Raw genomic sequence first — 55,874 nt, 5'->3', positions numbered from 1 at the left:
GTGGAAGTCGGCGACCTGCTGTTCTATGCCAGCCGCGTCTACCTGATCGTGATGCTGCCCTTCATCCTGGCCCAGTGCATCCGGGTGCGACTGCATCTCAGGGCATTCGATTATCTGGTGCTGGCGGGTGTCGCGTGGATGGTGCTGTCATTCCTCGTCAACCGCGGGCTTTCGCGGGGCATCGAAAGCGGCGGCCGCGATGTCATCGACATTCTGGGCACATGGTTCCTCGCGCGGGGCTGCATCCGGGATGAAGACGATATTGCCCGAATCCTCAAACTCATCTTGCCGGGCATGCTGGTCGTCGCAGGACTGCTGTTCATTGAAAGCGTCACCGGCACGTTTCGCGTGATTGATATTTTTCCGCTCGAGGGAGCGATTGGCACCTCGGTAGACCAGTACCGCCTGGGCCTGCTGCGCGCGTTCGGACCGTTCAGCCATGCCATTCTGGCCGGGCTATTCATGTCATCCTTCGTGACGCTGTATGGCATGATCGTGCGGGGACAGATTTCGCGATGGCTGGGCATTGCTGCGGGTCTTTCAGGGTTTTTCACCCTGAGTTCCGCCGCGCTTGCCGGGCTGGTCCTGCAAGCAGGGTTCCTGGTCTACCGCAAGATCATCAAGGTCGCCGGGTATCGCACTGAATGGCGTCCGCTGGCCTTGATGACAGTATGCGCGCTTGCCTTGCTGCAGATCCTGTCCAAAGGTGGAGCCGTTGCCACCATCATCCGGTATGGCGCGTTTGACTCCCAGACCGGCTATTTTCGTCTGGTCATCTGGGAGTACGGCACAGCCAGCGTAGCGCGGAAACCACTGTTCGGTTTTGGATATTCTGGCTACGATAAGCCCTTTTGGATTACCAACAACAGCGTCGACAACCACTGGTTGTTCCTCGCACTGCGGTATGGCATTCCAGGGTTTGTCCTCTTCTTCGCCCTTTCCTTGTTTGTGATCTATCGTCTGGGCAGCATTTCGATGAAGCTGCCGGAAAGGGCGGGCAGCCCGTACAGCGCGATGATGATCATCCTGGCTTGCGCCACGGCGCTGGGGCTGACCGTGGCATTCGTCAACGAATTCCAGATCTGGTACATTTTCATGCTTGGCGCCGCATCCAGCATGATAACCCTGTTCGACCGTCGGGTCGCGCTCAGCCGCAAGTTGCCAGAGCTTATTGCGCACAGCAAAAAGATGCGGCGATCAGCCAGCGCCTAGGTTTGCACCAGATCGCCGACTGCCTCAACAAGTTCGGCCATGAACGGATACGGATCGCTCCGCACGAACTCGGCATTGACCGCTGCGGGCGCCGGGTTCCGCGACGCAGCACGGGCAATTGCGATCGTCTCGCCAAGGCGTGACGCGCTGATTGCGTCGGTGGAGACGATGTTGGGATGCCATGCCGCGAGGTTCTTCAGGAAATAGCCGTTGGTAACCGTGCGCAGGCCGAAGTGCGCCATTTCCAGCGGCGGATAACTGGGATGCGGCGAAGCCATCAGGCTGATCCCGACCGAGCTGGTCAGCATGAGCTGCGCATAGTCATCGAGCGAGAGCTTGCCGAGCGAGCGGATGACGTGGCCTCCGTCAAGCTGGACGGGCGGGTGCGGGGTTCCAGCCGAGACAATCTCCCAGGTGGTGTGATCCGGATCCTGTGCGATCCAGGCATTCAGCCCGCGCACCAGGGCCGGAAAGCAATTGCGCTCGATATTGGGCCGACCATAGACCACGATGCGCCGGGCGCGCTCATGCCCACCGACCTGCGCCAGATAGGGCCTAAGTGCATCGTTGATCACAGGTTCGAAGATGAAGCTGCGCTCGGCATGGTGGCCGACATGTTCAAACCAGCGGTGCAGGTTCGAACTGTTGAATACGCCCCACAGCCGGCCTGCGCCGTCATAGGCTTCCCGCGCCAGCATGTGCGCGGTCGACATCGCATAGAAATTGGGTTCGTATTCCTGGATGAGATACACCAGGGGTAATCGCTCCTCGCCGAAGTGCCGCGCCTGCTCCGCGATCAGCGGCTGGACATTGAGCGCGCACCACCAGTTATAGGCAATGACGACGTCACCGCGCCGCATGGCCAGCGAACCGGAACCGGGTGCGAGCAGTTCCATTACCAGGTCGGCCGATGCAATGCCGTGACGCTGAGCGACCCTTGCGGCAATGGCCACATCCGTATCGCGCCCCGGCTCGCTCAGGATGATACGCAGGTCCCACGTGCCGGTCCGGCGTAGCGCGGCGGCGAGGCTGAAAAAGATGTCGAGGCCGGTCATGACACCGCCGAACGCTGTGGCCTTTGACAGATTCGGCATCATCAGGTTCAGGCGCGGGACCCTCGAACCTTCGGCAACAAAACCATAGTCGGCCAGCACAACGTCATCGATTGGCGGCGCGGCCAGCCGCCCACGCGCGCTGATCACCAGATTGCGCAGGGACGTGGGAATATGGCGTTTTAGCAGAGCGCGCATGTCTATAATTTCCAGGCCCAAACTAGTCGATTCCGGCTTTGAGGAGCATTGGCGAACAGCGTTCGGAATTTAGTATTCTTTCCGTTCCGTGGCGGAGGTAACATCGCTATTCATTTGCTTCGGAAGAAAGCGCACGCTTGGTCGCTTCTAGGTAGGCGTGGCCATTTTTCTGATCAGGCTCCAGGAAATTTCCTTCGGCCCATTCGTTCCAAGCATTGATAAAAACGAAGCGACGTCCCGGCGGCAATTTAGAACGCGTCCAGCGGACCATGCTGCGAAGCCAGGCTTCATATTTCCCGGGCGTCGAGCCGATGAAGATGAGCGGCTTGTCCTTGCGGCGCGGCGAATTGTCCCAAGATGGCGAAACACACCGCAGCCACCGATCACTCGTAACGCCCGCCGGAGTCTCGCGTCCGACCATCGCCTCGCAAAGGTCATCGTACAGATGAATGGCGGCCTGACGTGTCCCGCGCGTGCGCGCGAAGGATCGGCACCAGATTTTCGTCAGCAGGCGTTGGAACCGGCGTTGCTTTGGCAGCGCATAGGGACTGGGCGCGAATTCCACCGCAACGTCGAAACCCGACGTCGCCAGATTGACGTCGCTGGTCGTGAATTCGCCGAGGAACAGTTCTCCAAGACCGGCCCGCCCGACTTCCTCCCGCCAGATCGCGACAGTCGCCGCCGGATCGGGAAGACGATTCGACCTATAAACGAAGAACGCAATTTTACCGTCGATCCGCAGGTAACGGGGATCTGAAAACAGCGGGATCAAGGACCTAATATGCGCCCTGTCATCGTCCGGACTATAGTCCTGGTGAAGCAGGACAGAGCTTTCCGTCCCGTCCCAGGTGCGAGTCCAATTCTCGTTGGCCCAGCACAGGCAGAAGGGGAAATCCGGTTCACCCGATGCATGAATTTCTTGCACCGGGCGTTCAAGGATGCGCCGACCGTTGAACCAATAATGGTAATAGCAGAACGCCGAAATCCCATATGCCTTTGCCATTTCCGCCTGAGCGGCGCGCACTTCGTCAAGCCGCAAGTCGTAAAAGCCAAGATCGGCAGGCAGTCTGGGCTGGTCATGTCCGGGGAATAGCGGTTTGGCCTTCGCCACATTGGTCCACTCGGTGAACCCCTTGCCCCACCATTCGTCGTTTTCAGGAATCGGGTGAAATTGCGGCAGGTGGATCGCGATTGCTTGAACGTCATCCGGCGAATGTCTCATGGGCGTTCGTATAGAAGCTAACGGGCCCTACGCGAGAAGAATTTTCGGTCTCTGGCTGCTGTCTAGGCCACATCTGGTTACTGCCGGTCGTCCAACCCGGCCACAGATATCAACGGAATTGTCATGGTTATCGCATACCCCGAGTGTCGGAGCTTGACAGACTGACGATGCAAGACTGATGGCGGCCGCATGTCCCTGGTCAAGAACAGCTTCTATAGCCTTGCGGGGACAATCCTGCCGATTGTAATCGGCATAGCCACGGTCCCTTTTTACATTAGGGCGATCGGCATGGAGCGCTACGGAGCCTTGTCGATTGCCTGGCTTCTCCTCGGCTATTTCGGACAGGCCGATTTCGGCATCGGGCGAGCAATCACCCAGCGCATCGCTTCATGCCGCGGTGCCGACGCAAAGCAGCTCGCCGAAATCGTCTGGTCCGGGCTGGCTGCCATTTCCGGCTTTGCCGTGCTGGGAGCATTGCTGATTTACTGGGGCGGCCACTGGTTTTTCGGCAGCCTGTTCAAGGTTGAACCAGGCCTGCGGGGCGAATTGCTGGACTCGCTGTGGATGCTGGCCCTGTGCAACCCGATCGTGGCGCTCACCGGTGTGACCTCCGGCAGCCTGATGGGAATTGAGCGATTCAAGCTGGTGTCGTTGAGCAACCTGATCGGCAATTCCGCACTTCAGCTCCTGCCCTTGTTGGCCGCCAGCTTGCTGGGAAATCATCTGGGCGTCTTGATCGCCGCGTCGCTGATCGCGCGCGGCATCGCGCTGGTCATGATGTCCGGCGCCGTCTGGTGGCGATTCCTCAGAGGTCAGGCCGTGGCTATTTCTGCAAGAGAGGCCAGGCACCTGATGTCATTCGGCAAGTGGGTAATGGTCTCCGCCTTTGTCAGTCCGCTGATGATCTTCGCTGACCGCTTCGTCATCGGCTCCGTGCTGGGAGCAGTGGCTGTCGCGGCCTACGCGATACCTTTCCAGATCGCCAACCGGACCACGGTGATCCCTTCGGCAATAGCACAGGTCCTTTTCCCGCGCTTCGCCTTTGATTCGCACGAACGGTCAAAGGAGCGAGCGGCGGAAGCGACGATTGCCGTAGGCTTGGCGTTTGCTCCGGTAATTCTCGTCCTGATGGCCCTTGCCCAGCCGCTTTTGGAACTTTGGCTTGGATCACGGCTCGATCCGCGATCGGTTCCGGTTGCCCAGATCGTCCTCGCCGGATTCTGGGTGAACGGTATCGCCAATGTCCCATACGCGCTGATCCAGGCGCGCGGGAATCCGCGATTTACTGCACTGCTCCATTCCGTGGAACTGCCATTTTACATGGCGATGCTGTATTTTCTGGGTTTGCAGTGGGGCCTTATAGGATTGGCTGTCGCCTTTTCCCTACGCTGCCTAGTGGACCTGCTCGTCCTGCTGAAGGCAGGCCACAGCTGGAATGCCACAGTGCTTGGCACCTTGTTGCCGCCTGCTTTGGCGGTATTGGTCGTGTTGGCAATCGCCAATCATCTCCACAGCTGGCAGAACGCCTTTACCGCTGCGATCGGTATGGGTTTTGCGTCGCTGATCTACGCTGTGAAGAATTTGCCAGAAGAAATGTCGAGGCCAATCCGGTCGCTGATATACCGGCTGGTGCCGGGCCTGAAATAAAGGCCATCCGGCTTTGCGCTCCCGTTGGGGTCTGAAGGCTTGTCCATCTTCAGGCGAGCGATTATGGCCTGCGCGCAAGGCCCTTGCTGAAAGATCATCCAAATGTCCAATCATGACTATTCGCGGCGCACTAAGAGCCAGGTCATCTGGTATGGCGGCGGTATCCTGGCCATCATCGTTATTCTGCTGATCGCCCTGCCGCGTCTTTGAGCGCTACCACCCGATTGAAAATCGGGCCGGCGGCCTGCTGAACGCAGGAAGCCGGCCCGAAATCGTGGTGTCCGCGAACATCCAACAATACGTTGGTGCGCTCCCGGAACCGAGGGTTACAGAATTCCGCCGATATCGCTCCACACGGCGTTGGCCTTGTTGGCTTCGAAAAACACCCGTGTCTCACGCGCAGCGAAGGCTACGCCGGCAAAGCCCCAGGTTGCGTCGGTCAGCGTTCCTGGTTCATCCATCATGTTCTGGATGAAATAGACATTGCCCAGACTTGTCACCCGCTTTGATCCCTGGAATGGACCGGGAAGGAATTCTGAAGTGGGCGGTGCGGCGAACACCAGACCGCTTTCTGCCGTGGTCTGCTGGCCTGTTGGCACCGTATCCGGACAGACGCGGTAAGTCGTCGGCCAGATCCGGTTGGTCAGCGGATTGACGAGGAGGTTGGCAGCGAATCCCGTTTCCAGCTGCTTCCACCGTGTGATGACCTGAGTCAGCGCCGTTTTCACAGCCGCCGGCGTGGCATTGTGACTGGTGAACGTCTTGGCCCCGGCGATCCATTCAAAGCGCTGCGGGAAGAAGCTGATCGCTTCCGCCCCCATGACGATTGCATCGGCAATCTGGAATCGCACCTGCTCGGGCGTCGGCACCCGAAGTTCGGTCTGATACCCTTCGACAAAGCCACCCGTAGCGATAAAAACGGCATAGGGCGATGCAGCCAGCCAGTTTACCTTCATCACGCCGCTCACCGACCATTGCTCGGTGCGGGCAGATACAAGGCCCGCCGAAGCATGAGTGGCAGTATAGGGCTGTCCATTGGGGCGATACGCCATAACCACGGTCTTGCCGGCTGTGGTCTGCTGCACCGGATACATGTCGAAGCCTGCCTGCACCGCCGGATAGGCCGCGAACTGGTCGAAGTAAGGGAACAGCGTTACGCCCTGTTGGTAGATGACAGCGGGTCCGGTGTTGTTCATCGCGCGCGGCACGGTGAACGTCGGGTCCGCCGCATCAATCATCGCCAGCTGAGGAGCAATGTTGAAGCCACTGCCAGCCTCGGGTTCGTCCTGCACCGGCCAGCCAGCAATATTCGGGCGCATAGCCGGAGCAAGGTCAGCCAAGGCCCGCGTTGATGTGAACGGATGCCGGGCAAGCTTGAATCCTGCCGCGATTGCCGCGCTGTCCCACGCCTGTGCTGCGTTCCTGTGCTGGTTCGTGAAGCTCGACATATTCGCCGGATCATATCCGCTGACCCCGGAAACATTCGGGTTCCAGCTATCCATGATGTTGGCTCCCACGTCAGACCAGAACGTGAATTGCGATGATGGCTGGGCGAAAGCCATCCACGGGAACCGGCCCCCCAGCTCGCGCGCAAAGCCCTCGTCGGGCCGATTGAGCGGTGGGGCCGGCGGCTCAAAAGGGGGCATGACTCCGCCTCCCATCGCGGTATCAAGCCAGTATTCGGCCGGTACCGGATCAGCGGTCAGCGCGCCGCGAACGATGAGCCCGTAAATGTCGGCGGCAATGCCGGGGCGGAACGACATCTTGCCGATATTGACGGTTACGGTGCCGAGCGCATTCGTGCCCTTGTCACCGACGCCATTGACGCCCGCCACACCGTTGACGCGAATTGTCGACAGGTCTCCGGGGATATCGTGCTGCGATGACATGACCATGGTGTTAGGCGCAGTCGAGTTGGCCGTTGCATTGGCGCCCGAACCTTCGGTGGCAGTAGCCGAAAGTAGCGCATCCCAGATCGTGTTCGATCCGGATGCGCGTTGTCTGATTCGAAAGGTTGACGGCCCGGGTGCTGCGCTAGAGGCCATTTCAACGATGCCCGATAGGTTCACCTGGGCCCGGTTGCGCAGGGCGGCGAAGGTCGAAAGGACGCTCACCGGGCCGAAGGCTACGGTTGTCGTCAGGTTGTCATCCACCCCGTCGAATTCGAGGAAGTACTTCCCCGTCGTCGCGTTCTGGCGAAGAACCGGTCGCTGAGTCGCCGTAGCCTGAGTGGCGTTGTGGCCACGCCCGCTCTTGTCATTGATGCGCGCAACAGCCTGTCCGACCACGGCCGGTACAGTCGCAGCCGTATCCTGGAACATGGTCGCAAGGTCCTGGATGTCGAACCAGAAACCTTCTTCGCCGGCGGCAAAAAGGCTGCTGGGCGCAAATGCCGGCGGGGGAGGAGGTGGTGGTGGGGGCGGAGGTGGCGGTGGCGGAGGAGGCGGAGGCGGAGGAGGGGCCCCGCCCCCGCCGCGATTCTGCAACGTGCTGGTTACCTTGTAGTCGATACCGAACATCAGGCGAGGCCCACGATCTGGCTTGCGGTCGTACCGGTGGCGCGAACTGCGCGGGCGCGAACCGGAAGGACGGTACCGGTCGGCACGTTGGCAAAGGTGATATCGGTGGCGGCATCAACCGGACGGACCACCACGTTTCCGCCCGTGCCGACGTAAAGCGCTTTGGTCACGACGGTGAGCTCAAGGGCATCGCTGGGGACGACCGCGATGCAATTGCGGGCCGGGCTGGAAACGGAATCGGCGGAATATTCGAAAGGGTTCGAGGGCAAGGCACATACTCCTGAATGATGCAAGAACAAAGAAGGAACATTCTTCTATGCAATGTGCCATCATGTAGGAAAGTGGAATCTGCGGCCGGGTCGAAGCGGTCGGAATACAGGGGGTAACCGCCTTGCAGGCCTCAAGCAGTTGCCTTGCACTGTGCAGAGCGTCGGGCCTGACGTGCGATCATTCAATCCTGCCTTCGCGCAGCATGAATGTGCGATCGGCAGCGAAGGATTCGTGCAGACGGTGTGCAATAAGCAGTACGGTCGTCTTGCCACGCAGGTTGCTGATAGTATCCAGCAACCGCAGTTCCACCTCAGGATCCAGCGCACTGGTCGCCTCGTCGAGGATCAGCAGGCCCGGCCGGCCAAGCAGCGCGCGCGCCAGGCATATCCGCTGTCGCTCGCCTCCGGAAAGCCGGGAGCCCCGGTTGCCCGTTGCCGTATCGAGTCCCTGAGGCAAGCGGCGGACAAACTCCTCCGCCTCGGCCAAGGCCAAAGCCCGCCACAAGTCATCCTCGTTGGCCTCGGGCGCGGCCCATATCAGGTTTTCTCGCAAGCTGAGATCGAACAGAAACGATTCCTGCGGAACATAGCCCGCCAGTCGCCGTGTACCCAAAGCGACTTGCCCGCCGGCCGGCGCTACGCCGCCCACGCGAACCTGCCCGGACGGAGGGCTGACAAGCCCCATCATCATGTCGGCCAAGGTAGTCTTGCCGCTTCCCGAAGGCCCGAGCAGCACGGCGATCTCTCCGGCTTCGATGGACAGGGTAACGTTTTCGAGCAGCCTGTGCCCGCCGTGGGGCAAGCTGTAACTCACCGAATCGAGCCGAACGCCGAGCGGACCGGCCGGCGGCAGATTTGGCTGTTCACTCGTGCCTGCTGTGGCGGACACTCCCGCCGGGTCACGCGCGGGTTCCAGCGCCAGCGCAATGCGGGAGAGGTTGCCGAAGGCCGGCAGCATGATCAGCACGTCCTGCACCGATTGCGCCAGTTGCTGGACCGGCCCGATGATCCGCGTCATCAGCGCCAGCATCGTGAACAGCAACACCGGCGCCGTATGCAGCCACTGGATCCCGGCAAAGACGATGCCGGCTGCCGCCAGTCCGGCAGCAAACTGGAACGCATTGTGGCTGATCACCTGCAAACTGGAAAAGGCGAGCGCCCGCTCGCGAATATTGCGGCAAACGGTCAGGAAATCGCCGGTGTAGCGCGCTTCGGCGCGATAGGCCTTGGCCAGCTTCATCCCGGCGAGAAAATCGCTGAACACCGCCTGACGTTCAGCCCCATAGCTGCTCAGTTCCTCGCCATGCCGGTGAGAGGCGCGCACGATCGGGAGTAGCAGGGGAATGCCGGCCACGACTGCCGCCGCCGCGATAGCCGTCAATGCTGGCGAAAGCCACAAGGCCAGAGCCAGCAGGAAGGCCAGTTGCAGGATTGCCACCGTGGCTTGCAGCAGCCGATCCGTACCAATCGACAAGCGCGTCACTTCGGCGTTCATCGCGAATTCGAGACGGGAGTGCCTCAGTTCCTGTACTTGCCGCCAGTCAGCGCCGGCGATCGCGCGCACGAGGTCTTCGCGCTGCCGGTCGACCAGATCGAGCGAAAGCCGCAGTGATTGCAGATCACGCTGCCAGGCAACGACCGCGCGAATGCCAAGCAGGATCGCAAAGAACCCGAGGATGCCGGCGAGCAGCCCGGTGCTGCCCAATCCTTGAGGGACAAAGCTGACGACCGCCTGCCACACCGCGCCGCCACTGGCCGGGGCCGAGCCGAAGACAATGCCAAGCAGCGGCATCAGCATCAGGATGCCGACGCTTTCCAGCAACGATCCAGCTATCACCAGTCCCAGCACCAAGGCCAGACGCCCCGGACCGAGCGCGCGGAACGCAGCAGCGAAGGCCCGTAGCTGGGGCAGCGCCTTCGATCCGGTCGCCATTCCTGTCGCAAGCCTCCTGCCAGCCCCCATGACGAGGTGCTCAATCAAGGCATAGCCCAAGCCGCCCCGACGCACAGCAAAGATTGCAGGAGCCAGTTGCCAACTAGCCACCCGAGGCGCGGCGCCTTGCTGCCGGTGCAAAAAGCTGTCAGGTGCGAGGGTGGCCCGGATGATCAGACCGGGTGGCCGGCCTGAATGGCCAGGCAGACCCGGAACCGGGGTAATCACCAGAGATCCGGATGACGACGAAACTCCAGCAATTCTTCGATGCCACCGGCACACTGTCCTCGGTCACGCATGCCGAAAGGTTGGGCAATTCCGACCTGTTCTTCACCCCGGTCGAAGGCGGTTTCAATATCTGCGTCGAGGACCGCATCCGGTTCGAATACCGCAAGGACACCGGCACCGCCTGCCTGTGCCTTCCCGGCACGACCTCGGCAGAACTGGAACTATGGCACATGGGTTCGGTCACTGGCCTAGCGGCCTGGTTCAACGGACTGGTCGCGCTGCATGTCAGCGCGGTGCAATCGGGCGGCAACCTCATCGCGCTAGCGGGCGATTCGGGGGCGGGCAAATCGACCCTCGCCGCAGCGCTGGGCGCTTACGGATATCCGCTTTACGCGGACGACACCCTCATCCTCGACCGGCAGGACGGTGCCTTCGTCGCCATGCCTGGGCACAAGCGGCTGAAGCTGTGGGACAACGCCTTCGAACTCACCAAAGTCGAACGGGGAGAGCGCCTGCAACCCGGCGTGGACAAGTTCTATGCTGACCATGTCAGTGCATCATCGTCGGCGCTGCTGCCGCTGACCGACCTTGTTGTCCTGGTCGAAACCGATGGACCGGACGTTGCCTTGCGGCAGGTCAGGGGCGCCGAAAAGATAAAGCGGTGTGCCGATTCGCTGTATCGTCCGGACCTCTATGTCCAGATCGCCAGCGACCGCGACCATTCCGCGTTAATGATCGAACTGGCGGGCAAGTTGCGCGTATGGGAGTTTGTTCGGGCAAAAAACCGCGCTTTATTTGCCGATACGACGCAATTTCTCGCCAAAGAATTGTCGCGGGCAAGCAAAGACGCGAATTTACAATTCGATTGACGTTGCGGTGCAGCAAAGATAGTAATGCTGCCACGATTAACGGTTTAAGGTGCATTAGCCATGTCAGTTTCACAGTACGATTCGAAGCGCGTATGGCAGAAGCCGGAAGTCGCTGCACTGAAGGTTGACCTGCGCTCGGTTGCCCAGGGTAACGGCGCGGCGTCGGACGTGCACAAGGCCGCAGCAGCTCAGGCTTCCTGAAGGCTGAACGTTCCTTCTCGCATTCCTAATTTCCGATGATCTTCGAAAAACTGCCTGACGCCTTCGGCGCTGCCGAAGTTGATGGCGAAATTGTGCTGATTTCCGCCTCGTCAGGCGAGTTTTTCGCGATCAAGGGCTCAGGTGTCGAGATTTGGCGCCTGCTCGACGAATCCGGTGATGTCGATGACATCACTACTGGCTTGACCAAGCAATTCGCTATCGATGCCGATGCGGCAAGGTCAGAGGTCGTGGATTTCCTTGGCCAGCTGGAAGCACTCCGCTTCGTCAGGCGCGGCGGATAACTCGCCGCTTTTCGCACTTGGTCCCGATGCCTCGATCGAAGCCCGTCTCGGGCAGAGATGCCCCGACAAGCCGATGACCTGGCAAGGCCGTTTCCGCACTGCGATCGCCATGGCGCAACTCTTGCTGGCCTCAGCACTGGTGCGATTCGTGCCGATGCGCGTCTGGCGCGGATACCTCGGCTCGCTCGCCGATCCCCTCTCCATCCCGCAGCAAGAACCGGATGACGCCGTGTTGCGGACCGCATCCCGGCACACCCTGCACGTGATTCGGGCAGCGAGCCATTTCCCCTTCACCGTGAAATGCCTGCCGCAAGCGATGGTCCTGCAATGGCAATTGCGCAGCAGCCGCATTGCCAGCAATCTGGTGATCGCCATGCTGAAGTCCGGCCGCACTGCCGCGCAAGATCCCTATCATGCCTGGGTCGAGCTGGGCGGTATCATGATCCTCGGCAATTGCGAGCGCAGCGACTATGCTGTGCTGATGACCCTGTCCAACCAGCCTGCCTGACCAACCAACCATGACCGCGCCCGCCTCCAACCTGCTCATCGCGGCGGCAATCGACTTTGCTCGCCACGGCTGGGCAGATGGCACGGCCGAGCGGATGGCTGCTTCGCTCGAACTTGGCAGGGGCGGCAAGGTCCGGTCCGATTCCGCGCCCGGCGCCATCCTGCTTGTCCGGCACCGGGACGGCACGACCGGACAAGCGGGCCCGGGCAAAAGCCACCACGGCGTGCAGATCCTGTTCGCCGGGCACCTGCATGATCGTAGCGACTTGCGGCTACGGCTTGGCCTTCCGCCCGGCCAACCATTCGACGATGGCGAGATTTATGCCGCAGCCTATGCACGCTGGGGAGACGACTGCGACCGGCAGGTTAACGGACACTATGCCGCCGTGCTGTGGCATCCCGATCAGGGCCTGGTCCGCGCCGCGCGCAGCCCGGTCGATCCCTCGCCGCTGCACTGGTGGAGCGATGGCACGCGGCTGGTCATCGCCTCCACCCCGCGCGCGATCTTTGCCGCCGGCGCGCCGCGGCGGCTGGATGATGCCAAGCTTGATGCAGCACTGGTCGGCAGCTTCGCCGATCCCACGCGCAGCTGGTTTTCCGGCATCAACCGGCTTGAAGGCGGAACCGTGATGACCTGGCGCCGGGGGGCGCAAACTTCGCGCCGGTTCTGGTCGATCGAAGCCCTGTCCGAAGTTCGCTTCAAGCGCGACGAGAACTATGTCGAGGCGCTGGACGATCTGTTCACCCGCGCCACCGCCGAAGCCCTCATCGGAGTCCGCAAGCCGGGCCTGCTGCTGTCCGGCGGGCTCGATTCGCAGGCCGTCGCCAGTTACGCGCTGGACGCCATCGGGCCGAAGGAGCCGCTGGAGTGCTATACCTCGGTGCCCACGCAAGGGTTTATCCCCATCGAACGGGTTGATACGTTTCCGGATGAACGCGCCCATGTTGAAGCGCTTGCCGCCATGTATCCGCGCCTGAACGTCCACACCGTCGAGGCAGCGGACCGCGACTTTACCCACCATCTGTCCGAAATGTTCCTGCTGGGCAGCGCAATGCCACTCGCCGCGCTTAACCTGCACTGGATCCATCAATCGCTGGCACAGGCATCGGCACAGGGCTGCGATGTCATGCTGAGCGGATCAAGCGGCAACGCCAGCTTCAGCTATGACGGTGACACCGCCTTTGCCTTGTGGCTGCGGCAAGGGAACATGATGCGGCTGGCGCGCGAACTGCGCAGCGTTGACCGGGCGAGACCGCTGTACCGCCGGCTGATCACCTGGGCGGTCATGCCCAACCTGCCCCGGCCGATCCGGGTGCGGCTGAGCAAGCTGGTAAGTCCGGGACCAGACGATCTGGCCGGCCCTCTGCGCGAGGAATACTTGCGCCGACACGGCCTGCACGATCTGGCAGACGCGATTCCTCAACGCCCCGCCCGCACTTCGCGGCTGGCCCGCGGCCAGCTCCTGTCGATGGGCAGCGCCGAGGCGGGGGACACCGAGTTGGCCCTCGAGCTGTTGCACGGCCTGCCCTTCCGCGATCCCACCGCCTACCGTCCGCTGTTCGAATTTTGCGCCGGCATCCCCGAAGACCAGTATCGCCGCGATGGCGTGTCGCGCTGGCTGGCGCGCCGGGTCCTGAAAGGACGCATCCCCGAAGCTGTCCGGCTGGAAAACCGGATCGGCCAGCAAGGCGCTGACTGGCCGCTGCGGCTGGAGCGGGCGCGGCCAGCGATGCTCGCCGAATTGAACGCCATGGTCACCGACGATAGCATGGCCGAGCGGTTCGACCTGCCGCGCATCACCGCCGCGCTCGAACAATGGGACGGCCGCGACACACGCGCCAGCCGGGTCTTTGAAACCGTCGCTCTGGCCAGCAGCCGAACCATCGCGGCGAGCCGGTTCATCCGCTTTGCCAACGGGTCGAACGGTTGATGACGGCCAAAACCATCGATCCGGTGGATGTCCTCCTGCTGCGGATTGCCGCCGGAGCGGGCAGCGCGCTCGACGGCGAACTCAGCCAGCTGGACGCCGGTTCATGGTCGGCGCTGGTCCGGCAGGCCGTTGCGTTCCGGCTGGGTCCATTGGTGGCGGGCGCCATCGATCGGCACGGCTGGAGCGCACCGGGCGAAGCCGGCAACCTGCTCGACTGCGACCGGCGCGAGCACACGCTGCGCGCCTTGTCACAGCTCCGCACGTTGGCCGTGCTAGCCTGGCGGATGAGCGAGCTGAGCATGGACCACGTTGTGCTCAAGGGCGGCGCGCTTGTCATGACGCAGCGCCCGGGCCAACCCGTGCTGCGCGTCATGCGCGATCTCGATGTGCTGCTCTCGCCCGGAGATGCAGCGCGGCTGCACGCCGACCTGCTGCGCTGCGGCTGGACCGTGCCGCCGGGCTACTTGCGCGATACCGATCCCGGCAGCCACCACCTGCCAGTGATCGCCGACCCCGAGAACGGCAATCTGGCCGAACTCCACGTGCGATCGACCAAGGCGCGCTGGGCTGGCGAATCCGCCTTGCGTTGCGGGTTGCTGAGCGATGCGATTGCGGTTTCATGTTTGGGCGAAATGGTGCGGGTGGCCGATCCCGAGGGCAATTTCCTGCACTTGCTGGCCCATGCCACGCTTAATCGCCCGTTCGATCCGGGTCCGCAGTTCCTCGCCGACATTGCCGGACTGATCGCCGGCGGGACCATCGATCCGGCGGCACTGGCAAAGCGCGCACAAGCCCTGGGGCTGGGCCGGGCGCTGGGGCTTTCATTGGGCCTGGTCGACCACCTTGGCGCACTGCCGGACAAACAGTGGCGCGCTGAAGCAGAGCCGGGCAGCAATGCGCTCCTCGAAGCGGCAATGCACGCGATGCTCACCCCGCAAGGGCGCGACCGGGAGCTGCGCTTTCACGATGACATTGCCGATAGCAAATCCGCCGCCCGGTGGCTGTTGACCACCCTCGCCCGCGCCTTTTCGCCCCGCGCCGAGGCGTTAGCCGCGATTGCCGGTCGCGAGCCGGGCGATCCGCTGCGCTACCTTGGCTATCCGCGCTGGATCGCGCAGCGCGTTTCTGCGCTGGCCCGGGCGAAATTCGACCCCGAAATCAAGCGCGACATGGACAAGGCCGATACCTTGCGCGACTGGCTGTCGGAAAGTCCGGAAAAGGGAATCTGATGAACATTGCTGGCGCATCGGACCCCGAACTTTCGGTCATGGTGGTCAACTGGAACACGCGCGACATGACCATCGCCTGCCTTGAATCGCTGTACCGCGAGACGCGCGATGGGTCGTTCGAGGTGCTGTTGATCGACAACGGCTCGCATGACGGTTCCGCCGATGCCATCGCGGAGCGCTTTCCCGAGGTGCGCCTGCTGCGCGAGACCGCCAATCACGGCTTTGCCAAGGCCAATAACATCGCTGCCAGGGTGGCGCGCGGCAAATACCTGCTGCTGCTGAACAGCGACACGGTCGTGCTCGATTCTGCCGTTGACCGGCTGATGGACTTCGCCCGTGCCGCACCGCAGGCACGGATATGGGGCGGACGCACGGTCTTTGGCGATGGCAGCCTCAACATCGGATCGGCATGGGGCCGGCAAACTGTCTGGAGCGCGTTCTGCTTTGCCACCGGACTCAGCCTGCTGCTGTCACGGTTTTCGCTGTTCGATCCCGAAGCGATGCGCGGCTGGGACCGGGGCAGCGAGCGCGAAGTTGATATAGTTTCGGGCTGCTTCCTGCTGATCGAGCGGGCCTTGTGGGAAGACCTCGGCGGCTTCGATCAGGCCTTCTTCATGTATGCCGAAGAGGCCGACCTTTGCCTGCGTGCCGCGATGATGGGCGCGCGCCCGCGCGTCACTCCGGCGGCAACGATCATCCATTATGGCGGCGCCAGCGCGACATCGAACTCGCAGGCAGTGCGCCGCGTCATCCGGGCCAAGGTGGCGCTGGCCCGCAAGCACATGGGCCCGCTGCGGGCGCGCGTGGTCCACGGCCTTTTCCTGTTTGCGGCGGCGCTGCGGCGGTCGGGATATGCCCTGCTCAGCGCGGTATCCGGCAAAGGTGCCGACAAGGCGAGGGTCTGGGATGCGGTCTGGCAGGATCGCCGCACGTGGACCAGTGCCGGCGCCGACGTGTCCGACCGGAATGCCGGATAGCGAGCGGTGGCAAAGCCGTTTCTCATCCACGTCAGCGCCGACTTTCCCGATAAGTCCGGGCAGCAGAAAACGCCGGTCATCGCACGGCTGGTCGCGGCGGTTTCGCGCGATTTGGACCAGCAGATCTATTCGCTGAACCGGGTGACCCCGCCGCTGGCCAGTTGGCCCTGGCCGAAACCGGAGGTGCGTTTCCGAGACGAGCGCGAAGATCTCTGCTCGGTCCTCTATTCTGCGCCTCCGCGCGGAATTCATCATCTGCGGCTATTGCGCGCGCTGGGTGAGTCACTGGCCGAGCGCATCGGCGCAGGGAATCCCCCGGATCTGATCATCGGGCACAAGCTGACGGTCGAAGGCATCGCCGTCGCCCGCGCCGCGCAGCTGCTGGACGTGCCCTATGCCTTGTCGATACAGGGCAATACCGACGCCAAGATCCTGTCCGCCCGCCCAGATCTGCGCGAAGAATTTGCCCGCATCTTCCATGACGCGGCGGTGGTCTTTCCTTTCGCCCCATGGGCCCTGGCCCGGACGGAAGCGATCCTCGGGCAGCGCAGCGGGCCCACGGTATTGCTTCCCTGTCTGACCGAGCACGACATCGTGATCGTCCCCGAACCTGGCAGCGAGTTGGTCAGCGCCTTTCACTTGCACAATTACCGGCTGAAGAACCTGCCTCGGCTGGCCAGCGCCGTCTCCCTCGCCCGGCAAGCGGAACCGCCCCTGCAATTCACCCTTTACGGCGGCGGAGACGAGCCAACTCTGGCGCAGGTCCGCCGCCACTGCGGACAAGCGATCGGGCTGGGCGGCCACCTTCCCGGAACCGAACTTTTCCAGCGCATCCACGCCGCGCGCGGCTTTGCCATGCCGTCGCTGAGAGAAAGCTTTGGCCTGGTCTTCATCGAGGCGCTGATGGCCGGCACTCCGATCCTGTACCCGCGCGGCGCAGCGGTGGACGGCTGGTTCGCAGGCTGTTCCTTCGCCCTGCCGGTCGATGCGCGGGACACGGCGGCGATCGCTGCCGGATTGCTGACGCTTTACCGCGATGAAGAACGTCTGAAGGCAGACCTTGCCGCCTTTCAGGCAGCCGGCGGTCTGGCACCATTTGGCCTCGCAGCGGTGCGGGATGCGTTCGCCGGTGCAATTCGATCTGCCTTACCAGCGGCAAGACCGTCCCATGACGAGATTGCCGGCCTGCGGATTGACTTGAATTAACCAAGCTATCTGTCAAATACCGCGCAGGGCTATCCTGGCTGCGACTGTATTTGCCAGCGCGCGGCCATTTCTCAACAAGCAAAGGCGGGCGATCTTCTTGGGCGATCGAAGTGTGTCTGGACTGGTCAATAAAGTGCCCAACATCGAGTTCTTGTCGCTGCGTTTTGACTTGCTCGATCAGGCGGCGACGATCGATGCCTTGCGCGTCTTTGCAGCCTTGGACCGGTTTTCCTACCTGATTACGCCGAATGTCGATCATCTGGTGCGACTCCACGCTGACCGCGACAACGCGCAGGTCTGGGAAAGTTATCGCGAGGCTGACCTTTGCGTCTGTGACAGCCGGGTCCTCCAGTTGCTGGCCAAGCCCTTCGGCATCAAGCTGTCGGTCCTGCCCGGCAGTGACCTGACGCAGAAGATCCTCGAACTGGGCGATGCGCCGTTCGATGACATTGCCGTGATCGGCGGCAACGAAGACCTGATCGCGCGGCTGAGACTGCGCTATCCCGCCCTTGTCTGGCGCGCGCATTTTCCGCCGATGGGCGTGCTTTCCGATCCTGTGGCGCAGGACGAGATCGCACGGTTCGTCGAAACCGTTCCTTGCAAGCTGGTGATCTTCGCGATTGGCGGCCCGCAAAGCGAGGTCTGCTGCCGGAAGATCGCCAAGCGTGGCAAGGCCCGGTCCGTGGCGATCTGCACCGGTGCCTCGCTTGAATTCCTTGCCGGACTGAAAGCCCGCGCGCCGCACTGGATGCAGCGGGCACGGCTGGAATGGCTGCATCGGCTGGCCAGCGAACCGCGCCGGCTGTGGCGCCGCTATCTCGTCAAGGGACCGCAGATCCTGTCGATCATCCTGCGCGAACAGGTCTTTCGCCGCTAGGCAGCGCTCACGATTGCCGCAGGCTAGCCGATGGCCTGCGATATCGCCTCGATCAAGGTGCCAAGTCGCGCCTGATCGCCGATCGTCACGGGCTGATAGTCACTGGCCCGGATCGCGGATTCGAGTTCTTCGGGTGACTGCACCACGGTTATGCCGGGAACGCCAGCAAACCGCCGCGCTGTGGCGATCTGATGATCGTTGCGATGTTCACCAAGATCGGCGCGGCGTGGCATCAGGATGATTGGCTTGCGCAAGTGCGCTGCAGCCATGATTGCGCCAATGCCGGCATGGGCAACGATCAGTCGCGCGCCGGCCATTGCGTCTTCAAACTCTGCTCCGCGCAGGAAGTCGACCGCTTGGATAGTATGCGGCGTGAAGACGGGATCGGCAGTCTGAGCGAGGATCGGGCGGCCGATGCGCTTCGCCATGTCATCAAGCGCGGCCATCAGCCTTGGAAACGGCAGCTGGGTTCCGGCTATGGCAAAGATCACAGTACCGATCCTGCATAGATGCGCCGCTTGCCATCCGCGAGGTGTTCGGCCTGAACGAAAAAACGGTCGGCGACATAGCTGGCTACCGTGCCGCTGAGCGAAAGTTTCTCCGAATTGGCGATGCTTTCAACCCACACGGTTTTCGCGCCGGTCAACTTGCCCATCACGATAAAGAACAGGCCCGGCAAGGCCCCGGTGGAAATGACGGTCGTTGGCCGCACATGACGGAACAGGCCGACATAGGCCGGGATCGAAGAGAATATCTTCGTTACCGTGTTCCGGTTGCAGTCAGGGATCTGCTTGAATTGGGCAATCCCGAGCTTCTTCTGGCTAATTGGTGTCGTGCAGGCATAGAATGCGTCACCGCCGTCCATTGCCCCGCCGCCCCAAGCCGGGCGCAACGCGTTCAACTGTTGCCAGTGTCCGCCGCCGGACGACACGCAGAGGACACGCTTATCGGCAGGCTGGCCTTGTCCGCGTGAATCCTTCAAAACCGTGCGACCCTTCTTCGGAGGCATTTTGCGATCTCGGCCAGATCATCACCTGAAGCCGTCCCTAGCCAAATTACCTATACCGTGGGTTGAGTCAGGTCAATTTCGATACGGTTTCAAACGCTTTGCAGCATGCTGTTACAATCCTTGCGCCGCAACAGGCTTTGCGGCAAGGACGAGGCAACGCCTGGGCAGGAGCGTAAATTGCCGATCCTCGATCTTGTCGCCTGGCTGGCGGTACTTCCTTTTTGCATATGTCTGGCGGTTCTCGGGGTTGAATGCATCCTTGGCCTGCGTCCGATTCGCACGCGCGCGCCGGCACCGTTTGGCAAGGTGGCCGTGATCATGCCGGCACATAACGAGGCGCAGACCATTGGCGAAAGCCTCGCCAGCCTGATTAGCGTCTGTCCGCCGGGCGTGCGGCGGATCGTGGTGGCCGACAATTGCACTGATGCCACTGCCGAAATCGCCCGGAAGCATGATTGCGAAGTGCTGGTGCGCGACGATCCGAGCTTGCGCGGCAAGGGATTTGCGCTGGCATTTGCCCATGATTACCTGCTCGCCGATCCGCCCGAAGTCGTCATTGTCCTTGATGCGGACTGCGCAATCTCCAGGGGCGGAATAGAGGCTCTGGCTTCGGTGGCCTTTTCCAGCGGGCAAGCGGCGCAGTCGGTCAACCTGCAATTCGATCGCTCGCGCTCCGGCGGATTGGTCGATGTCTCCAACTTTGCCTTGCTGGTAAAGAACCTTGTGCGGACCCGGGGTCTGCAACGGCTGAGCGGCAGTTCATCGTTGTTCGGCACGGGCATGGCTCTGCCATGGCGCCACTTCCGCCGCGAAACGCTGGCCACCGACAATATCGTCGATGACCTTGCCCTGACGCTTGAACTGGCGCGGGCCGGCCTGCGTTGCCGCTTGGTTGAAGATGCCCTTGTCACCAGCCCCTCGGCGAACTGGGGGGAAACCATCAACCAGCGCCGGCGCTGGGAGCACGGCTTCCTGATCACCGGAATGACCAAGGCGCTGCCCCTTCTGGGACTGGGCTTGCGACGCGGGTCGCGGCGGCTGTGCGGCTATGCCATGCATCTGCTGGTTCCGCCGCTCGCCCTGCTGGTCATGCTGGCCACCATGGTGCTGATAGCGGTCATTGCCCTGGCACTGCTGGGCGCAAGCTGGGCCCCGGCCATATCGCTTGCAGCCCTGCTTGCTTTGGCCGGCGTCGCCCTGTTTGCAGCCTGGATCGCCGAAGGCAGACAGACGTTGCCATGGCAATCGCTGATACAGATCCCGATCTACGCCCTGCGCAAGTTACCGATCTATGCCGGACTGGTGCTGTCGCGCCAGACAGTCTGGACGCGGACGCGCCGGGATGGGGAAGGCTCATGAATGGAGCCCGTGTTGAACGGTTTCGGTATCACATGGCTCCTGCGCGCTTTCGGCAGCGCAAATAAGCCTCGCATCAATTGGAGATAACGTGGCTCTGAATGATCCCAAGGACGTCACTTCGCTGTCCTATCGCCTGCGCAGCAAGCGTGACCACTTCCTGCGCGAGTTCCTGCTCCGCAATGGCCGGTCGATCATCGACCTCGGTGGTACATCGGACTACTGGCGCCGCGTCGGGCTCGATTTCCTGAAAGACAACGGCTTTACCGTCACCATCGTCAACATCGAGGAAACCGAGCTGGGCGAAGGCCCGTTCAAGTGCATGGTGGGCAATGCCTGCAAGATCGACCTGCCTGACAATTCCTTCGACATCGTCCATTCGAACTCGGTGATAGAACATGTTGGCGGCTGGAACGAAGTCACGGCCTTTGCCGGGGAAGCGCGCCGGCTGGCACCGGCCTATTACGTCCAGACGCCCAATTGGTGGTTCCCGATCGATCCCCATTTCTGGAAGGCACCGTTCTTCCACTGGATGCCCGAGGCCGTGCGCACCGAACTGCTGACGCGTTTCAGCATTGCGACCGCCGGCCGGATCACGGACCGCCGGCTCGCCCGCCAGATTGTCGAGGACACGCGGCTGGTGACTGGGCGGCAAATGCGCGAGCTGTTTCCCGACGCCGAATTCCGCCGCGAGCGCTTTGGCGGGCTGACCAAGTCGTGGATCGCAACGCGGGGCTGATTCAGCCCGAACTGCGCCTATTCCCAAACCGCTTCGGGCGGCAGGCTCATCAGGATGGCGTCGATATTGCCGCCGGTCTTGAGCCCGAACAGCGTACCGCGATCATAGACGAGGTTGAATTCGGCATAGCGCCCCCGCCACGCGAGCTGCTGTCGCTTGTCCTGCGGCGTGAATTCCAGCCCCAAACGGCGGCGCACGAGGCGCGGGAACACAGCGAGGAAAGCCCGCCCGACGTCCTGCGTGAAGGCGAAATTGCGTTCCCACGCCGATTCATCGTCGCATTCGAGATGGTCGTAGAATATCCCGCCGACGCCGCGGTGGACCTGCCGGTGCGGGATGTAGAAGTAGTCGTCCGCCCACTTCTTGTAGCGCTCGTAGTAAGTCGGATTGTGCTTCATGCAGGCGGCACGGAATTCGGCGTGGAACTCTTCGGTGTCGTTCTCATAGGGCAGCGGCGGATTGAGGTCTGCGCCGCCCCCAAACCACGCCTTGGTGGTCGTCAGGAAGCGGGTGTTCATATGCACCGCCGGCACATGAGGGTTCGCCATATGCGCGACAAGGCTGATGCCGGTGGCGGAGAAAGCGTTCTGCTCGGCCGAAGCGCCGTTGATGGTGCCGGCAAAGTCCTTCTGCAGGTCGCCGACAACGGTCGAGATATTGACTCCGACCTTCTCGAAAATCTTGCCCTTCATGAGGCCGCGCGTACCGCCTCCCGTATCGCCGCCACCTTCGCCATCGACTTCGCTGCGCTTCCACGGATCGTATTGGAACGCGGCGTCGGAGCCGGCTTCGCGTTCGATGGCTTCGAATTCGGCGCAGATCTGGTTGCGCAGGTCCTCGAACCAGGCCGAGGCGCGGGCGGTCATGGGGGTCCAGTCAGTCATGTCCTGCCCTTGCCAAGGGATGACGGCTGGGGCAAGGGAAAGCCATGGTTCCCTTTTCGTTCGCTGGTGAGGAATGGCTGCTGCTGGCCAGCGGCGGGCTATTCTGGCCTCGCGAAAATGCCTTGCTGGTGGCGGACTTGCATCTGGAGAAGGGCAGCTTCTTCGCGCGCATCGGACAGATGATCCCGCCTTACGACAGCCGCGAGACGCTTGAGCGGATTGCCCTCGCCGTTGGGCAATCCGGCGCACGGCGGGTGTTCTGCCTCGGCGATTCGTTCCATGACAACGCCGGTGCCCAGCGGCTGGAACCTCACGCCGCCGGGATGCTCGCGGCGCTCACCCGGGCGACCGACTGGGTGTGGATCACCGGCAATCACGATGAAGGCCTGCGGCCCGGACAGGGCGGAACGCTGGTCAGCGAGATAAAGACCGGCGGAGTGATCCTGCGACATCACGCGCGCAGAGGGGAAACCGCGCCCGAACTGTCCGGCCATTTCCACCCGCGCCTGCGGCTGTCCGTGCGCGGACGCAACATCGTCCGACCCTGCGCCGTTGCCAGCGAGAACCGGCTGGTGCTGCCCGCCTTCGGTGCCTTTACCGGCGGGATGGATGCGGCCGATCCGGCGATCCTCTCTGCCCTTCAGCCCGCGCGGCGCATCAGGGCGTTGCTCGCGACGAAAGGCAAAGTGGCCGAGTTTCCGCTCTGGGCTGCGGCCTGAGAGCGCCACGCGCCGGTCAGACAAAAAAGAAGGGGCGCCGAAGCGCCCCTTCCCGATTTTCGTGACGTCTTCGCCGATCAGAACGCGAAGACCACCGTGCCGCTGATCGTGCGCGGCGCGCCGATCTGGACGTTGGGGGCGTTGCCGTAAGTTGCCCCACCGGTCGAAGTCGAAATGCTGCCGCTCAGCGCCTGGTTCAGGCCGCCGCCGAAACCACCGACATAGAACTGATCGAACAAGTTGTAGACGTTGAGCTGCAGATAGGTCTTGTCGTTGAGGCCCATGAACGAGAGGTTCAGGCGGGCATCGAGGTTGACCAGCCAGTAGGCGGCTGCCGTGGCTTCATAGACCTTGGTGTTTACAGCAGTTGCCGTCGGCGCACCGCAAGTCAGAACACTGGCGACTGTCGCGCAGGCCTTGGCACCGGTTGGCACGAACGTTCCCGTGTAGACCGCTTCGTTGGTGTCGTAGACGTAGCGTTCGCCGGTGCGCTTGGCAGTTATGCCCAGTTCGACCGGTCCGATTTCACCGCGTGCAGTGAAGCCGAACGTGTACTTCGGCGCACCCGATTCCCGCTTGCCGGCCGTCAGGGCATAGATCGGCGAAAGGTCGCTGTTGCGGCCGATCACGACGTTGTCCTTGATTTCCGACTTCAGGATCGAGCCGAACGCATAAAAGGTCAGAGCCGGCATCGGCTGCCAAGCGATCGAGCCATCCATGCCGTACTTCTTCACGTCACCGAGGTTACGATAAACGGTCTGGTTCAGTTCCGGATCGTAGGCCTGTGCCGAACGGTTGTGGAACTGGTTGTAGAAGCCGGAAAGCTGCGCCTGGATGTTGCCCGACCTGTAACGAACGCCAAGGTCAAAGTTGTCAGTCGTTTCCGGAGCCGGCGTCGCCGGCGGCGTGCCCACCGGGTAGAAGAAGGCATTGTACAAGTTATCGGTGCCAGGGACCGAGATACCCTGGCTGAAGTTACCGAACACGCTGAAGCTGTCGACCACGTTGTAGGTGAAGCCGATGTTCGGCAGTGCCTTCTTGTAGTTGTAGACGCGCTTCTGCGGCGCGGCCCAGCCGGTTACGACATTGTTCGTTGCGTTGAACGAATAGGGATTCAACGAACCCGCTGTGGTGCCCAGCGCGGTGTTCGAACTGAAGCATTCAACGAAACCGCTGGCAGAGCTGGTGAAGCAGTTGTTTGTCAGGTCACGCTTAAAGAACGGCATGCGCAGGCCGGCGTTGACGACCAGGCGGTTGTCAAAGAATTCGCCGCGATATTCACCCGAGACCTGATGCAGGATGGCGTAGGACAGCCGATCACGCTTTTGCACGATTGCACCTGTCGAATCTGCCTGTCCTGAATTGACCGGGAAGACATCAATAGGGTTGCCGTTCTGCAGCAGCAGGCCGACTTCGCCAGTCTGCCGATGGCGGGCACGATCCCAGGTGTAGGCAATGCGCAGCGTGTTCGAATCGTCTATCTCATAACGCAGGCCTGCGATCACACCATAGCGCTTGGTCTGGGTCTGGCTGGGGGCCACTACAGTGACGGTATCGAGCGTATCGCCGTCGCCGTTGATGTCACGGCCGAAGTAGGGATTGCCGCCGAGGTAGCCGGTGACGCAGGTGTTATTCGCGCTCGACGGAACCGTGGCGCAGCTGGTCGCATTACCGCGGACTGCGGCAGTCCCGCCAGCCGGATTGATGTCACGCAGACCTTCGAAGCCGTTTGTCGTGCCGCCGCCGTTGGCCTTTACGTACTGGAAGCTGGGATCGATCGTCAGGACAATGTTGTCAGCCAGCGAATAGCGCATGTTGATGCGGATATTGCCGGTGTTCGATGGGTTGAAACGGCGGTCAAATTCGGTGCCGCAGCTGCCGTAGTCGCCATTGGTGTCAACCGAACCATCGGGCTTGCGCGAGGCGGCAACGCCATCGGCAACGCCGTTGGTGCCAACGGCGATCGAGCAAGGGTAGTTGACCAGGTACTGGCGTTCGTCCGCGTTTGCCGGGTAGCGGTTCTGCGAAAGCGGACCGACGATGCGCGGAACAACTACGTTGGCAACGCCGTTGACCGTGGCGGTGCGGGTGGTGTCGAGGCGCAGGGGCAGCGAACCGAAGAAGTTGTTGCGGTTCTGGTTCCAGTGACCGGCGATCGAGATGAAGTCGTCACCTGCCAGCGGCACGTAGAGCTTCCCGTTGTACTGCTGCTTGTCGACCTTGCCGACATTGTTGAACGGGCTGGAGTTGCGGGCCATCGAGGCCGAAACCCACGCGCGGATGCCACCCGGGGTCAGGTCGCCGGTTTCGATCTTGCCGAACATCCGCATGAAATCGTACTGGCCAGCCGAGCCCGAGAGCATGGCGCCGAAATCGCGGTCAGGCTTCTTGGTACGCAGGTTGACCGTGCCGCCGGCCGCCGAGGCGGTCGGGCTGTCAACGTCAGTGGTGCCGAGATTGACGTTGACCTGCTCGAGCAGTTCGGGATCGACCTGCTGGTTCGAGAAGATCGCATAGTTGCCCGAATCGTTCAGCGGAACGCCATCGAAGGTGAGGCTGACGCGGTCGGAAGAGAAGCCGCGAATGTTCAGCGTGCCGCCCGACGAACCGTATGCGTCGTTGTTCTGGAACGAAACGCCGGGGACCTGGTTGATCGTGTCGAGGATCGACTGACCGGGGTTCTGGCGCTGGATGTTCTCGCTCGTCAGGACCGACTTGGCCTTCGAGGTATCGGGCGAGGAGATGCCGCCAACTTCCTGCACGCCGCTGCGGGTGCCGGTGACGACGATTTCCTTTTCAGAGTCGATCGTGCCGGTCGACTGCGCGAATGCAGGTGCGGCAAGGCCGAAGGCGAGGGGAACGGTGGCCGCAGTGACGGCGAGGAACGACTTGAACTGCATGGTTTTTCAACCCCGGTTGCCCCCCGATGTGCCCCAGGAGGAAGTTGGCGAAAGATGCGCGCCGAAATGTGCTGCGAATCAGCGGTAATTCCGGTTCTGCCGGGCTCATACAAGCACCGGCCCGCCACCTGAACACCCCGTTCATGACAGCCTGTTGACAGTCTTGTAGGCAGGAAGGGCCGTTTGGAATATCCTTTCCACAGCAGCCCCGTTCGGGTAATAATTTAACTCAATCGAGCAAGTCTGTCTCGATATCGCCTCTGGGTCGCAAATAGGCGCTCTACGATTCTTGCTGCACTGCGGCAATTGTGCAACGGTTACGACTGAAACGGAATGTCGAGGGACTTTTGGGCGCGCATCACCATCATTACGGCGAGAATCATGGGCACGCGCATGGGCATCACCACGGACACGGACACGGCTCACATGGCCGCGCCTTTGCCATCGGCATCGCGCTCAACACCGCATTCGTCATCATTGAGGCGGGCTATGGCTTCCTCTCCGGCTCGATGGCGCTGGTGGCCGATGCCGGGCACAACCTGTCCGACGTCCTTGGCCTGCTGATCGCCTGGGCTGCTGACAGCCTTTCGGCCCGCCCGGCGTCGGAACGCTTCACTTATGGCTACAAGAGCTCGTCGATCCTTGCCGCGCTGGCCAATTCGGCGCTGCTGATGCTGACCATCGGCGCGATCGGGGCGGAAACGATCCGCCGTTTCTTCAGTCCCGAACCCGTCGCCGGCCAGACGATGATGATCATCGCTGCCATTGGCATCGCGATCAACGCGCTCACTGCCATGCTGTTCGTCAGAGGGAGCAAGCACGATATCAACCTTCGCGGCGCCTTCCTCCACATGATGGGTGATGCGGCAGTTTCGGCGGCGGTGGTGGTCGCCGGGCTGCTGATCCTGTGGACCGGCTTTATCTGGATCGACACGCTGACCGGGCTGCTGATCGTCGCGGTGATAGGCTGGTCAACCTGGGACCTGACGCGTGAAGCGGTGAAGATGGGCTTGCTCGGCGTGCCGCGCGGCATCGATGCCACCAAGGTGCGCGCCCTACTTGATGGCCAACCGGGCGTGACGGCCGTGCATGACCTGCACATCTGGCCGATGAGCACCAAGGAAACCGCGCTCACCGCGCATCTGATCATACCCGGCGGCCATCCCGGTGATGCCTTCCTGCGCGACCTCGCCCATACGCTCGATCACGATTTCGGCATCGACCACGCGACGTTCCAGGTGGAAACCGCCGATGGTCCATGCCATGCTGCCCGTATGCACGAGGCTGGACATGACCACGCGGGCTGACACCGCCCGCATTGAACTGGCCGAAGCCATCGGACGCATTGCCAAGGGCGACCGCAAGGCGCTCGAATTTGTCTATCGCGCAACTTCGGCGAAGCTTTTTGGCATCTGCCTGCGTATCTCGGGTGACAGGGGTGAAGCGGAGGACGCCTTGCAGGACGTCTACGTCAACTTGTGGAATGTCGCTGGCCGCTTTGATGCGGCGCGTGCGAGCCCGGTGAGCTGGCTCGCCGTCTTCGCGCGCAACCGCACGATCGACCGCCTTCGCCGGCGGCGGCGGGTTGATGCGAGCGCGCCGCTTGAAGCTGCCGAGCACGTTGCCGATGGGGCGCCGCTGGCCGAAGCCGCTCTGATCGAAGGTGAGGATAACGACCGCATTCACACCTGCCTCGAAACGCTGGAAGAGCGACAGCGCGGCGTGATCCGCACGGCCTTTTTCGATGGTGTGACCTATGCGGATCTTGCTGCCCGGCAGGACGTGCCGCTGGGCACGGTGAAATCATGGGTCCGGCGCGGTCTTGCCCGCCTCAAGCTGTGTCTCGAAGCATGACCGAACGCGATTATCTTGCCGCCGAACTGGCGCTGGGGCTGCTGGACGGCGAAGAGCTGATCGCCGCGCGCGGGCTCGCCGCATCAGACGCGGACTTTGCCCGGCAGGTTGAAGACTGGCAGCAGCAATTCGCCGCGATGCTAGATACCATCGGAGCGCAAACGCCGCCTGAGCAGCTGTGGGATCGCATCGCCGCCGAGCTTTCGGCCCGGCCCGAAGGCGGCGCGCATATCGCTGTTCTTCAGCGCCGCCTGCGCACCTGGCAGCGCGCTGCGGCGGTATCGGCAATTGCCGCCTGCGCGCTGGCGCTGGTTGTCCTGTCGCCGGTCCTCGCGCCGCGTCCGGCCGAAGCACCTGCCGCGCCGCTGGTGGCGAGCTTTACCTTGCCGTCCACGCCTGCGCGCCTTGGCGTGACCTGGCTCCCCGCCCAGCGCGACCTGCTGGTCGATGCTGCCGGCCTGCCCGGCGACGGGGTGCACGATCACGAATTGTGGCTGGTGCCGCCCGAAGGCAAGACGATCTCGCTCGGCCTGGTCGCGCCGGACAAGTCGGTACGGCTGCACTTATCCAACGACCTTGCCGCCCGCCTGCGGGACGGCGCGACTCTGGCTCTCACGCGTGAGCCGCTGGGCGGTTCGCAAGGCCGTCCAGCCGGGCCGATTGTGGCCACGACAAAATTTTCCCCGACCTGATGCATCCTTAGGCCGATCGGCTGCGTAACTCCGCTCGCAAGGCACCCCCGGCCTTGCGGAATGCAGGAGATTTCAGGATGTATCGCAAGTCGCTCACCCCCAAAATTTTTGGCGTCGTTGCCGCCCTTGGCATGGCTTCGCTCGCCGTTTCTGGCCCGGCGCTTGCCGGCCACCACATGAAGGCCCCGATTGTTGGCGGTGCCGCCATGTATCCGACGAAGACCATCGTCGAGAACGCCGTCAACTCAAAGGTCCACACCACGCTGGTCGCCGCCGTCAAGGCCGCGGACCTCGTTGAAACGCTGTCCAGCCCCGGACCATTCACCGTATTCGCGCCGACCAACGCTGCTTTCGCCAAGCTGCCCGCCGGCACGGTCGAAACGCTGGTCAAGCCTGAGAACAAGGATACCTTGACCAAGATCCTGACCTATCACGTGGTTGCTGGCCGCGTGCTTTCCACCGACCTCGCCAAGATGATCAAGGCGGGCGGCGGCAAGGCAGAGTTCGCCACCGTCCAGGGCCAGAAGCTGACCGCGCGCATGATGGGCAAGGCCATCGTGATTACCGACGCCATGGGCAACAAGGCGACAGTGACTCAGGCAAATGTGTTGCAGTCGAACGGCGTGATCCACGTCACCAACGGCGTGTTCATTCCGCGCTGATCGATCCCCTGGCGCTGCGATAACCGACGCAGCGCCGCGCCCTGCCCCTCCCCCTGCCCTTCGGGGGCAGGGCGCCACTTTCTTCAGACTGTCTGCTAGATCGCGCCGGAAATGAACTCGTGCCGCGCGCCCAGGAAATCTTCCGGCTCGATGGCGAAGCCCGATGAGATGCAGCCTTCCGCAGTGACGCGAAGGCTGCATTTTCCCGTAAAATGGACGCTGGCCTTTTCCTCATCCTCGACCTGCCAGACCAGCGCGTAGATCCCATTCTGCACCTTGCCGAGGAACGCGCCCAGCGCGCCGGCTTCGGCATCGTCCGGCTGGATGAAGGCCACCCGGGTATCGCCCAGCTGGATCAGCGCGCGGCGGCCCGGCTGCGGACATTCGCTGCGCGCGTCCTCGATCACCTCGCCGTCGCAAAGCTGCGTGAAGAAGTGCAGCGCCTTGTCCAGATCAGCTACCACGCAGGCGATGTGATCGAGGCGCAGCACGCCCGAGGCATGACCCTGACCCACTTGCGGTCCCCAGCCGCGCCGGTCATAGGGATCGTTGGGCATCGGCACTTCGCAGACTTCGAGCAGCACGCCGCCAGTGCCCTCTGGTTTGACGAAGAAGAAGAACCCGTAATCGCTGGCGGTCACCGCGCCGGCATCGCGAAATGCCTGACTTGCCGCCTTGCCATCGGCAACCTTGAGCTCGAACGAATGGAAGGCCTGCCCGATCCTGGCAGCCATCCGCGCGAAGGGCTTGGTCAGGTCGTCCGGAGTGCGCGGCGCCATCGGTTCGACCATGTGGTTGGTGACATAAAGCAGCGCCGCATCGCGATCCTCGGCGGGAAAGTAGTTCTCGGCAAAGACCAGCCCGCCCAGCGCATCCTGATACAGCGCGCGGCACCGGGCGATTTCGGTGGTCGCATGGATCGTGTGGATCACACGCGATACCTTGATGCGGTCAGTCATTCATCCATCTCCCGGACTTGCGTTCATCACCGGGCTAGGCGGGTTGCGGCATGGCGCACAAGCACGGCGCGGCACTTTCCGCTGCCGCGATTGGTTTGGCAAACCCGGCCGGGGCAGCTACCCTTTCCGGAGCCGCATGGAAGGACCACGATGAAGAAGACGATTTCCGCGCTTTTGACCGCGACCATGCTGTTGGTCTCCGCCCCGCTGCTGGCCGATGCGCAGAGCGATATCGAAGCCCGTGCCGCCGGGCTCAAGGTTGCCATGGATGAGCGCGACGACAAGGCAATCAAGAAATTCCTGACCAAGGATTTCCAGTCGGTCGACATTTCTGGCGAGACGTCAGACGCCGATGACATGATCACCCGGCTGGCGATGATCCCGGTCGATCCGGCGATGAAGTCGGACAGCAAGATCGTTTCGGTGACGGTCGACGGAGCAAACGCCAAGGTGGTGCAGACGCGCGGCATGAAGATGCAGCGCGAAGGCCGCGACGGCGTCATGCACCAGGGCGAATTCATCACGTCATCGAACGACACCTGGGTCCAGCAGGGCACCACCTGGCTGCTCAAGTCGACCGAAGTTCAGGAAGTGACGATGAAGCGCGACGGCGTGGTCATGCGCAGCTTCAAGAAGGGCGATCCGATCCCGCCCCGCCGCCCGCGCGGTGAAGGACGCGGAGGCCCGGGCGGCGAAGGCGCACCGCCTCCGCCGCCGGCTGACTGATTACATTATTGGATAGGTAGCGAAGGGGCGGCTCAGGCCGCCTCTTCCTTGCCCTTCAACACGCGCACCGGTTCCTTGCGGCCGGCGACGACCTCTGCATCGACCACGACTTCGGCAATGTCGGTTTCGGTTGGGATGTCGAACATCGTGTCGAGCAGCAGGGCTTCGACGATCGACCGCAATCCGCGCGCGCCGGTCTTGCGGGCGATGGCCTTGTTGGCGATCGCTTCCAGCGCATCGTCGGTGAAGCTCAGCGCCACGTCTTCCAGATCGAAGAGCTTGGCATACTGTTTGACGAGGGCGTTCTTAGGCTCCTTGAGGATCTTCACCAGCGCCTCGATATCGAGGTCTTCCAGCGTGGCGATCACCGGCAGGCGGCCGACGAATTCGGGGATGAGGCCGAACTTGAGGAGATCTTCGGGCTCTGCCTTCTGCAGCAGTTCGCCAACCTTGCGCTTGTCCGGATCGGCCACGTGGGCGCCGAAACCGATCGAGCGCTTCTGCAGGCGGTCCGAAATGATCTTGTCGAGACCGGCAAACGCGCCGCCGCAGATGAACAGGATGTTGGTGGTGTCGACCTGCAGGAATTCCTGCTGCGGATGCTTGCGCCCGCCCTGCGGCGGCACCGAAGCGGTGGTGCCTTCCATCAGTTTGAGCAGCGCCTGCTGCACGCCTTCGCCCGACACGTCGCGGGTGATAGAGGGGTTTTCCGCCTTGCGGCTGATCTTGTCGATCTCGTCGATGTAGACGATGCCGTGCTGGGCTTTTTCGACATTGTAGTCGCTGGCCTGAAGCAGCTTGAGGATGATGTTTTCGACGTCTTCACCCACGTAGCCGGCTTCGGTCAGCGTGGTGGCATCGGCCATGGTGAACGGCACGTCGAACGTCTTGGCGAGCGTCTGCGCCAGCAGGGTCTTGCCGCAACCGGTCGGCCCGACGAGCAGGATGTTCGACTTCGACAGCTCCACCTCGCCGCCCTTGGCGCTGTGCTTGAGCCGCTTGTAGTGGTTGTGCACCGCCACCGAGAGCACGCGCTTGGCGCGGTCCTGGCCGATCACGTAATCGTTCAGCGTCTCGAAGATGTCACGCGGGCTGGGTACGCCGCCGTCCTTCTTGCCGGCGATCCCGGCCTTGGTTTCCTCGCGGATGATGTCGTTGCACAGTTCGACGCATTCATCGCAGATGAATACCGTCGGCCCGGCAATGAGCTTGCGCACTTCGTGCTGCGACTTCCCGCAGAAGCTGCAGTAGAGGGTGCTTTTCGCGTCGGATCCGCTCAATTTCGTCATTCTATATCCTGTCGACCCGTCCGAATTATCGCGGGGGATTCGCCGAAGTCTAGCTCCGCCCCCCGTAGAATCAATCCTGCCCTATAACGCCATAAGCTTTCAAAGGGCTGAAAACCGTGGTGGCGTTGGCCTTAATCGCACGGAAAGCGCTTGGAAACCTTATTCCGGCGCGCCGCCCGAACCGCTTGCATCGCCTACGCTTTCGCTAGCCGGCCGGCTTTCGAAGACCTTGTCGACCAGACCAAAGGTCTTGGCTTCCTCGGCATCGAGCCAGGTATCGCGATCAAGCGCGGTGTCGATCTCCTCGATCGTCTTGCCGGTGAACTTCGAATAGAGCTCATTCAGCCGCTTGCGCAGGCGCAGAATTTCACGCGCCTGAATTTCGATATCGCTGGCCATGCCGCGCGCGCCGCCCGAAGGCTGGTGCACCATGATCCGCGCCTGCGGCAGCGCGATGCGCATGCCCGGCTCACCCGCGGCAAGCAGGAACGAACCCATCGAGCAGGCCTGACCGATGCAAACCGTGGATACGCGCGGGCGAATGTACTGCATGGTGTCGTGGATCGCGAGACCCGCCGTCACCACGCCGCCTGGCGAATTGATGTACATCGAGATATCCTTCGAGGGATTCTCGCTTTCGAGAAACAGCAGCTGCGCCACGATCAGCGAAGCCATGTGATCTTCCACCTCGCCGGTGATGAAGACGATGCGTTCGCGCAGCAGGCGCGAAAAGATATCGAAGCTGCGTTCGCCGCGGCTGGTCTGCTCGACAACCATCGGCACGAGCGCCCCTGTGATCGGATCGACGGAGAATTTGCCTTGCGCGCCGGGCTGGTTGAACAGATCGATCATGAAGTCCCTCTTGTAGTCTTGGCGTATGAATTGACGCGCCTATGTCGGCGCTGCGTCCGCGATGTTCAAGGGCATTAACCCCCTTTTCCCGTTCGTGATGCCCCGGCAATGGCACATTGTGGACTTGTTCCAGACACGATAGGCTGGTCCGGCAGAGTGCTGGGGGTTGCATGGGTCCGGTTCACAAGTCGATCGTTGGCGCCGCGTTGCTCAGCCTTGCGGCTGCAGTGCCTGCTGCCCATGCGCAGTCCTATGCCGTAAAAAGCCTTGGCCCACAGACGAAGGCTCTGATCGCAGAAGTCGCCAAGTTCGGTGCCGGTGACCCCAGCCGGGATCCCGAAGGTGACCTCGTCAAATTGGCCGAACTGCGTAAGCGGATCGAGGCAGATCACGCCTTTCCGGAAGAGGAGCTGGGCAACCTTGAATCCGCCACAGGCGCCGGCCATTTCTATGCCCGGCGCTATGCCAAGGCGGTGGCGCACTACGAAATTGCCGCCCGCCATTTCGAACAGGCGAAAGCCGCACCTTCGGAACTGGCAGGGCTCTATGCCAACATGGGCACGATCCTGTCCTCACTGACACGATATGACGAAGCGGAAACCTATCATCGCCGCGCGTTGGCAATCCGCGAAAAGCTGGAAGGCAAGCGCGGGGCCTCGGTCGCCTCGTCGCTGTTCGGCATCGGCTATGTCTATTACCGGACGGGCCGGATCGAGGAATCGATCCCGTTGCTGCGGGAATCAGTAGAACAGCAGCTTGAATTCCTGAAGCCAGACAATCCACTGATCGTCGTGCGGATGACCTCGCTGGCATCGGTGCTCAGCCGCTCGGGCCGCGAGGCCGAAGGGTTGAAGGTGGCCCGACACGCGGAAGCGATCGGCCGCAAGAATCTAGGCGAAAAGCATCCGACCTATGCCATCGCAGTGCACAATCTGGGCACGGCGCTGATCGAAAACGGCAACTATTCCGAAGCCGTGCCAATGATGCGCGAGGCACTGCGCATCCGGGTGGCGACCATTGGCGAAACCGCTTCGGGAACGGCACTTTCGCTCCGCAATCTCTCGACTGCGCTGAAGAAGACGGGCGCTACTGCCGAGGCAGAAGAACTGTCGCGCAAGGCTGCCGAAATCTTCGCCAGGAGCGGCGAAACCGATACTCCGCAGGCGCTGGCGACGCTCTATTACGAACTGGCCGATTTTGCCGCCCTGCGCGGCGACTGGGCGGCCTATGACCGGTTTGCCGACGACGCCTTGGCCGAGGTGGACAAGAAGCTCGCCGAAAGCAATTTCGAGCGCGCGCGCCTGCACCTGCAGCATGCCGAACGGCAAGGTGAACGAGGCAAAAGCACCGAGGCACTCGCGGCGGCTGAGCGCTGGGTGCCGGTGATGCAGAAAGCCCTCATCCCCGGCCACTCGGACCGCATCTGGGCCGAAATGCTGCTCGCCAGCCTGCGCCAGAAGTCTGCGCCATCGCCATCAGCGACGGACTGGGATATGGCGGACAAGGCGATAGGCCAGCTTTCCGCCAAACTTGCGAATATAGCCGTATCTGACCGCCAATTGGTGCGCGAGGCTGAAACCAACCGCAGATCCGCGCTGATCTATTTCACAACCGCTTTGGCGGCCGGGGATCAGGGGCGCGCCTTCGCCGCGTTGCAGCTCGTCAATATCAGCGATCTGGCGATCGGCCAGCAGTTCGCCAGCGATACCGGTGCTTCTGGCCGTGAGGGAGAGGCAGCCCGCCTGCGCCGCAATCTGCTCGATCTGGCCCGTCGCCTGTCGCAGGCACAAGGCCAGCACGACATCGCGCTGCAGGCCCGGCAGTCGGACAAGGTCACAACGATTGCCGCCGAAGTGACGAAGCTTGAGGGCCAGGTCAAAGCGGCAGAGGCCGATCTGCAGGCACGCTTCCCCGAATTCGTCCTGCGTTATCGCCCCAGCCCGGTGACGTTGGCGCAATTCCGCTCGACCCTGTCGAAGAGTGATACCTTGCTGGCCCCGGTCGAGGGCCCGAGAGGTACGACCGTGGTTTCGATTTCCAAGGGTGGCATGTCGTGGCACCGGGCAGACCTTGGCCAGTCGGTCCGCGTCCTGCGCCGCGCGGTGGAGGATCCTTCTGCCGGGCTGGGGCCGTTCCCATTTGCCGAAGCGGAAAAGCTCTATCGCGATCTGTTCCCGAAGGGGGTGAAGCCGGGATCGCACGTCCTGTTCCATGGCGGCGGCGCGCTGGCCAGCCTGCCGCTGCCCTTGCTGCTCACCCGCAAGTACTCCGGCGACCTGCGCCGAGCGCCCTGGTTGCTGCACCGGGCGTCGTTTCAGGTTGTCGGCAATCTCGCCCTGCGCAACCCCTTGACCCTTGCGGCGGAAAGCAAAGCCGGGGACATGGTAATCGGCATCGGCGGAGTTGACCTGCCTGCCGCGAGCGCGCGCCGCGTGGCCATCGCCGGACTGTTCCGTTCCGGATCGCCCGAGGCCGCATCGATCAACGCCCTGCCCGCCCTGCCCAATGCCGCACGCGAACTGCGCGCCATCGCCGATGCGCTTCCCGGTGAGAACGACCTGCTGCTGATCGGGGCAGATGCCCGCGAGGAGCATCTGAAGTCCGCCGATCTGAGCAAGGCCCGCATCATTGCCTTTGCCACGCACGGGCTGGTGGCTGGCGAAGTGCGCGATCTTTGGGAACCTGCCCTGCTGGTTGGGACATCTGGTCCGGAAAGCGGCGAGGATGGTCTGCTTGGCGCGCACGAGATTGCCCAGCTGAAGCTATCGGCGGACTGGGTGATCCTGTCTGCCTGCAACACGTCCTCAGGCGATCGGCGCGACGGACCTGTCTATTCGGGTCTCGCCACCGCTTTTGCCCAGGCCGGGGCCAAGGCCCTGCTGCTGTCCCACTGGCAAGTGCGCGATGATGCCGCCGCCATGCTGAGCGTGGAGACCGTGCGCGGGGCCGGACGCGGGCTTGGTCGCGCGGAGGCCCTGCGGCGCGCGCAGCTGGCGCTGCTGGCAGACCGCAAGATTTCCGATTCCGGGCACCCGGCAATTTGGGCGCCGTTTATTATTGTCGAGAACTGAGGGGGAGTAGCCAACGATGTTACACCGGGCGCATCTGCTGCCGATCGTGCTTGCGCTTTCCGCTTGTGGTTCCATCCCGAAGCCGGACCTCACCTCGGCTCCGGCGAACGCCTCCGGCTATGTCCAGCGGATCGACGCGCTCGATGATCAGGGGCCGCGCTTGAGTGCAGTAATCGCGATCAACCCTGATGCCCTGCGAGATGCCGCCCGGGCAGAGGCGATGCCGGGGCCGCTAGCGGGCAAGACCCTGCTGATAAAGGATAATATCGAAACAGCGGACCGGATGGCCACCACGGTCGGCAGCCTTGCGCTGAAAGACAACGTCACCGGCCGCGATGCCCCGCTGGTGGCAAAGCTGCGCGCGGCGGGCGTGGTCATCCTGGGCAAGACCAACCTGTCCGAATGGGCAAACATCCGCGGGTCGCGCTCTTCCTCCGGCTGGTCCGGGGTGGGCGGGCAGACCCGGAACCCGCACGCACTCGATCGCAGCCCTTGCGGATCATCCGCCGGAAGCGGAGCTGCCGTTGCCGCCGGCTTTGCCTGGGCGGCCAACGGCACCGAAACGGATGGTTCGATCACTTGCCCGGCCAGCGCAAACGGCGTGGTCGGACTGAAACCAACGGTCGGGCTCGTTTCGCGCCGCTTCATCGCGCCGATCAGCCACAGCCAGGATACCGCCGGGCCGATGACCAGCACGGTGAAGGACGCCGCGCTGCTCCTCACCGCGATGGCCGGCGTCGATGGCGGCGATCCGGCCACCGCGCGGGCCGATCTCCACGCGCAGGTCTTTGCCGAGGGGATCGACGCCGCCAGCCTGTCAGGGCTGCGCATCGGGGTAATGCGGCGCGGGGTGGGTAATCATCCCGGCGTGATGGCCCTGTTCGAAGCCGCGCTGGCCGATATGAAGCGCGCCGGCGCGGTGCTCGTTGATATCGACTGGGAGCCCGACGGCTCCATGTACCGCGACGAAAGCCTCGTGCTGCGCTGGGAGCTCAAGCGCGACCTCACCGCCTGGCTGCAATCACTGCCCGGAAATCCGCCGGTGCGCAGTCTGGCGGACGTCATCGCGTGGAACAAGGTCAACGCGGCGGAGGAACTGCGCTGGTTCGGACAGGATACCTTCGAGGCTGCCGACAAGCTGACGGACGAGGCCGCCTACAGAAAGGCGCGCGAAAATTCGTTGCGGCTGGCGGGCAAGGAAGGAATCGACATGCTGCTTGCCAAGCACAAGGTCAGCCTGCTGGTCTTCCCCACCGAAGGTCCGGCGTGGTCGATTGATCTGATCACCGGCGGCGCATCACTGCCGGGCGTCGGCATGGGCAGCCTGCCGGCGGTGGCGGGTTATCCGCACTTGTCGGTGCCGATGGGCGCGGTGGAGAACTTGCCGGTTGGCCTGTCGATCGTCGCGGCGCAGTGGGCGGACAAGGCGGTGCTGGATGCCGGCGCAGCCTATGAACGTGCCCGCACTGCGCCTTTGCCCAAGCCTTCGTTCAAGCGCTGGGGCGAATAGAAAACAACGTCATGCTGACCTTGTTTCAGCATCGATCAAGCCTTGCGCTCAAAGTCGTGATCAGAAGCGCGAACGATGCCTTCGCGCCTTCGGACCCAACTACGCTCGCGAGGCTTGATCGACCCTGAAACAAGTTCAGGGTGACGACCGTCAAGGCTCAGATCCGCTCCGCCTCGGCCACCGCGTCACTGGCGCGCAGGGCCGAGATGATGCGGGCGAGGTGGGCCAGATCGGTCACCTCGAGATCGACCTCATAGGTGCCGAACAGCTCGTCGCGGCCGGACATCTGCAGGTGAATGATGTTGGCGCGGTTGCCGGCGAAAATGCCGGTGACTTCGGCGAGCGTGCCCGGCCGGTTGTGCAGCACGGCGCGGATGCGGCCGATCGCGCCGGTTGTCGTCTCGCCCCATGACAGGTCGAGCCAGTCGGCATCAACCCCGTCGGCCAGCGACAGGCAATCGATGGTATGGACCTCCACGCCTTGCCCCTTGCGGCGCAGGCCGACGATGCGATCACCCGGCACCGGGTGGCAGCATTCGCCAAGATGGAAGCCCATCCCAGCGGTCAACCCCTTGATCGAGATGGCGCGTTCCTGCTTGGGCCAGTCCTCAAGCTCGGGCAGGTTGGCCGTGCTTCCCGGCACCAGGGCTTCCATCACCTGCCGGTCGTCGAGCTTGGCGGTGCCGATCCGCACCATCATCTCTTCCTCGTCTTCCAGCCCCAGCCGCTTGACCGCGTCCTTGATCGCCTTCTTGCTCAGCTTGCCGGTCAACCGCGCGGCGATCTCGTCAAACAGCTTGCGGCCGATCGCGGCGATTTCCTCGCGTTCCTTCATGCGCACCGCGCGGCGGATGGCGGCGCGCGCCTTGCCGGTGACTACGAAGCCCAGCCAGGCAAGCTGCGGGCTGGCCTTGCGGCTCTTGATGATTTCCACCACGTCGCCGTTGTTGAGGCTGGTGCGCAGCGGCATGTGCCGCCCGTTGATCTTCGCGCCTACCGCCATCGAGCCGAGATCGGTGTGCACGGCATAGGCAAAATCGATCGGTGTCGCACCCTTGGGCAACTGGTGCAGTGCGCCCTTGGGCGTGAAGGCGAAGATCCGGTCCTGATAGATCGCCATGCGCGTGTGTTCGAGCAGCTCTTCGGCATCGTGGCTGGCATCGACGATTTCGATCAGGTCGCGCAGCCAGCCAACCTGGCCATCGGGCCGGATCGACTGGTTTGGCCCTCCCTGCTTGTAAGCCCAGTGCGCGGCGAGGCCGAATTCGTTGAGCCGGTGCATTTCGTGCGTGCGGATCTGCACTTCCATGCGCATCGAGTTTTCATAGATCAGCGAGGAATGCAGCGAGCGGTAGCCGTTGGCCTTGGGGGTGGAGATGTAATCCTTGAAGCGGCCCGGAAGCACGTGCCAGGTCCGGTGCAAGACTCCCAGTGCACGGTAGCATTCGTCCTCGCTGTCGGTCAGCACGCGGAAAGCCATGATGTCGGTGATCTGCTCGAAAGAGACGTGGCGTTCGCCCATTTTCTTCCAGATCGAGAACGGGTGTTTCTCGCGCCCGGAAACTTCGACCCTGACCCCGCCTTCGGCCAGCGCCTGCTTGATCGCCAGCGCAATGGAATCGACCTGCCCGCCTTCGCTCGAACGGATCTGCGAGAGCCGGCCCGTGATCAGCTTGTAGGCTTCGGGCTCAAGCTGCTCGAAGGCGAGAAGCTGCATCTCGCGCATATATTCGTACATGCCCACGCGCTCGGCGAGCGGGGCATAGATATCCATCGTCTCCCGCGCGATGCGGGTGCGTTTCTCGCTGCTTTTGATAAAATGCAGCGTGCGCATGTTGTGCAGTCGGTCAGCCAGCTTGACGAGAAGGACGCGGATATCCTCGCTCATGGCGAGGAAGAACTTGCGCAGGTTCTCGGCGGCGCGCTCGTTCTCGCCCATCGCCTCGATCTTAGACAGCTTGGTCACGCCATCGACCAGCCGCGCGACTTCGGGGCCGAACAAACGCTCGATCTCCTCGATGGTCGCCAGCGTGTCCTCCACCGTGTCGTGGAGCAGGGCGGTGATAATGGTTTCCTGATCGAGCTTGAGCTCGGTCATCAGGCCGGCAACTTCGACCGGGTGGCTGAAATAGGGATCGCCCGAGGCGCGCTTCTGGCTGCCGTGTTTCTGCACGGTATAGACATAGGCGCGGTTCAGCAGCGCCTCGTCGGCGTTCGGATCATACGCTTTGACGCGTTCAACAAGTTCGTATTGGCGGAACATCGCTTCCTAGATGGCGGGTCACCGGCGGCAAGGGCAAGGAAAAACCTAACAAGTGTTGCCGGATAACGCCGCGAGCGGCTAGCCTCGTGGAAATACAGGGGGAATTCCGATGCCCAGGCCGCTGACAGTCCTTGCGCCGGTGCCCCCCTACTTCCGCATCGCCTTCTTCACCACGGCCCCGGTGCGCCATGCCGCCAGCAGCAGCGCGAGGATGCCAACGACGAGCAGGAACCACTGCATCGGCGAAGCGGTGGTCAGGCTCATCTCCATGCCTTGTCGCCCTGCTGCGCCAAGGCCCACATAGCTGGCCATCGCCGGCAGCGATGCGAGCGTGCCGATGAGGTAGTCGCGCTGGCGGATGCGGGTGAGGCCGAAGCCGTAAGAGGTCAGCGCAAAGGGCATGACCGGCGAAATCCGCAGCAGGAAGACGAAGTGCCAGCCCTCGCCCTCTAATGCTTCGTCAAGCCGCTCGGCGAATTTCGAGCGCGACATCAGTCGCTCGATCCACGGCCGCAGGATCGAGCGCGAAAGCAGGAAGGCGATCCAGCCGCCCAGCAAGGTGCAGACTACGGAGATCGCCAGCCCCTTGACCATGCCGTAAGCCGCGCCGGCCATCACCGCCATGACCGAGGCCGGCAGCACGCCGCAGGCGGCGATCAGCACTTGCCCCACGGCGAAGGCAAACCAGTGCTCGGACGGATAGGCGCTGAGATCGGTCAGGAGGCGCATTGCTGTGGCGCGGGTCTTGGGGATATGCGCGATCACTGTGGCCGCCGCGACAGCAATCGCGAGCAGCACGCCGCCGATGATCGTCCCTTTTCCCGGCAGGCGACTTGCACCCGGCCGGGGATCGGGCCGGTCCGGCTCCGTCATTGCGCTACGCCGCGCTGGAAGATCGCCGGCTTGGCCAGTCCCAGCTTCGCCAGCCGGAACGACAGCGCCGTGCCCAGCACGCCGAAGCCGTAGATGCAGCTGCGCTTGAAGTTGATTGAGCTGGCTTCCTCGAAATACTTGGTCGGGCAGGAAATCTCGCCAATGCGGAAGTCGAACCAGGTGGCCTGCGCCAGCATCTGGTTGTCAAAGACGAAATCGTCCGAGCAAGCCTCAAGCGGCAGGGTTTCCAGCACCTTGCGGCTGAAGGCGCGGTAACCGGTGTGATATTCGGAAACCTTCTGGCCCATCAGCAGGTTCTGGATCAGCGTCAGCGCGCGGTTGGCGACGTATTTGTACATCGGCATCCCGCCCTTCAGCGCCCCGGTACCAAGGATGCGGCTGGCAAGCACGGCATCGAACTGGTCCGAGGCGATCATGCTGGCCATCGCGGTGACCAGCCGCGGGGTGTACTGGTAATCGGGGTGGAGCATGATGACGATGTCCGCCCCGCGTTCCAGTGCGGCGGCATAACAGGTCTTCTGGTTGCCGCCATAGCCACGGTTATTGACGTGGACGATGGTATGGATGCCAAGCGCGCGCGAAACCTCGGTGGTGTCGTCGCGGCTGCAATCGTCGGTCAGGATCACGTCGTCGACGACATCGAACGGTATCTCGTCATACGTCTTCTTCAGCGTGAGCGCCGCGTTGTACGCCGGCAGCACGACCGCCACTTTGCGACCATTCATCATCGTATGCGTCCGATCCCCATTTGCGGCGGGTCTGCCAGACCCTGCGGCATTCCCCTAGATACCGAGAATCGACCGTCAACAGCTATTTACGATCCGGGGGCACCGTGACATAGCGGGCGCGCAGGCAAGGGGTGCTTTGGGCAGGTGCAGAACGAACTGAAAAGGCGCGCCGTACCGCCGCTCGTGGCCGTCATCGTATTCTGTGCCATGACCGCGCTCTACCTTGAGGCTAGCTGGCCGACGTACCGGCAAGTGCTCGGCACCTGGGGCGTGCGGGCGTGGCCGTGGCCGTTCCTCGATACCGATACCGTGCTTTCCGCCGCGCGCTGCCTGCGCGAAGGGGCCGACGTCTATGCCTTCAACCCCTGCGATCCCGAAGCGCGGACCTATGGCTATTCGCCGCTGTGGATGGTGCTGGCATGGTTCCCGGTGACCATCGGCTGGATCCCGTGGGTAGGACTGGCCTTTTTCGCGCTGTTCGTCTTCGCGCTGTGGCTGTTGCCCGCCGGACGCAACCGCGACGCGGTGATCCTGATTATCATCGGTCTGCTGTCCAGCGCCACCATTCTGGCAGTGGAACGCGGCAACAATGACCTCGTCAATTTCGCGCTGGTCGCCGGGATGGCGGCGCTGATGGGCCGGTCTCAGGCGGCGCGGCTGGCGGGATATGCGATGGGGCTGCTGGCGGGTCTGCTCAAATTCTACCCGATGCTGGTCATGCTGAACGCGCTGCGTGAGCGGCCGGGACGGTTCTTTGCCATCACCGCTGTGTCCATCGTCGTGACCTTGCTGGCCGCCGCCGTGACATGGCACGATCTGGTGCGAACGTGGATGATCGTGCCGCAAGGATCGCCGATTTACGAGATGTTCGGGGCGCCCAATTTCGGCAAGGGATTGGTCGTGCTGTTCCACCTGCCGCCACCGGTGGGATCGATCCTGCGCGGCGTGATGACGCTGGCGGCGCTGGCCATCGGCATCCGCTATGGCCTGCGACCGGCGACCGGCGCGGCGATGACGCAGCTTTCGGTGCGCGAGCGGGACTTCCTGCTGATCGGCGCGCTGATGACGATCGGCTGCTTCATGAGCGCGCAGAACATATCCTACCGCACGATCAACCTCCTTCTGGTCCTGCCGTCACTCACCGCGCTGCGGATCGTTGATGCCCCGCGCGCGCTAAGGGCGATGGCGCTGGTGGCGATAGGCCTGTTGTGGGCGGAGCTGCTGTTCCACTGGATTCAGGCCTTTGCCGCCATTGCTGGCGGGACGCTGGGCACCGTGCTTGAATTCGGAGTGGGCTGGCTGGGGCGCGAGATTGCCTGGTGGTGGATGGTGACCCTGATGATCGCCTGCGCCACGGCGCTGATCCGTCCGCTGGGCATGGTGGACTTCGCACTGGGCCTGCGCCGCCAGCCCGCGTCGACACGCGCCTGACATGTTCCTGCACAGCAAAGCCCCGGCGATTGCCGCCTGCCTTGTCGCAGCGATCCTCGCCATCGCCTTCGGCATTGCCCCGCACGGCTTCTATCGCGACGCCAACCTGCTACTGGGCAACAAGGCCTACTGGTTCCCGTTCCTCGATACCGACACCGTGCTCTCGGCCGTACGCTGCCTGCGGCAGGATGTCGACGCCTATGAGTTCAATCCCTGCGATCCGCAGCTTCGCGTGTTCACCTATTCGCCCTTGTGGATGGGACTGACCGTACTGCCGGTGACCGAGGCATGGGTGCCATGGGTGGGACTGTCGTGGGTGGTCCTTTTCCTCGGCTCGCTGTTCCTGCTGCCTTCCGCGCGGGGGCGTGAGGCGCAGGTGATCATGATCGCCTCGACCGCATCCAGCGCCAGTGTCTACGCAATGGAGCGCGGCAACAACGATCTGGTGATCTTCGCGCTGGTGTCGACTGCCGCCATGCTGACCATCCGCAGCCTTGCCCTGCGCCGCATCGGTTATGGACTGGTGCTGCTGGCCGGCCTGCTCAAGTACTATCCGCTGGGCGCGATGGCCATTGCCCTGCGCGAAAAGCCCCGGCGTTTCCTCGTGATTACCGCGGTATCGATTGCGGTCACGGCGCTGGCGGTTCTGGCGACATGGAGCGATCTGGTCCGCGTTCTGCGTTCGATCCCGATCGGCCAGTTCTATACCGACATGTTCGGATCCAAATCGGTCGGGCTGACCATGGTAGAACTGTTCGGCGCGCCGCGCTGGGTCGATCCGCTGCTGCGCTTCGGGCTATCGCTGGCAGCGCTGGCGGCGGGCCTGCGCATCGGACTAGGGCAGCCGCTTCATGCCGACCTTGCCCGGCTGACCCCGCGCGAGCGCTCGTTCCTGCTGGTCGGCGCGCTGATGTGCTGTTCGTGCTATTTCTCGGCCCAGAACATCGGCTACCGCGCGATCAACCTGATCCTCGTCATGCCGGCGCTGACCGCGTTGATCGCGGTTACCGGCAGGCCGATCTATCGCTGGATCACCGGCGCGGCGCTGGCCCTGCTGTGGACCGGCGCCTGGCGGATGGTGTGGGAGGATGGCGTGATGGCCAGCGCGGGCCAGTTCGATGCCTTGCGCTATGTCGCCCTGTTTGTGCGCGACCTGCTGTGGTGGGCGGTGATCCCGGCCCTGCTTGGCGCCATCGTCGCCCTACTGCGTGATGCGCCGCTGCCCGGCCGGGCATTGACGCTGCGCCGGGGTGCCGCTTCTGGTCGCTGAACCGGACATTTGCCGGTGTTTCCCACGGAGCGAAAAATTTTCTCAAAAAATTTGAGCGGGCGGGAACCCAGAGGGATCGTAGCGTGTTTTATCATCAACACAGACTGACGCTCCCTCCCTCCCCCCCCACTGTCGGCTGTGTGACTCTCGGGGCCTTCGGTAAAAACCGGAGGCCCCGTCTTCTTTTCCGGGCCACGGCAAGCACCGTCGCAGAGCACAAAAAGCCCGCCCTCTCGCGAGGACGGGCTTCGCTTTTTTCTGCGTGGCTAGATCAGGCGCAGTCGGCCAGTTTTGCCGCTTGGAGCGCTTCGTTGACTCGGCGGGCTTCGCCAGCGAGCTTCGCCTCGGCTTCAGCGCGGATCGGATCTGATGCGCTCATGCCTTCAGCTTCGGCGGCGAGCTGGGAATCCACCTCGTCCTTCCACTGAGTCAGCAGGGCGGAACGCTCTGCCGGATTGAGGTCGATATCCTCAAGCAAATCTTCCGGGCTGGCGTAATGCTTGCGCGGATCTGGCGCGCGATTGCTGGTCTCATCCTGCTTGATCGCGTCAGCCGGGGTCATATCGGTCATGGAGAAGTCCTTTCGCGAGGAATCAGGCGGTGGCTGCCTGCGGGGTAGCGCGGGTGCTGGCCTTCTTGGCTGATTTGCTGGCGGGCGCCTTGCGGCGGTTGCTGGTGCGCGTCTTGGCCTTGTCGCTCTTGTGATAGTGGCTCCAGGCCGTCACCGCGCCGAACGCAACCAGAGCGAGCGGGAGAGAGGCTGCGGCAACGCGCGTGGCAAGCCCGGCTGCGCCCAGCCGGACGAAAGGGTTCGTGCCGACAATATCGCTGGCAACATCGGCGAACTTTCCGGCGAAGGCGGAAGTGAACAGGGTTTTCATCGGTTACTCCTGAAGATCAGCGCGCAGGGCGCGTTGCGTTGACGTCTTGGCGATTGAGATAAGATGGGCGCGCCTTGCTGGTGCGGACTTCGCAGCGTGCCAGAACCGAGGGGAAATCGGCCCGCGCTGCAACATCCGACATCAGCGCGGATTCGATCTGGGCCGTGCATTCGGCGCGGGTGGCAAAGGCCGCCTGCTGGGCCTGCAAGGCCTGGCATTCATCGCCGGCATCGGAACAGCCAAGCAGAACAAGGGCAAAGGTCAGGGCAGACATGGCAGAGCTCCGCGCCAGTTATTCAGGCTGAGGCATTCAGACCGAGTGGCCGTCAGCCGAAGCCTTGCGGGCCTTTTCCAGCTCTTCGGCTTCCGGGCCGTCGAGCGCGTCGGCGGCTTCGCGGGCCTTCTGTTCAGCCTTGCCCGACTTGGCGAATTCGTGCTGCTCGTTCTGGAATTCTTCGGCAGCTTCGTAGTTGCCTTCGCCGATTTTCTGCTTGTCCATGGTATTTCTCCCGGATTGGGGGGACCGCTGCGGCCCGTTGTTATCTAAACCCGCAAGACCTTGCGCTGGTTCCCCGGGCATCAGCGATTGTGCTGCCGAAAGCAGGGCCGCGCCTATCCCTTCGCCTTGCGGCGCGGCGTCCGGGTGCGGGGCGATCACCTGCACGGCATGGCGGTGGATGCTGAGGTTAAATGGCGTGCGGGCCAGCACTTCGCCATCGATCGCCACTTTCTGGCGAGGGTGCGCATCGATCCGAGCCTGCGTCAGCTTGATCTCGCGCGCCATGCCTTCGCGCCGGCGCAGGCCGAGCAGCCTGAGGTACCAGTCGCGGGCGAGTGACCACTTGCTCTTGCCTGAGACGATCTGGATCAGGATCGCACCATCATCGAGCTGGGCCTCGTCGCTCACCTTGATGCCGCCGGTATATTGCCCATTGAGCATGCGCAGTTCGGTGGCCCAGCATTGCTCGGTGCCGTCCGGGCTTTCGAGCGTCAGGCGGAAAGGGCGGAAGCGGATCAGGCTGTAGATCGCCCAGCCCAGATAGCCCACACGGCCAAACCAGCGCTTGACCTTGGGCGGAATGGTGTCGCCAATCATCGGCGGCATGCCCATGGCGGCGCTGTTGGCGAACATGTTGCCGTCGATTTCGGCAAGGTCGACCCAGATCGCGTGGCCGGCAGCAATGGTCGCCACTGCCTCTTCAATTCCCGGCCCGATACCCAGGCCGCGGGCAAAGCTGTTGGCGGTGCCGAGCGGAAGCGGCGCGAAAATCGCCTCGCTGCCGATCAGGGCACCGATCGTGGTCGATATCGAACCGTCGCCCCCGCCGACGATGAGCAGCTGCGCCCCATCCGCCAGCGCCTTCTCAACGGTGACACGCATCTGCGAGGGATCGCGCACGCCATGCGCTTCGGCCAGCGGCAAGCCCGCCGCTGCGAACAGGCTTTGCGCCTGCACGAACTGATCGGCACCCTTGCGGCTGTGCGTATTGACGATGAGGGCGGCGCGAAGAGAGGCCGTAGCGCCTGCCTGTTGGGGGGTGGGTTCCATGTCCGCAGCAACGGGTCGCCGCACAAAAAGTTTCCCGGTGACCGGAACCGAACCTGCGCTGAACTGTTTTGAAGTCACACTACGCTTGGAAGGACCCCAACCATGACTCTTCTCCTCGTTCTCATCGTCGGCGGCATCATCGGCTGGCTCGCCAGCATGGTAATGCGCACCGATGGCCAGCAGGGCATCATCCTGAATGTCGTCGTCGGCATCGTCGGCGCTCTGCTTGCCGGCTTCCTCATCACCCCGCTTATCGGTGGCGCTCCGATTACCAGCGGTTCGTTCAGCGCGATGTCGCTCATCTCGTCGTTCATCGGCGCAGTTGTGCTTCTCGCAATCGTGAACCTGTTCCGCCGCGGCGCCGTGCGTTAAGCACTGAACCACATTCCCGATGCCGCCCCGTCGGCATCCGGGTGGACCTGGGCCTGGGGGCGGTTTGCGCAAGCACCGCCCCCAAGTTCGTTTGGGGTCCGCAGAATGAATTTTCCAGCTCCCGGAGTTTCCCATGCCCATCACGTTGATGCCCCTGCCGTTTGACAAGGCTGCCCTTGAGCCCGCCATCTCTGCCGAGACGCTGGAGTTTCATCACGGCAAGCATCACAAGGCCTATGTCGACAAGACCAACGAGCTGACCGCCGGCACTGACCTGGCAGACAAGCCGCTTGAGGCGATCATTGCCGCCGCCAAGGGCAAGGACCAAAAGCTGTTCAACCAGTCGGCGCAGGTGTGGAACCATGGCTTCTACTGGGCATCACTGAGCCCGGAAAAGACCGCGCCTTCGGCCGACTTGACGAAGGCTATCTCCGCTGCGTTCGGCAGCCATGACGCCATGATCACCAAGCTGGTCGAGGAAGACGTGGCCCATTTCGCATCAGGCTGGGCATGGCTGGTATCGCACGGCGGCGAGCTTGCGGTCATTACGACCCATGACGCCGGGCTGCCGGACGAAGGCGAAGGCAAGCCCCTGCTCGTGCTCGATGTCTGGGAGCACGCCTATTACATCGACCGCCGCAATGACCGGAAGGCCTACCTGACGTCGGCGGCGAAGCTGCTTAACTGGGAATTCGCCTCGGCCAATTTTGCCAGCGGCGAACGCTGGACCTATCCGGCCTGATCGGCATCTGGTCCAATTAGTGCTTAAATGGGGGCGGCCTCGATCACTCTGAGGGTGACGAGGCGCCCTCGTTGAGGAGCAGGCCTAGCTGTGCACGTCCGCGCGCGACCCGGCTTTTCATCGTGCCAATGGCCACACCGCAGACCTGCGCGGCCTCTTCATAGGAAAAGCCGCTCGCGCCGATCAGCAGCAATGCCTCCCGCCGCTCGGGTGGCAGGCGGTCAAGCGCGCGTTGCAAGTCATTCATGTGCAGCGCATCTTCCTGATCGGCGGCCGTCACCAGCATCGTTTCTGCCACGCCGTCCTCAAGCTGCGTCTCGCGGCGATAGCGGCGCAGTTCGTTGAGGAAGTTGTTGCGCGTGATAGTGAATACCCAGGCCTTGAAGTTGGTGCCCGGTTTGAAGGAATCGCGCGAAGTCCACGCGCGCAGCACGGCCTCCTGAACCAGATCGTCGGCGCGCTCGGCCTGACCGCACAGCCCGCGCGCGAAAGCACGCAGGTGCGGCAAGAGCCCGACCAGAGCCTCGCGGACATCTTGTCCGGCATCCTGATTGGCAACCGTGGCCGGTTCCGACCCAGCTTCGGCTGTTTTCTCGACAGTTGCAGGCTTAGCCATTTCCATCCTTGTCCAGCCGCTTGAGCAAGTCCTCGAAGCTGTCCGGCAAGGGTTCCGATACGACACCGTCGTAAAGCTTGCGCAGTCCGTCAGCCCAACCTTGCCTGCCACTTGTCTGTTTTCCAGCGCCAGCCGTGCCCTGCGGGTCACGCCTTGGAGGCATGGCGCGGGGGGCGGGTTTGGGGTCATGATCTGTCAAGGGATGGCTCCGTGGCGCGGATGCGAAGCGAGTGCGCGGTAATTCAGTAAAACAGCTTGCCAATTTGCGGCAAGTCTTGGAACAATTAATCGTCAGCTTGGTTCCCGTATTGCCAGTTCAGACTATCGCATAATGGAACTGGCCCGTGGCCGCGCCGCCACGCCGGGAGCACGAAAAGCAAGATAATGGACAAAGCGCTGCTCTCCCGGGTCGAAAAACAGGCCCTGTTTCACCGTTACCCACGCAGCCTGCCGTTTACCCTGCTGGCGATCGGATTGCTGATCACCACGCTGTTCGTGCTCAATATCGAGCAGACGGACACAATGGCACGCAAGATGACGCTCGACACCGATGTGAATGCGCTCGCCACCGAGCTTGAGCGCAAAGCTTCGGAAAACACGGCATATCTGAAGGCGGCGGCCGCACTGTTCGGCATGTCGAAGGATGTCAGCCACGACGAATTTTCGGAGTTCGTTGCCGAGATGAGCACGGGCCATTCGACCCGTGGAGCGCTTGGCATGGGTTGGACCGCCTGGGTTCCCGCCGGCAGCGCGCCCGCATTTGAAGCGGAACAGCGGCGGCTCAACTCCGACATACCCTTTCGCATCTATCCAGATACGGATCCGATGGGCGACAAGGCGGTGATATCGCTGCTCGCACCCCGCACACCTGATAATACCCGCGCGCTTGGTTTCGACATGTATTCCGAAACGGTCCGCCGCACGGCGATGCAACAATCGTTGAATTTGAATCGACCGGTAGGATCAGGCCGGGTGCAATTGATCCAGGATGCTGGAAAACCACCCGTCAGCGGCGTGCTGATATTCCTGCCCGTCTATGGCCGGCAAGAATTGGGCCGCTCGGTCGGTCCGCTGAAGGGCTTCATCTACACGCCGGTCCGGGTTCCCGAACTGCTTGGCACGGCCATCACCGGCGCGCATCGCAACACGGGCCGCGTGGCTATCTATGACGGTCAGCCCGATCCTGCCAGACTGCTCGCTGCCACGCCCGGCGATTTCAATGAGAACGAATTCTCGCGCGCGAAAGTCGACTTCGCCGGGCGCGAGTGGACCATCGTCGTGTCCGCCAACCGGGGGGCGGGACTGACCAGGATCTCGCTGCTCGTGCTGGGACTGGGTACGCTGATCAGCCTGCTGGTGATGGCCGTGGCCTGGCTGGTGACCAGCCGCGCGGCGGAAGATCGCAAGGTGCTGGAATGGCTTACCGACCAGGCAGCACTGCGCACCTCGCTGACGCGCGAGCTCAACCACCGGGTCAAGAACACGCTGGCCAATGTTCTGTCGATCGTCGCACTCACCCGCCGGCGGACCCGCGATATTGACGAATTCGCCGATGGGCTCAGCGGCCGCCTGCGCGCCCTTTCCGCTACGCACGACATCCTCTCGCAGCGTGAATGGACCAATGCGCTGGTCGCCGATGTCGTTCAGAGCGAACTGGCGCCCTATCTCGATCCCGAGGATCCCCATGCGGAGATTGCCGGCCCCGATGCCCTGCTTGCCCCCAATGACGCCATGTCGCTGGGGTTGGCGCTGCACGAACTGGCGACCAATGCTGCCAAATATGGCGCGCTGAGCGTGCCTGACGGCAAGGTTTCGGTCACCTGGGACATCATTTCGCCAGACCGGCTTTCGGTATCGTGGCGGGAACACGGCGGTCCACCGGTCATCGCCCCGACCCGCCGCGGCTTCGGACTTGAACTGATCGAGAAGATTGTCAGTCAGGAACTCGACGCACCGGTTGACCTGAGCTTCGATAGCAACGGTGTGACCTGTAAGCTGGTCGTGCCGCTGCGCAGCCCCCGCGAATTCACCATCCGCACCGGACCGATCCCCACACCAGCCTGACCGGACGACCGCGAGCGTTCTGTCCGCAAGGACCAAAAGAAAAGGGCGCCGCCCGGAGAGGCAGCGCCCTTGCTTCAGCTTGCGGCTTTGGAGCGCGTTACAGGGGCTCGGTCGTGCCGAAGAACAGCGCCTGGCTGATCGTCGCACGTACAGTCTCTTCCTGGAACGGCTTGGTGACGAGATAGGTCGGCTCGGGCCGCTCGCCCGTCAGCAGCCGTTCGGGATAGGCGGTGATGAAGATCACCGGCACCGATGCCATGGCAAGGATATCCTCGACCGCGTCGATCCCCGAACTTGCGTCAGCCAGCTGAATATCGGCAAGCACGAGGTTCGGGCGCAGACGGGCAAAAGCCTCGGTCGCCGAAGTGCGCGTGGTCGCGGTGGCGGCCACGGTATGGCCCAGATCGGTAACCAGCTCTTCCAGCTGCATCGCGATCAGCGGTTCATCCTCGATGATCAGCACGCTGCAGGCGCTCTCCGCCTCGATCTCTTCGACGGCGCGGATGACCAGTGCAGTGACCTCCTCGGGCTGCAGGTCAAGCACTTCGGCCGCCTCTGCCTCGGAAAAATCCTCAAGCGTGGTGAGCAGCAGCGCCTGACGATGCTCGGGGGGAATCCGGTCAAGCCGTGAATTGGCACCGGCTTCCGGGGCCGTTACATCGCCGCCATAGGCCAGCTCGACATGGGCATTCGACCAGATCCGCGTGAAGGCGCGGTAAAGCTGGACGCGGCCCATCACCAGTTCAGCGCGGAGATCCTCGTCCTGCAAGGCGGCTTCCAGAAGTTCGCGCACATAGGCGTCGCCCGAATGCTGCGAGCCGGTAAGGGCACGCGCATAGCGGCGCAGGAAGGGTAGCCGTTCGGCCAGTATTTGTCTGAATGCCATTGTCTGTTAGCTACTTTCGCGGAGGTGTTGCCGGACAGGCGCCCGGTGCTTGCGTGACGGGGATATGCCTTAAGGCTGGCAGAGGCAAGTTCGGCAGAGATAGGACGCAGCCGGATAAGCGGGCAGCCCGGACTCGGCGCGGCCCAGTCAGGAGATCGTCCGCGAGGACCTGCACCCGATTCGGTTTCCTAGGCTGCCTGATCATGCGCTGACTTATCACACAAACTCCCCGGCGGCCGGATTCCGGCCTTTGCGACTGTTAAAACGCGCCCGATCCGGATTGGTTCCCGTGAAGTCGCCGGGAACATCGCTGCAGATTGACCGTTGTTGACGCAACTGCTGGGGCAAATTCGCCCCGCCGACCTTTCCCGTTTCTCAGGAGCATTCCATGGCCCGCATCGGCAGCAAGCCCGACACCCGCTTTCGTGACAAGCCCGGCATTTTCGGCCGCCTGATCGAGGACCATGACCGCCACCGCGAACTTCTCGCCGCGATTACAGAGACGAGCGGAGACACGCCCGAACGCGCGGCATTGTTCGAAGAGCTGACTTACGAACTCAAGGCACATGCCGCCGCCGAAGAGCAGGCGCTCTGGTCCAGCGTCCTGCGCAAACCGGAGATCACCGAGCAGGGCCGCCATGCCGTGGCCGAGCACAAGGAAATCGACGACCTGCTTAACGAACTGGCGGCGCGCGACATGGCCAAGGGATCATGGCTGGTGCGCTTCGGCGCGCTCAAGGAGGAATACCTCCACCACATCCGCGAGGAGGAGCAGGAGCTGTTCGAGGCCGTGTCAAAGCACCTCGACAAGGCTGACCGTGACTACATGGAAAGCGTCTTTTCGCGCCGCAAGCCGGTAGAAAAGGACAAGGCAGAGATTACCCCCAAGCTCCACGCCGCGCATTGAGGCTTTCGGCCGGGTTGCAATGGTCATGCAGTGACTTTGCAAATCAAGGGCAAATCCAGGGCAACTCCGGGAACCATTCCGCCTCCATCCGTGTTCAACCCCCATGAACAAGATGGAGGAGGCCCCCTTGGCACAGCACACAACCCTGACGATCGAACCGGAAATCACGGTTGAGATTGTGCCGGCACCCAGCCTCAGCGACGAAGAATTCCGTACCGCCCTGACCCGCATCGCTCCGCATTTGCGCGGTTTCGCGCGTACGCTGTCGGGTTGTTCGGAACGCGCCGACGATCTGGCGCAGGAGGCCATGCTCAAGGCATGGTCAGCGCGTGGCAGCTACCGCGCCGGAACCAATTTCAAGGCGTGGATGTTCACCATCTTGCGCAACCAGTTCTACAGCGAGACCCGCCGTGCCCGCTTTACCGGCGAGTATGACGAGGAAATGGCCGAACGCACCCTTCGCACCAAGGGCGGCCAGGAAGAATGCCTGGAATTGACCGACGTTCTTCGCGCGCTGGAATCCATGCCGGAATCCTACCGCGATGCGCTGATCCTCGTGGCGATCGGCGACTTCTCGTATGAGGAGATATCGGTGATCTGCGGCATTGCGCTGGGTACGGTCAAAAGCCGCATCTGCCGCGCCCGCGCCATGCTTGCCGCCATCATTGACGGCGGACAGCTGGCAGATTCGCGCCATGACTTTGTCATGGAAGGAAATGCAACCGAACTGCTGTTCGCCCGTATGCGTCATATCGCCAACGGCGGAAACCGCAGCGACCAACTCATGCTGCAAGCTGCCTGACCTGGTGGCTTTTTGGTAAGGAACTTATAGGCTTAGCATTGAAATGCGTGATATCCTGATCGTTGAAGATGAACTCCTCGTGGCACTCGACCTAGAGGACATTCTCACCTCCGGAGGGTACGATGTCCTTGGCATCGTAGCCGACCGCAAGGGCGCAGACTCGATCCAGCGTGCGCCAGTGGTTGCCCTCGTCGACCTCAACCTGCGCGATGGGCCGACGGGCAATGAAGTTGCCCGCGCCCTTGCGAGCCAGTTTGGCACGCGGATCATCTTCGTCACTGCCAACCCGGCGCAGATCACCGATCCGCCCGAAACCGCCATTGGCTATGTCCAAAAGCCGTTTCGCCCCGATGTGGTCATTTCGGCAGTAGAAGCCGCAATCGCCGGAAATAACCCGCCGCCGGGCGTTCATCGGCTCAACTGACTTCGTGACGGCAAATGCCGCCCCAATGCGAAGATTGTTTTCCTTCGGCTTGCGAAGTCAAGGACCTCAGACCCGCTGGACGTTTCCTGATGGAATGCTGATCTCCAGTTCCAGGCTTCTATCGCCCCAAGTCGTGATGTAGCTGCCACCCAGCTGGCGATTGATGCTCATGTCGATCAGGCGCGAACCAAAGCCGCCCGGCATGGCCTCGCCAGTCTTGGCAATGCCATGCTCGATCCAGCGCAGGCACACTGTATCGCCAGCCTCGAGGGCGATCTCAACCGTTCCCTCATCCACGCCCAGCGCGCCGTATTTGGCCGAATTGGTCGCCAGTTCATGGAACACCAGCGAAAGCGGCGTGGCCGAGCGATCGTCAACCGCGATCTCGTCACCGGTGATCGTGATACGGTTGCTGCCGGCGATCATGTAAGGCGATAGCAGCTCCTCCAGCATGCCTTTCAGCCCGCCGTGCGTGGTGCCGTCACTGCGGCTGCCGGGGCTGCCGACAAAAGCATGAGCGCGGCCCAGTGCCAGAATGCGGCCATACAGCTCGGCAGCGAAATCGGCGGCATCGGGATGGCTGCGAGAGCTCAGCGAAACCAGCCCACCAATCACCGCGAAGATGTTCTTGATGCGGTGATGCAGTTCCTGGCTGAGCAGTTCGAGCGCATCCGCATTGGCCATTTCATCATCGATGTCAGTGCAGGTTCCGATCCAGCGCATGACTTCGTAATTGGCATCGAACAGCGGCAGCCCGCGCGCAATCACCCAGCGATAGGCGCCATCATGCCGGCGCAGGCGATAGCGAACTTCATAGGAGCGTCCGGTGGTAACGGCGCGGCTCCAGGCCTGCGCGGCGACAGGAGCGTCCTCCGGGTGAAGCAACGATAGCCAGCCAGTGCCATAACTCGCCTGGGCAGGCAGGCCGGTGAAATCGCACCAAGGGCCGTTGAAATAGTCCGACAGGCCGTCAGGCGGCGTCGACCAGACCAGCTGCGGCAAGGAATCCGCTAGCACGGCAAAGCGCTGTTCCAGTTCTGCAACCTGCACCAGCGATTCGCTGCGCTCCAGTTCCGCGCGCGCATCGGCGCGCAGCCCTTCAAGCAGGCTCATCACCACTTCGCCCAATGTGGCGAGCGAATCGGCCTGCAAGGGGGTCAGCCCGTCACGCGCCGCATGGTCGATTACGCATAGCGCGCCAAGCGGCTGGCCTTCGGGGGAAACCAGCGGCTGCCCGGCATAGAAACGGATGCCCAGATCACCGGTGACCAAGGGGTTGGTGGCAAAACGATCGTCCCGCGTGGCGTCGTTAACGACCATCGCTTGGCTTTGGCCCATGGCATGCTCGCAGAACGAATGTTCGCGCTCCGTCTCGCAGACATCGAGGCCGGAACGCCCAATGAAAACCTGCCGGTTCTCCTCGACGATCGAAACCAGACCGATCGGGGCATTGCAGATCTCTGCCGCCAGCCGCGCGATGCGGTTCAACCGGTTTTCGTCCGACCGGTCGAGGGGATACTGGTCAAGAATGGCCAGGCGCTTGGCCTCTGCTTCGTTGCGGGTCGGGGTGGTCAAACGCATTCTCCGAAAGGCGTCAGCGCCGGGATGATCGCGCTTCTGGGGGAACGCAAGTCAGTGCCGCTGGGTTCCCGTCAAAAAGCTGGCCCGCCAATCAATCTTATAGAGTTTTTCAATTCTGGGAACAAATCACGGGCCCGGTCGGTTTACCCTTCCGACGACGCGCCGGACTTTTCACGCCGGCAGTCACAACATAACGTGGAGCTCTCGCTTTCATCCGCCGCCGAGTGCGGGGGCTCCACGCTACACCCCGCCTTTAACCTATTGCAGCCGTCCCATTGGGGCGGCGTTTTCGCGTGCACTCAGCGGGCAAAGGAAAACCCCGGCACCTTGGCGGGCACCGGGGCGTTGCGACCCTTGCTGATTGAAATCAGTCAGGCGGTATTACTGGACCTTCTTCGCCGCATCCTGCGCGGCATTGCCGACCTTGTCCGCAGCTGCACCGACCTTCTCGGCCGCTGCCTTGATTGATGCGTCCGACGGATCAGCCTTGTTCGAACCCGAGAAAACCATGAAGGCCAGAATCGCGAGAATAACAGCCACGGCTATGCCGAGGACGATTCCGCCGCTTGAACTGCCTTCCTTGATGATCGTGACGTGATCGGGCGAATTGCTGGTATCGCTCATGTCGAACTCCTCATTTTGGTGCTTGCCGGACTTTGCCGATTATGGCGAGCTGATCGCGTTCAAAATGCCTGTTCGCAGCATTTGTTCCCTTGCCGGTTGCGGCGATTTGCTCCGGACCGCTCTGCGGCTATGGTCGCCGGGAAATGCGCAAAGACAGGTTAGCGATGAATTCCCCTTCCAGCACAGTCAAAGGCGCATGCGGGCACGATTGCCCCGATACCTGCGGCTGGGTGGTGACC

53 protein-coding genes (1 of these 53 running past the window's edge) are annotated in these 55,874 nt (G+C 62.7%); 29 read left to right on the top strand and 24 right to left on the bottom strand.

Annotation, left to right across the window (positions count from 1 at the left end):
• Nucleotides 1–1,212, top strand: the 3' portion of a protein-coding gene (locus tag RMO89_RS17755) for an O-antigen ligase family protein (RefSeq protein WP_310534811.1). 102 nt of this gene lie to the left of the window's left edge; 1,212 of the gene's 1,314 nt are visible here — the last part of the coding sequence; the start codon falls outside the window, past its left edge; the stop codon is at nt 1,210–1,212.
• On the opposite strand, the gene RMO89_RS17750 is transcribed toward RMO89_RS17755, so the two are convergent.
• Together RMO89_RS17750 and RMO89_RS17745 are read right to left on the bottom strand one after the other, a co-directional pair.
• The gene (locus RMO89_RS17750; protein ID WP_310534809.1) at nt 1,209–2,462 is read right to left on the bottom strand and encodes a hypothetical protein; all 1,254 of its coding nucleotides are present in this window, start codon (nt 2,460–2,462) and stop codon (nt 1,209–1,211) included. The two genes, RMO89_RS17755 and RMO89_RS17750, sit on opposite strands and share 4 nt — an antisense overlap.
• 106 nt (nt 2,463–2,568) lie before the next feature.
• A complete protein-coding gene (locus RMO89_RS17745) occupies nt 2,569–3,684 on the bottom strand; it encodes a glycoside hydrolase family 99-like domain-containing protein (RefSeq protein WP_310534808.1) in 1,116 nt (371 codons plus the stop codon).
• A gap of 189 nt (nt 3,685–3,873) precedes the next feature.
• Between RMO89_RS17745 and RMO89_RS17740 the strand changes: the two genes are divergently transcribed.
• Entirely contained in the window at nt 3,874–5,331 is a 1,458-nt protein-coding gene (locus RMO89_RS17740) for a flippase (protein WP_310534807.1), read from the top strand.
• Nucleotides 5,332–5,657: 326 nt separating this feature from the next.
• On the opposite strand, the gene RMO89_RS17735 is transcribed toward RMO89_RS17740, so the two are convergent.
• From RMO89_RS17735 to RMO89_RS17725, 3 genes are all read right to left on the bottom strand, one after another.
• Nucleotides 5,658–7,652: a hypothetical protein gene (locus RMO89_RS17735; RefSeq protein ID WP_310534806.1), complete on the bottom strand. Its 1,995-nt coding sequence runs from the start codon at nt 7,650–7,652 to the stop codon at nt 5,658–5,660.
• A gap of 197 nt (nt 7,653–7,849) precedes the next feature.
• The gene (locus RMO89_RS17730; RefSeq protein WP_310534804.1) at nt 7,850–8,119 is read right to left on the bottom strand and encodes a hypothetical protein; all 270 of its coding nucleotides are present in this window, start codon (nt 8,117–8,119) and stop codon (nt 7,850–7,852) included.
• A gap of 178 nt (nt 8,120–8,297) precedes the next feature.
• Nucleotides 8,298–10,052 (bottom strand): ABC transporter ATP-binding protein, encoded by a 1,755-nt coding sequence (locus RMO89_RS17725; protein WP_310534803.1) that lies wholly within the window; start codon nt 10,050–10,052, stop codon nt 8,298–8,300.
• Between the two features lie 239 nt (nt 10,053–10,291).
• Between RMO89_RS17725 and RMO89_RS17720 the strand changes: the two genes are divergently transcribed.
• The 9 genes from RMO89_RS17720 to RMO89_RS17680 all read left to right on the top strand — a co-directional run bounded on the left by RMO89_RS17720 (nt 10,292) and on the right by RMO89_RS17680 (nt 18,379).
• Nucleotides 10,292–11,149 carry a hypothetical protein gene (locus RMO89_RS17720; protein WP_310534802.1) on the top strand — a complete coding sequence of 286 codons (858 nt, stop codon included), beginning with the start codon at nt 10,292–10,294 and terminating at the stop codon, nt 11,147–11,149.
• Nucleotides 11,150–11,209: 60 nt separating this feature from the next.
• Complete coding sequence (locus RMO89_RS17715) at nt 11,210–11,350, top strand: hypothetical protein (RefSeq protein ID WP_310534801.1); 141 nt, start codon at nt 11,210–11,212, stop codon at nt 11,348–11,350.
• A gap of 35 nt (nt 11,351–11,385) precedes the next feature.
• On the top strand, nt 11,386–11,652 hold the full coding sequence (locus tag RMO89_RS17710; protein WP_310534800.1) for a PqqD family protein: 267 nt from the start codon (nt 11,386–11,388) through the stop codon (nt 11,650–11,652).
• A complete protein-coding gene (locus RMO89_RS17705; protein ID WP_310534799.1) occupies nt 11,609–12,160 on the top strand; it encodes a lasso peptide biosynthesis B2 protein in 552 nt (183 codons plus the stop codon). The genes RMO89_RS17710 and RMO89_RS17705 overlap by 44 nt, the downstream gene beginning before the upstream one ends.
• Nucleotides 12,161–12,170: 10 nt before the next feature.
• A complete protein-coding gene (locus tag RMO89_RS17700; RefSeq protein ID WP_310534798.1) occupies nt 12,171–14,090 on the top strand; it encodes an asparagine synthase-related protein in 1,920 nt (639 codons plus the stop codon).
• Complete coding sequence (locus tag RMO89_RS17695) at nt 14,090–15,319, top strand: nucleotidyltransferase family protein (RefSeq protein ID WP_310534797.1); 1,230 nt, start codon at nt 14,090–14,092, stop codon at nt 15,317–15,319. Before RMO89_RS17700 ends, RMO89_RS17695 begins: the two co-directional genes overlap by 1 nt.
• Entirely contained in the window at nt 15,319–16,296 is a 978-nt protein-coding gene (locus tag RMO89_RS17690) for a glycosyltransferase family 2 protein (protein ID WP_310534796.1), read from the top strand. The genes RMO89_RS17695 and RMO89_RS17690 overlap by 1 nt, the downstream gene beginning before the upstream one ends.
• 6 nt (nt 16,297–16,302) lie before the next feature.
• A complete protein-coding gene (locus RMO89_RS17685) occupies nt 16,303–17,502 on the top strand; it encodes a glycosyltransferase family 4 protein (protein WP_310534795.1) in 1,200 nt (399 codons plus the stop codon).
• A 133-nt stretch (nt 17,503–17,635) separates the two neighbouring features.
• Nucleotides 17,636–18,379 carry a WecB/TagA/CpsF family glycosyltransferase gene (locus RMO89_RS17680; RefSeq protein ID WP_310534794.1) on the top strand — a complete coding sequence of 248 codons (744 nt, stop codon included), beginning with the start codon at nt 17,636–17,638 and terminating at the stop codon, nt 18,377–18,379.
• A gap of 23 nt (nt 18,380–18,402) precedes the next feature.
• Here the strand turns inward: RMO89_RS17680 and RMO89_RS17675 are convergent, their stop codons facing one another.
• Nucleotides 18,403–18,825, bottom strand: coding sequence for a glycosyltransferase (locus RMO89_RS17675; protein WP_310534793.1), 423 nt, complete (start codon nt 18,823–18,825; stop codon nt 18,403–18,405).
• Nucleotides 18,826–18,866: 41 nt separating this feature from the next.
• Nucleotides 18,867–19,388, bottom strand: coding sequence for a glucuronosyltransferase (locus RMO89_RS17670; RefSeq protein WP_310534791.1), 522 nt, complete (start codon nt 19,386–19,388; stop codon nt 18,867–18,869).
• 105 nt (nt 19,389–19,493) lie between these two features.
• Here RMO89_RS17670 and RMO89_RS17665 point away from each other — a divergent pair, with 105 nt between their 5' ends.
• Complete coding sequence (locus RMO89_RS17665) at nt 19,494–20,747, top strand: glycosyltransferase family 2 protein (protein ID WP_310534790.1); 1,254 nt, start codon at nt 19,494–19,496, stop codon at nt 20,745–20,747.
• Nucleotides 20,748–20,835: 88 nt separating this feature from the next.
• Entirely contained in the window at nt 20,836–21,483 is a 648-nt protein-coding gene (locus RMO89_RS17660) for a methyltransferase domain-containing protein (protein WP_310534788.1), read from the top strand.
• 17 nt (nt 21,484–21,500) lie between these two features.
• Here RMO89_RS17660 and hemF read toward each other — a convergent pair whose 3' ends face one another.
• A complete protein-coding gene (gene hemF, locus RMO89_RS17655; RefSeq protein WP_310534787.1) occupies nt 21,501–22,367 on the bottom strand; it encodes an oxygen-dependent coproporphyrinogen oxidase in 867 nt (288 codons plus the stop codon).
• Nucleotides 22,368–22,411: 44 nt separating this feature from the next.
• Between hemF and pdeM the strand changes: the two genes are divergently transcribed.
• Nucleotides 22,412–23,086 (top strand): ligase-associated DNA damage response endonuclease PdeM, encoded by a 675-nt coding sequence (gene pdeM, locus RMO89_RS17650; RefSeq protein WP_310534786.1) that lies wholly within the window; start codon nt 22,412–22,414, stop codon nt 23,084–23,086.
• A gap of 77 nt (nt 23,087–23,163) precedes the next feature.
• On the opposite strand, the gene RMO89_RS17645 is transcribed toward pdeM, so the two are convergent.
• Nucleotides 23,164–25,986, bottom strand: a complete 2,823-nt coding sequence (locus tag RMO89_RS17645; RefSeq protein ID WP_310534785.1) for a TonB-dependent receptor domain-containing protein — start codon at nt 25,984–25,986, stop codon at nt 23,164–23,166.
• Between the two features lie 347 nt (nt 25,987–26,333).
• Between RMO89_RS17645 and RMO89_RS17640 the strand changes: the two genes are divergently transcribed.
• The 4 genes from RMO89_RS17640 (at nt 26,334) to RMO89_RS17625 (ending at nt 29,194) form a co-directional block, all read left to right on the top strand.
• Nucleotides 26,334–27,293: a cation diffusion facilitator family transporter gene (locus RMO89_RS17640; RefSeq protein WP_310534784.1), complete on the top strand. Its 960-nt coding sequence runs from the start codon at nt 26,334–26,336 to the stop codon at nt 27,291–27,293.
• Nucleotides 27,277–27,840, top strand: coding sequence for a sigma-70 family RNA polymerase sigma factor (locus RMO89_RS17635; RefSeq protein WP_310534783.1), 564 nt, complete (start codon nt 27,277–27,279; stop codon nt 27,838–27,840). Before RMO89_RS17640 ends, RMO89_RS17635 begins: the two co-directional genes overlap by 17 nt.
• Nucleotides 27,837–28,532, top strand: a complete 696-nt coding sequence (locus RMO89_RS17630) for an anti-sigma factor domain-containing protein (RefSeq protein WP_310534782.1) — start codon at nt 27,837–27,839, stop codon at nt 28,530–28,532. The genes RMO89_RS17635 and RMO89_RS17630 overlap by 4 nt, the downstream gene beginning before the upstream one ends.
• 77 nt (nt 28,533–28,609) lie before the next feature.
• Nucleotides 28,610–29,194, top strand: coding sequence for a fasciclin domain-containing protein (locus RMO89_RS17625; RefSeq protein WP_409035579.1), 585 nt, complete (start codon nt 28,610–28,612; stop codon nt 29,192–29,194).
• Between the two features lie 95 nt (nt 29,195–29,289).
• Here the strand turns inward: RMO89_RS17625 and RMO89_RS17620 are convergent, their stop codons facing one another.
• Nucleotides 29,290–30,153: a VOC family protein gene (locus tag RMO89_RS17620; protein WP_310534781.1), complete on the bottom strand. Its 864-nt coding sequence runs from the start codon at nt 30,151–30,153 to the stop codon at nt 29,290–29,292.
• Nucleotides 30,154–30,303: 150 nt separating this feature from the next.
• Between RMO89_RS17620 and RMO89_RS17615 the strand changes: the two genes are divergently transcribed.
• Nucleotides 30,304–30,879: a hypothetical protein gene (locus RMO89_RS17615; protein WP_310534780.1), complete on the top strand. Its 576-nt coding sequence runs from the start codon at nt 30,304–30,306 to the stop codon at nt 30,877–30,879.
• Nucleotides 30,880–30,911: 32 nt separating this feature from the next.
• Here RMO89_RS17615 and clpX read toward each other — a convergent pair whose 3' ends face one another.
• Nucleotides 30,912–32,168, bottom strand: coding sequence for an ATP-dependent Clp protease ATP-binding subunit ClpX (clpX, locus tag RMO89_RS17610; RefSeq protein ID WP_310534778.1), 1,257 nt, complete (start codon nt 32,166–32,168; stop codon nt 30,912–30,914).
• A 159-nt stretch (nt 32,169–32,327) separates the two neighbouring features.
• The gene (locus tag RMO89_RS17605; RefSeq protein ID WP_310534777.1) at nt 32,328–33,020 is read right to left on the bottom strand and encodes an ATP-dependent Clp protease proteolytic subunit; all 693 of its coding nucleotides are present in this window, start codon (nt 33,018–33,020) and stop codon (nt 32,328–32,330) included.
• 170 nt (nt 33,021–33,190) lie between these two features.
• On the opposite strand from RMO89_RS17605, the gene RMO89_RS17600 reads away from it, so the two are divergent.
• Nucleotides 33,191–36,091, top strand: coding sequence for a CHAT domain-containing protein (locus RMO89_RS17600; protein WP_310534775.1), 2,901 nt, complete (start codon nt 33,191–33,193; stop codon nt 36,089–36,091).
• A 16-nt stretch (nt 36,092–36,107) separates the two neighbouring features.
• Entirely contained in the window at nt 36,108–37,601 is a 1,494-nt protein-coding gene (locus tag RMO89_RS17595; protein ID WP_310534774.1) for an amidase, read from the top strand.
• A 157-nt stretch (nt 37,602–37,758) separates the two neighbouring features.
• On the opposite strand, the gene RMO89_RS17590 is transcribed toward RMO89_RS17595, so the two are convergent.
• The 3 genes from RMO89_RS17590 to RMO89_RS17580 all read right to left on the bottom strand — a co-directional run bounded on the left by RMO89_RS17590 (nt 37,759) and on the right by RMO89_RS17580 (nt 41,486).
• Nucleotides 37,759–39,864, bottom strand: coding sequence for a bifunctional (p)ppGpp synthetase/guanosine-3',5'-bis(diphosphate) 3'-pyrophosphohydrolase (locus RMO89_RS17590; RefSeq protein WP_310534772.1), 2,106 nt, complete (start codon nt 39,862–39,864; stop codon nt 37,759–37,761).
• A 147-nt stretch (nt 39,865–40,011) separates the two neighbouring features.
• Nucleotides 40,012–40,737 (bottom strand): TVP38/TMEM64 family protein, encoded by a 726-nt coding sequence (locus tag RMO89_RS17585; RefSeq protein ID WP_310534771.1) that lies wholly within the window; start codon nt 40,735–40,737, stop codon nt 40,012–40,014.
• Entirely contained in the window at nt 40,734–41,486 is a 753-nt protein-coding gene (locus RMO89_RS17580; RefSeq protein WP_310534770.1) for a glycosyltransferase family 2 protein, read from the bottom strand. Before RMO89_RS17580 ends, RMO89_RS17585 begins: the two co-directional genes overlap by 4 nt.
• A gap of 183 nt (nt 41,487–41,669) precedes the next feature.
• On the opposite strand from RMO89_RS17580, the gene RMO89_RS17575 reads away from it, so the two are divergent.
• Together RMO89_RS17575 and RMO89_RS17570 are read left to right on the top strand one after the other, a co-directional pair.
• Complete coding sequence (locus tag RMO89_RS17575; RefSeq protein ID WP_310534769.1) at nt 41,670–42,917, top strand: glycosyltransferase 87 family protein; 1,248 nt, start codon at nt 41,670–41,672, stop codon at nt 42,915–42,917.
• A 1-nt stretch (nt 42,918) separates the two neighbouring features.
• Nucleotides 42,919–44,187 carry a hypothetical protein gene (locus tag RMO89_RS17570; RefSeq protein ID WP_310534767.1) on the top strand — a complete coding sequence of 423 codons (1,269 nt, stop codon included), beginning with the start codon at nt 42,919–42,921 and terminating at the stop codon, nt 44,185–44,187.
• A 271-nt stretch (nt 44,188–44,458) separates the two neighbouring features.
• Here the strand turns inward: RMO89_RS17570 and RMO89_RS17565 are convergent, their stop codons facing one another.
• Genes RMO89_RS17565 through RMO89_RS17550 form a run of 4 tightly spaced genes read right to left on the bottom strand, consistent with a single transcriptional unit; the run spans nt 44,459 to nt 46,617 of the window.
• Nucleotides 44,459–44,758 (bottom strand): hypothetical protein, encoded by a 300-nt coding sequence (locus tag RMO89_RS17565; RefSeq protein ID WP_310534766.1) that lies wholly within the window; start codon nt 44,756–44,758, stop codon nt 44,459–44,461.
• Nucleotides 44,759–44,780: 22 nt separating this feature from the next.
• Nucleotides 44,781–45,068 carry a hypothetical protein gene (locus RMO89_RS17560; RefSeq protein ID WP_310534765.1) on the bottom strand — a complete coding sequence of 96 codons (288 nt, stop codon included), beginning with the start codon at nt 45,066–45,068 and terminating at the stop codon, nt 44,781–44,783.
• 16 nt (nt 45,069–45,084) lie between these two features.
• Nucleotides 45,085–45,342, bottom strand: a complete 258-nt coding sequence (locus tag RMO89_RS17555) for a hypothetical protein (protein ID WP_310534764.1) — start codon at nt 45,340–45,342, stop codon at nt 45,085–45,087.
• A 36-nt stretch (nt 45,343–45,378) separates the two neighbouring features.
• Nucleotides 45,379–46,617 carry a diacylglycerol kinase family protein gene (locus tag RMO89_RS17550; protein WP_310534763.1) on the bottom strand — a complete coding sequence of 413 codons (1,239 nt, stop codon included), beginning with the start codon at nt 46,615–46,617 and terminating at the stop codon, nt 45,379–45,381.
• A 102-nt stretch (nt 46,618–46,719) separates the two neighbouring features.
• Between RMO89_RS17550 and RMO89_RS17545 the strand changes: the two genes are divergently transcribed.
• Complete coding sequence (locus RMO89_RS17545; protein WP_310534762.1) at nt 46,720–46,989, top strand: GlsB/YeaQ/YmgE family stress response membrane protein; 270 nt, start codon at nt 46,720–46,722, stop codon at nt 46,987–46,989.
• Nucleotides 46,990–47,122: 133 nt separating this feature from the next.
• Nucleotides 47,123–47,731, top strand: a complete 609-nt coding sequence (locus RMO89_RS17540) for a superoxide dismutase (protein WP_310534761.1) — start codon at nt 47,123–47,125, stop codon at nt 47,729–47,731.
• A gap of 43 nt (nt 47,732–47,774) precedes the next feature.
• Here the strand turns inward: RMO89_RS17540 and RMO89_RS17535 are convergent, their stop codons facing one another.
• Both RMO89_RS17535 and RMO89_RS17530 read right to left on the bottom strand, forming a co-directional pair.
• Complete coding sequence (locus RMO89_RS17535; RefSeq protein ID WP_310534759.1) at nt 47,775–48,347, bottom strand: sigma-70 family RNA polymerase sigma factor; 573 nt, start codon at nt 48,345–48,347, stop codon at nt 47,775–47,777.
• Nucleotides 48,340–48,510 carry a NepR family anti-sigma factor gene (locus RMO89_RS17530; RefSeq protein ID WP_310534758.1) on the bottom strand — a complete coding sequence of 57 codons (171 nt, stop codon included), beginning with the start codon at nt 48,508–48,510 and terminating at the stop codon, nt 48,340–48,342. Before RMO89_RS17530 ends, RMO89_RS17535 begins: the two co-directional genes overlap by 8 nt.
• 221 nt (nt 48,511–48,731) lie before the next feature.
• On the opposite strand from RMO89_RS17530, the gene RMO89_RS17525 reads away from it, so the two are divergent.
• On the top strand, nt 48,732–50,411 hold the full coding sequence (locus RMO89_RS17525; protein WP_310534756.1) for a CHASE domain-containing protein: 1,680 nt from the start codon (nt 48,732–48,734) through the stop codon (nt 50,409–50,411).
• 97 nt (nt 50,412–50,508) lie between these two features.
• Here the strand turns inward: RMO89_RS17525 and RMO89_RS17520 are convergent, their stop codons facing one another.
• Nucleotides 50,509–51,297 (bottom strand): response regulator, encoded by a 789-nt coding sequence (locus tag RMO89_RS17520; RefSeq protein ID WP_310534755.1) that lies wholly within the window; start codon nt 51,295–51,297, stop codon nt 50,509–50,511.
• Nucleotides 51,298–51,685: 388 nt separating this feature from the next.
• Between RMO89_RS17520 and RMO89_RS17515 the strand changes: the two genes are divergently transcribed.
• The 3 genes from RMO89_RS17515 (at nt 51,686) to RMO89_RS17505 (ending at nt 53,430) form a co-directional block, all read left to right on the top strand.
• Nucleotides 51,686–52,204 (top strand): hemerythrin domain-containing protein, encoded by a 519-nt coding sequence (locus tag RMO89_RS17515; protein WP_310534753.1) that lies wholly within the window; start codon nt 51,686–51,688, stop codon nt 52,202–52,204.
• 127 nt (nt 52,205–52,331) lie between these two features.
• Nucleotides 52,332–53,006: a sigma-70 family RNA polymerase sigma factor gene (locus RMO89_RS17510; RefSeq protein WP_310534752.1), complete on the top strand. Its 675-nt coding sequence runs from the start codon at nt 52,332–52,334 to the stop codon at nt 53,004–53,006.
• A 43-nt stretch (nt 53,007–53,049) separates the two neighbouring features.
• The gene (locus tag RMO89_RS17505; RefSeq protein WP_310534750.1) at nt 53,050–53,430 is read left to right on the top strand and encodes a response regulator; all 381 of its coding nucleotides are present in this window, start codon (nt 53,050–53,052) and stop codon (nt 53,428–53,430) included.
• Nucleotides 53,431–53,496: 66 nt separating this feature from the next.
• On the opposite strand, the gene RMO89_RS17500 is transcribed toward RMO89_RS17505, so the two are convergent.
• On the bottom strand, nt 53,497–55,005 hold the full coding sequence (locus RMO89_RS17500) for a PAS domain-containing protein (RefSeq protein ID WP_310534749.1): 1,509 nt from the start codon (nt 55,003–55,005) through the stop codon (nt 53,497–53,499).
• Nucleotides 55,006–55,392: 387 nt separating this feature from the next.
• Nucleotides 55,393–55,635 (bottom strand): hypothetical protein, encoded by a 243-nt coding sequence (locus tag RMO89_RS17495; RefSeq protein WP_310534747.1) that lies wholly within the window; start codon nt 55,633–55,635, stop codon nt 55,393–55,395.
• Nucleotides 55,636–55,874: the final 239 nt, after the last annotated feature.

The sequence above is a fragment of the Novosphingobium sp. genome (assembly GCF_031424035.1).
Lineage (GTDB): Bacteria > Pseudomonadota > Alphaproteobacteria > Sphingomonadales > Sphingomonadaceae > Novosphingobium.
The sequence above is the reverse complement of the archived record's forward strand: the minus strand, read 5'-3'. Positions and strand labels throughout refer to the sequence as shown.

What these genes read in the sequence shown, in the direction of transcription:
- RMO89_RS17520 (WP_310534755.1), bottom strand. Translation starts at nt 51,297, where the DNA reads ATGGCATTCAGACAAATACTGGCCGAACGGCTACCCTTCCTGCGCCGC.
- RMO89_RS17525 (WP_310534756.1), top strand. Translation starts at nt 48,732, where the DNA reads ATGGACAAAGCGCTGCTCTCCCGGGTCGAAAAACAGGCCCTGTTTCAC.
- RMO89_RS17585 (WP_310534771.1), bottom strand. Translation starts at nt 40,737, where the DNA reads ATGACGGAGCCGGACCGGCCCGATCCCCGGCCGGGTGCAAGTCGCCTG.
- RMO89_RS17720 (WP_310534802.1), top strand. Translation starts at nt 10,292, where the DNA reads ATGACGACGAAACTCCAGCAATTCTTCGATGCCACCGGCACACTGTCC.
- RMO89_RS17550 (WP_310534763.1), bottom strand. Translation starts at nt 46,617, where the DNA reads ATGGAACCCACCCCCCAACAGGCAGGCGCTACGGCCTCTCTTCGCGCC.
- RMO89_RS17625 (WP_409035579.1), top strand. Translation starts at nt 28,610, where the DNA reads ATGTATCGCAAGTCGCTCACCCCCAAAATTTTTGGCGTCGTTGCCGCC.
- RMO89_RS17495 (WP_310534747.1), bottom strand. Translation starts at nt 55,635, where the DNA reads ATGAGCGATACCAGCAATTCGCCCGATCACGTCACGATCATCAAGGAA.
- RMO89_RS17565 (WP_310534766.1), bottom strand. Translation starts at nt 44,758, where the DNA reads ATGACCGATATGACCCCGGCTGACGCGATCAAGCAGGATGAGACCAGC.
- pdeM (WP_310534786.1), top strand. Translation starts at nt 22,412, where the DNA reads ATGGTTCCCTTTTCGTTCGCTGGTGAGGAATGGCTGCTGCTGGCCAGC.
- RMO89_RS17620 (WP_310534781.1), bottom strand. Translation starts at nt 30,153, where the DNA reads ATGACTGACCGCATCAAGGTATCGCGTGTGATCCACACGATCCATGCG.
- RMO89_RS17560 (WP_310534765.1), bottom strand. Translation starts at nt 45,068, where the DNA reads ATGAAAACCCTGTTCACTTCCGCCTTCGCCGGAAAGTTCGCCGATGTT.
- clpX (WP_310534778.1), bottom strand. Translation starts at nt 32,168, where the DNA reads ATGACGAAATTGAGCGGATCCGACGCGAAAAGCACCCTCTACTGCAGC.
- RMO89_RS17545 (WP_310534762.1), top strand. Translation starts at nt 46,720, where the DNA reads ATGACTCTTCTCCTCGTTCTCATCGTCGGCGGCATCATCGGCTGGCTC.
- RMO89_RS17600 (WP_310534775.1), top strand. Translation starts at nt 33,191, where the DNA reads ATGGGTCCGGTTCACAAGTCGATCGTTGGCGCCGCGTTGCTCAGCCTT.
- RMO89_RS17725 (WP_310534803.1), bottom strand. Translation starts at nt 10,052, where the DNA reads ATGGCGACCGGATCGAAGGCGCTGCCCCAGCTACGGGCCTTCGCTGCT.
- RMO89_RS17715 (WP_310534801.1), top strand. Translation starts at nt 11,210, where the DNA reads ATGTCAGTTTCACAGTACGATTCGAAGCGCGTATGGCAGAAGCCGGAA.
- RMO89_RS17590 (WP_310534772.1), bottom strand. Translation starts at nt 39,864, where the DNA reads ATGTTCCGCCAATACGAACTTGTTGAACGCGTCAAAGCGTATGATCCG.
- hemF (WP_310534787.1), bottom strand. Translation starts at nt 22,367, where the DNA reads ATGACTGACTGGACCCCCATGACCGCCCGCGCCTCGGCCTGGTTCGAG.
- RMO89_RS17635 (WP_310534783.1), top strand. Translation starts at nt 27,277, where the DNA reads ATGACCACGCGGGCTGACACCGCCCGCATTGAACTGGCCGAAGCCATC.
- RMO89_RS17535 (WP_310534759.1), bottom strand. Translation starts at nt 48,347, where the DNA reads ATGGCTAAGCCTGCAACTGTCGAGAAAACAGCCGAAGCTGGGTCGGAA.
- RMO89_RS17645 (WP_310534785.1), bottom strand. Translation starts at nt 25,986, where the DNA reads ATGCAGTTCAAGTCGTTCCTCGCCGTCACTGCGGCCACCGTTCCCCTC.
- RMO89_RS17570 (WP_310534767.1), top strand. Translation starts at nt 42,919, where the DNA reads ATGTTCCTGCACAGCAAAGCCCCGGCGATTGCCGCCTGCCTTGTCGCA.
- RMO89_RS17740 (WP_310534807.1), top strand. Translation starts at nt 3,874, where the DNA reads ATGTCCCTGGTCAAGAACAGCTTCTATAGCCTTGCGGGGACAATCCTG.
- RMO89_RS17555 (WP_310534764.1), bottom strand. Translation starts at nt 45,342, where the DNA reads ATGTCTGCCCTGACCTTTGCCCTTGTTCTGCTTGGCTGTTCCGATGCC.
- RMO89_RS17695 (WP_310534797.1), top strand. Translation starts at nt 14,090, where the DNA reads ATGACGGCCAAAACCATCGATCCGGTGGATGTCCTCCTGCTGCGGATT.
- RMO89_RS17665 (WP_310534790.1), top strand. Translation starts at nt 19,494, where the DNA reads ATGCTGTTACAATCCTTGCGCCGCAACAGGCTTTGCGGCAAGGACGAG.
- RMO89_RS17735 (WP_310534806.1), bottom strand. Translation starts at nt 7,652, where the DNA reads ATGTTCCAGGATACGGCTGCGACTGTACCGGCCGTGGTCGGACAGGCT.
- RMO89_RS17580 (WP_310534770.1), bottom strand. Translation starts at nt 41,486, where the DNA reads ATGATGAATGGTCGCAAAGTGGCGGTCGTGCTGCCGGCGTACAACGCG.
- RMO89_RS17710 (WP_310534800.1), top strand. Translation starts at nt 11,386, where the DNA reads ATGATCTTCGAAAAACTGCCTGACGCCTTCGGCGCTGCCGAAGTTGAT.
- RMO89_RS17605 (WP_310534777.1), bottom strand. Translation starts at nt 33,020, where the DNA reads ATGATCGATCTGTTCAACCAGCCCGGCGCGCAAGGCAAATTCTCCGTC.
- RMO89_RS17540 (WP_310534761.1), top strand. Translation starts at nt 47,123, where the DNA reads ATGCCCATCACGTTGATGCCCCTGCCGTTTGACAAGGCTGCCCTTGAG.
- RMO89_RS17615 (WP_310534780.1), top strand. Translation starts at nt 30,304, where the DNA reads ATGAAGAAGACGATTTCCGCGCTTTTGACCGCGACCATGCTGTTGGTC.
- RMO89_RS17700 (WP_310534798.1), top strand. Translation starts at nt 12,171, where the DNA reads ATGACCGCGCCCGCCTCCAACCTGCTCATCGCGGCGGCAATCGACTTT.
- RMO89_RS17515 (WP_310534753.1), top strand. Translation starts at nt 51,686, where the DNA reads ATGGCCCGCATCGGCAGCAAGCCCGACACCCGCTTTCGTGACAAGCCC.
- RMO89_RS17690 (WP_310534796.1), top strand. Translation starts at nt 15,319, where the DNA reads ATGAACATTGCTGGCGCATCGGACCCCGAACTTTCGGTCATGGTGGTC.
- RMO89_RS17630 (WP_310534782.1), top strand. Translation starts at nt 27,837, where the DNA reads ATGACCGAACGCGATTATCTTGCCGCCGAACTGGCGCTGGGGCTGCTG.
- RMO89_RS17530 (WP_310534758.1), bottom strand. Translation starts at nt 48,510, where the DNA reads ATGCCTCCAAGGCGTGACCCGCAGGGCACGGCTGGCGCTGGAAAACAG.
- RMO89_RS17595 (WP_310534774.1), top strand. Translation starts at nt 36,108, where the DNA reads ATGTTACACCGGGCGCATCTGCTGCCGATCGTGCTTGCGCTTTCCGCT.
- RMO89_RS17675 (WP_310534793.1), bottom strand. Translation starts at nt 18,825, where the DNA reads ATGGCCGCGCTTGATGACATGGCGAAGCGCATCGGCCGCCCGATCCTC.
- RMO89_RS17670 (WP_310534791.1), bottom strand. Translation starts at nt 19,388, where the DNA reads ATGCCTCCGAAGAAGGGTCGCACGGTTTTGAAGGATTCACGCGGACAA.
- RMO89_RS17745 (WP_310534808.1), bottom strand. Translation starts at nt 3,684, where the DNA reads ATGAGACATTCGCCGGATGACGTTCAAGCAATCGCGATCCACCTGCCG.
- RMO89_RS17505 (WP_310534750.1), top strand. Translation starts at nt 53,050, where the DNA reads ATGCGTGATATCCTGATCGTTGAAGATGAACTCCTCGTGGCACTCGAC.
- RMO89_RS17750 (WP_310534809.1), bottom strand. Translation starts at nt 2,462, where the DNA reads ATGCGCGCTCTGCTAAAACGCCATATTCCCACGTCCCTGCGCAATCTG.